This window comes from Kineococcus sp. GCM10028916 (genome assembly GCF_042674865.1).
Classification (GTDB): domain Bacteria; phylum Actinomycetota; class Actinomycetes; order Actinomycetales; family Kineococcaceae; genus Kineococcus.
This window is the reverse complement of the sequence record NZ_JBHTFM010000003.1, coordinates 564343-619807: the sequence shown is the minus strand read 5'-3', so window position 1 is coordinate 619807 and position 55465 is coordinate 564343. Positions and strand designations below refer to the sequence as shown.

Annotated in this window: 59 protein-coding genes and 1 tRNA gene (2 of these 60 running past the window's edge); 18 read left to right on the top strand and 42 right to left on the bottom strand. The window is 72.6% G+C overall.

The annotated features are described in order from the left end of the window. The 5 genes from ACFQ46_RS05500 to ACFQ46_RS05480 all read right to left on the bottom strand — a co-directional run. Nucleotides 1-1106, bottom strand: partial view of an ATP-binding protein gene (locus ACFQ46_RS05500; RefSeq protein ID WP_380257953.1) — the start only. Its footprint begins 1120 nt before the window's first position; the window shows 1106 of its 2226 coding nt (coding positions 1-1106); the start codon lies at nt 1104-1106; its stop codon lies off the left edge, out of view. A gap of 234 nt (nt 1107-1340) precedes the next feature. After that, nucleotides 1341-1496 (bottom strand): type II toxin-antitoxin system YoeB family toxin, encoded by a 156-nt coding sequence (locus ACFQ46_RS05495; RefSeq protein WP_380257951.1) that lies wholly within the window; start codon nt 1494-1496, stop codon nt 1341-1343. A gap of 181 nt (nt 1497-1677) precedes the next feature. Continuing rightward, a complete protein-coding gene (locus ACFQ46_RS05490; protein WP_380257949.1) occupies nt 1678-1848 on the bottom strand; it encodes a type II toxin-antitoxin system Phd/YefM family antitoxin in 171 nt (56 codons plus the stop codon). 165 nt (nt 1849-2013) lie between these two features. Continuing rightward, nucleotides 2014-2087, bottom strand: a tRNA-Pro gene (locus ACFQ46_RS05485). Nucleotides 2088-2163: 76 nt separating this feature from the next. After that, on the bottom strand, nt 2164-3090 hold the full coding sequence (locus ACFQ46_RS05480) for a metallophosphoesterase (protein ID WP_380158827.1): 927 nt from the start codon (nt 3088-3090) through the stop codon (nt 2164-2166). Nucleotides 3091-3147: 57 nt separating this feature from the next. Between ACFQ46_RS05480 and ACFQ46_RS05475 the strand changes: the two genes are divergently transcribed. Then, a complete protein-coding gene (locus ACFQ46_RS05475; protein ID WP_380257947.1) occupies nt 3148-3615 on the top strand; it encodes a GatB/YqeY domain-containing protein in 468 nt (155 codons plus the stop codon). Nucleotides 3616-3627: 12 nt separating this feature from the next. Here ACFQ46_RS05475 and ACFQ46_RS05470 read toward each other — a convergent pair whose 3' ends face one another. Together ACFQ46_RS05470 and ACFQ46_RS05465 are read right to left on the bottom strand one after the other, a co-directional pair. Next, the gene (locus tag ACFQ46_RS05470) at nt 3628-4299 is read right to left on the bottom strand and encodes a GPP34 family phosphoprotein (protein ID WP_380257945.1); all 672 of its coding nucleotides are present in this window, start codon (nt 4297-4299) and stop codon (nt 3628-3630) included. Between the two features lie 97 nt (nt 4300-4396). Then, a complete protein-coding gene (locus ACFQ46_RS05465; protein ID WP_380257943.1) occupies nt 4397-6889 on the bottom strand; it encodes a penicillin-binding protein in 2493 nt (830 codons plus the stop codon). Between the two features lie 301 nt (nt 6890-7190). On the opposite strand from ACFQ46_RS05465, the gene ACFQ46_RS05460 reads away from it, so the two are divergent. The 4 genes from ACFQ46_RS05460 to ACFQ46_RS05445 all read left to right on the top strand — a co-directional run bounded on the left by ACFQ46_RS05460 (nt 7191) and on the right by ACFQ46_RS05445 (nt 8984). Beyond that, nucleotides 7191-7544 carry a WhiB family transcriptional regulator gene (locus ACFQ46_RS05460; protein WP_328294384.1) on the top strand — a complete coding sequence of 118 codons (354 nt, stop codon included), beginning with the start codon at nt 7191-7193 and terminating at the stop codon, nt 7542-7544. Nucleotides 7545-7625: 81 nt separating this feature from the next. After that, entirely contained in the window at nt 7626-7790 is a 165-nt protein-coding gene (locus tag ACFQ46_RS05455; protein ID WP_328294383.1) for a hypothetical protein, read from the top strand. Further along, nucleotides 7787-8248: a RidA family protein gene (locus ACFQ46_RS05450; RefSeq protein ID WP_380257941.1), complete on the top strand. Its 462-nt coding sequence runs from the start codon at nt 7787-7789 to the stop codon at nt 8246-8248. Before ACFQ46_RS05455 ends, ACFQ46_RS05450 begins: the two co-directional genes overlap by 4 nt. 1 nt (nt 8249) lies before the next feature. Then, the gene (locus ACFQ46_RS05445; RefSeq protein ID WP_380257939.1) at nt 8250-8984 is read left to right on the top strand and encodes an MBL fold metallo-hydrolase; all 735 of its coding nucleotides are present in this window, start codon (nt 8250-8252) and stop codon (nt 8982-8984) included. 16 nt (nt 8985-9000) lie between these two features. On the opposite strand, the gene ACFQ46_RS05440 is transcribed toward ACFQ46_RS05445, so the two are convergent. Both ACFQ46_RS05440 and ACFQ46_RS05435 read right to left on the bottom strand, forming a co-directional pair. Further along, on the bottom strand, nt 9001-9726 hold the full coding sequence (locus tag ACFQ46_RS05440) for a Crp/Fnr family transcriptional regulator (protein ID WP_328296251.1): 726 nt from the start codon (nt 9724-9726) through the stop codon (nt 9001-9003). 138 nt (nt 9727-9864) lie between these two features. Continuing rightward, nucleotides 9865-10443 (bottom strand): hypothetical protein, encoded by a 579-nt coding sequence (locus tag ACFQ46_RS05435; RefSeq protein ID WP_380257937.1) that lies wholly within the window; start codon nt 10441-10443, stop codon nt 9865-9867. Between the two features lie 190 nt (nt 10444-10633). On the opposite strand from ACFQ46_RS05435, the gene nth reads away from it, so the two are divergent. Genes nth through ACFQ46_RS05415 form a run of 4 tightly spaced genes read left to right on the top strand, consistent with a single transcriptional unit; the run spans nt 10634 to nt 13615 of the window. Continuing rightward, entirely contained in the window at nt 10634-11350 is a 717-nt protein-coding gene (gene nth, locus ACFQ46_RS05430) for an endonuclease III (RefSeq protein WP_380257935.1), read from the top strand. Then, nucleotides 11347-12003, top strand: coding sequence for an NUDIX hydrolase (locus tag ACFQ46_RS05425; protein ID WP_380257933.1), 657 nt, complete (start codon nt 11347-11349; stop codon nt 12001-12003). Before nth ends, ACFQ46_RS05425 begins: the two co-directional genes overlap by 4 nt. Next, a complete protein-coding gene (locus ACFQ46_RS05420; protein ID WP_380257931.1) occupies nt 12000-13205 on the top strand; it encodes a MarP family serine protease in 1206 nt (401 codons plus the stop codon). The genes ACFQ46_RS05425 and ACFQ46_RS05420 overlap by 4 nt, the downstream gene beginning before the upstream one ends. A 5-nt stretch (nt 13206-13210) precedes the next feature. Next, nucleotides 13211-13615, top strand: a complete 405-nt coding sequence (locus ACFQ46_RS05415) for a hypothetical protein (protein ID WP_380257929.1) — start codon at nt 13211-13213, stop codon at nt 13613-13615. A gap of 12 nt (nt 13616-13627) precedes the next feature. Here ACFQ46_RS05415 and ACFQ46_RS05410 read toward each other — a convergent pair whose 3' ends face one another. The 12 genes from ACFQ46_RS05410 to ACFQ46_RS05355 all read right to left on the bottom strand — a co-directional run bounded on the left by ACFQ46_RS05410 (nt 13628) and on the right by ACFQ46_RS05355 (nt 24744). Further along, entirely contained in the window at nt 13628-13981 is a 354-nt protein-coding gene (locus tag ACFQ46_RS05410; RefSeq protein WP_380257927.1) for a signal peptidase I, read from the bottom strand. Between the two features lie 22 nt (nt 13982-14003). Further along, nucleotides 14004-14921 (bottom strand): alpha/beta fold hydrolase, encoded by a 918-nt coding sequence (locus tag ACFQ46_RS05405; protein ID WP_380257925.1) that lies wholly within the window; start codon nt 14919-14921, stop codon nt 14004-14006. 15 nt (nt 14922-14936) lie between these two features. Further along, nucleotides 14937-15407, bottom strand: a complete 471-nt coding sequence (locus ACFQ46_RS05400; RefSeq protein WP_380257922.1) for a phage holin family protein — start codon at nt 15405-15407, stop codon at nt 14937-14939. Nucleotides 15408-15679: 272 nt separating this feature from the next. Further along, the gene (locus ACFQ46_RS05395) at nt 15680-16690 is read right to left on the bottom strand and encodes an endonuclease/exonuclease/phosphatase family protein (protein ID WP_380257920.1); all 1011 of its coding nucleotides are present in this window, start codon (nt 16688-16690) and stop codon (nt 15680-15682) included. A gap of 69 nt (nt 16691-16759) precedes the next feature. Beyond that, nucleotides 16760-18703, bottom strand: coding sequence for an acetate--CoA ligase (gene acs / locus ACFQ46_RS05390; protein ID WP_380257918.1), 1944 nt, complete (start codon nt 18701-18703; stop codon nt 16760-16762). Nucleotides 18704-18800: 97 nt separating this feature from the next. Then, the gene (gene cynS / locus ACFQ46_RS05385) at nt 18801-19241 is read right to left on the bottom strand and encodes a cyanase (RefSeq protein ID WP_380258441.1); all 441 of its coding nucleotides are present in this window, start codon (nt 19239-19241) and stop codon (nt 18801-18803) included. 35 nt (nt 19242-19276) lie between these two features. Beyond that, complete coding sequence (locus tag ACFQ46_RS05380; protein ID WP_380257916.1) at nt 19277-19738, bottom strand: nuclear transport factor 2 family protein; 462 nt, start codon at nt 19736-19738, stop codon at nt 19277-19279. A gap of 117 nt (nt 19739-19855) precedes the next feature. Beyond that, nucleotides 19856-20551, bottom strand: a complete 696-nt coding sequence (locus ACFQ46_RS05375) for a tellurium resistance protein (protein ID WP_380257914.1) — start codon at nt 20549-20551, stop codon at nt 19856-19858. 67 nt (nt 20552-20618) lie between these two features. After that, on the bottom strand, nt 20619-21662 hold the full coding sequence (gene tsaD, locus ACFQ46_RS05370) for a tRNA (adenosine(37)-N6)-threonylcarbamoyltransferase complex transferase subunit TsaD (protein ID WP_380257912.1): 1044 nt from the start codon (nt 21660-21662) through the stop codon (nt 20619-20621). Further along, nucleotides 21659-22264: a peptide deformylase gene (gene def / locus ACFQ46_RS05365; protein ID WP_380257910.1), complete on the bottom strand. Its 606-nt coding sequence runs from the start codon at nt 22262-22264 to the stop codon at nt 21659-21661. Before def ends, tsaD begins: the two co-directional genes overlap by 4 nt. 15 nt (nt 22265-22279) lie before the next feature. Further along, complete coding sequence (locus ACFQ46_RS05360; protein WP_380257908.1) at nt 22280-23911, bottom strand: SpoIIE family protein phosphatase; 1632 nt, start codon at nt 23909-23911, stop codon at nt 22280-22282. A 92-nt stretch (nt 23912-24003) separates the two neighbouring features. Continuing rightward, the gene (locus tag ACFQ46_RS05355; protein WP_380257906.1) at nt 24004-24744 is read right to left on the bottom strand and encodes a YceI family protein; all 741 of its coding nucleotides are present in this window, start codon (nt 24742-24744) and stop codon (nt 24004-24006) included. 246 nt (nt 24745-24990) lie between these two features. Here ACFQ46_RS05355 and ACFQ46_RS05350 point away from each other — a divergent pair, with 246 nt between their 5' ends. Beyond that, nucleotides 24991-25302, top strand: coding sequence for a hypothetical protein (locus ACFQ46_RS05350; protein WP_328294363.1), 312 nt, complete (start codon nt 24991-24993; stop codon nt 25300-25302). 21 nt (nt 25303-25323) lie between these two features. On the opposite strand, the gene ACFQ46_RS05345 is transcribed toward ACFQ46_RS05350, so the two are convergent. Together ACFQ46_RS05345 and ACFQ46_RS05340 are read right to left on the bottom strand one after the other, a co-directional pair. Beyond that, a complete protein-coding gene (locus tag ACFQ46_RS05345) occupies nt 25324-26049 on the bottom strand; it encodes an SDR family NAD(P)-dependent oxidoreductase (protein ID WP_380257904.1) in 726 nt (241 codons plus the stop codon). A gap of 125 nt (nt 26050-26174) precedes the next feature. Next, nucleotides 26175-28031, bottom strand: coding sequence for a VanW family protein (locus ACFQ46_RS05340; protein WP_380257901.1), 1857 nt, complete (start codon nt 28029-28031; stop codon nt 26175-26177). A 145-nt stretch (nt 28032-28176) separates the two neighbouring features. Between ACFQ46_RS05340 and ACFQ46_RS05335 the strand changes: the two genes are divergently transcribed. The 3 genes from ACFQ46_RS05335 to ACFQ46_RS05325 are packed head-to-tail and all read left to right on the top strand — an operon-like array spanning nt 28177 to nt 31699. After that, nucleotides 28177-28797: a TetR/AcrR family transcriptional regulator gene (locus ACFQ46_RS05335; protein WP_380257899.1), complete on the top strand. Its 621-nt coding sequence runs from the start codon at nt 28177-28179 to the stop codon at nt 28795-28797. After that, nucleotides 28794-29516, top strand: a complete 723-nt coding sequence (locus tag ACFQ46_RS05330) for an ATP-binding cassette domain-containing protein (protein WP_380257897.1) — start codon at nt 28794-28796, stop codon at nt 29514-29516. The genes ACFQ46_RS05335 and ACFQ46_RS05330 overlap by 4 nt, the downstream gene beginning before the upstream one ends. After that, entirely contained in the window at nt 29513-31699 is a 2187-nt protein-coding gene (locus ACFQ46_RS05325; protein WP_380257894.1) for a YhgE/Pip family protein, read from the top strand. Before ACFQ46_RS05330 ends, ACFQ46_RS05325 begins: the two co-directional genes overlap by 4 nt. Before the next feature lie 52 nt (nt 31700-31751). Here ACFQ46_RS05325 and ACFQ46_RS05320 read toward each other — a convergent pair whose 3' ends face one another. The 11 genes from ACFQ46_RS05320 to ACFQ46_RS05270 all read right to left on the bottom strand — a co-directional run bounded on the left by ACFQ46_RS05320 (nt 31752) and on the right by ACFQ46_RS05270 (nt 44414). Continuing rightward, on the bottom strand, nt 31752-32474 hold the full coding sequence (locus ACFQ46_RS05320; RefSeq protein ID WP_380257892.1) for a hypothetical protein: 723 nt from the start codon (nt 32472-32474) through the stop codon (nt 31752-31754). 155 nt (nt 32475-32629) lie between these two features. Further along, a complete protein-coding gene (locus ACFQ46_RS05315; protein WP_380257890.1) occupies nt 32630-33127 on the bottom strand; it encodes a CAP domain-containing protein in 498 nt (165 codons plus the stop codon). Nucleotides 33128-33223: 96 nt separating this feature from the next. Continuing rightward, nucleotides 33224-35884 (bottom strand): diguanylate cyclase domain-containing protein, encoded by a 2661-nt coding sequence (locus ACFQ46_RS05310; RefSeq protein WP_380257888.1) that lies wholly within the window; start codon nt 35882-35884, stop codon nt 33224-33226. Between the two features lie 146 nt (nt 35885-36030). Beyond that, on the bottom strand, nt 36031-37044 hold the full coding sequence (locus ACFQ46_RS05305) for a sugar phosphate isomerase/epimerase family protein (protein ID WP_380257886.1): 1014 nt from the start codon (nt 37042-37044) through the stop codon (nt 36031-36033). Between the two features lie 10 nt (nt 37045-37054). After that, a complete protein-coding gene (locus tag ACFQ46_RS05300; protein WP_380257884.1) occupies nt 37055-38239 on the bottom strand; it encodes a Gfo/Idh/MocA family protein in 1185 nt (394 codons plus the stop codon). 137 nt (nt 38240-38376) lie between these two features. Beyond that, complete coding sequence (locus tag ACFQ46_RS05295) at nt 38377-39459, bottom strand: Gfo/Idh/MocA family protein (protein ID WP_380257882.1); 1083 nt, start codon at nt 39457-39459, stop codon at nt 38377-38379. Then, nucleotides 39456-40232: a ThuA domain-containing protein gene (locus tag ACFQ46_RS05290; protein WP_380257880.1), complete on the bottom strand. Its 777-nt coding sequence runs from the start codon at nt 40230-40232 to the stop codon at nt 39456-39458. Before ACFQ46_RS05290 ends, ACFQ46_RS05295 begins: the two co-directional genes overlap by 4 nt. 9 nt (nt 40233-40241) lie before the next feature. Then, nucleotides 40242-41108, bottom strand: coding sequence for a carbohydrate ABC transporter permease (locus tag ACFQ46_RS05285; RefSeq protein ID WP_380257878.1), 867 nt, complete (start codon nt 41106-41108; stop codon nt 40242-40244). After that, nucleotides 41105-42073 carry a sugar ABC transporter permease gene (locus tag ACFQ46_RS05280; protein ID WP_328294349.1) on the bottom strand — a complete coding sequence of 323 codons (969 nt, stop codon included), beginning with the start codon at nt 42071-42073 and terminating at the stop codon, nt 41105-41107. The genes ACFQ46_RS05285 and ACFQ46_RS05280 overlap by 4 nt, the downstream gene beginning before the upstream one ends. Continuing rightward, on the bottom strand, nt 42066-43277 hold the full coding sequence (locus tag ACFQ46_RS05275; protein WP_380257876.1) for an extracellular solute-binding protein: 1212 nt from the start codon (nt 43275-43277) through the stop codon (nt 42066-42068). The genes ACFQ46_RS05280 and ACFQ46_RS05275 overlap by 8 nt, the downstream gene beginning before the upstream one ends. Nucleotides 43278-43394: 117 nt before the next feature. Beyond that, nucleotides 43395-44414 carry a LacI family DNA-binding transcriptional regulator gene (locus ACFQ46_RS05270; protein ID WP_380257873.1) on the bottom strand — a complete coding sequence of 340 codons (1020 nt, stop codon included), beginning with the start codon at nt 44412-44414 and terminating at the stop codon, nt 43395-43397. A 259-nt stretch (nt 44415-44673) separates the two neighbouring features. Here ACFQ46_RS05270 and ACFQ46_RS05265 point away from each other — a divergent pair, with 259 nt between their 5' ends. Continuing rightward, complete coding sequence (locus tag ACFQ46_RS05265; RefSeq protein WP_380257871.1) at nt 44674-45885, top strand: S8 family serine peptidase; 1212 nt, start codon at nt 44674-44676, stop codon at nt 45883-45885. Between the two features lie 13 nt (nt 45886-45898). Here the strand turns inward: ACFQ46_RS05265 and ACFQ46_RS05260 are convergent, their stop codons facing one another. From ACFQ46_RS05260 to ACFQ46_RS05240, 5 genes are all read right to left on the bottom strand, one after another. Beyond that, on the bottom strand, nt 45899-46558 hold the full coding sequence (locus ACFQ46_RS05260) for an HAD family hydrolase (RefSeq protein WP_380257869.1): 660 nt from the start codon (nt 46556-46558) through the stop codon (nt 45899-45901). A gap of 9 nt (nt 46559-46567) precedes the next feature. Continuing rightward, a complete protein-coding gene (locus ACFQ46_RS05255) occupies nt 46568-47458 on the bottom strand; it encodes an MSMEG_6728 family protein (RefSeq protein ID WP_380257867.1) in 891 nt (296 codons plus the stop codon). Nucleotides 47459-47503: 45 nt separating this feature from the next. Continuing rightward, entirely contained in the window at nt 47504-48421 is a 918-nt protein-coding gene (locus ACFQ46_RS05250; protein WP_380257865.1) for a D-isomer specific 2-hydroxyacid dehydrogenase family protein, read from the bottom strand. A 5-nt stretch (nt 48422-48426) separates the two neighbouring features. Further along, nucleotides 48427-49512 (bottom strand): GGDEF domain-containing protein, encoded by a 1086-nt coding sequence (locus tag ACFQ46_RS05245; protein WP_380257863.1) that lies wholly within the window; start codon nt 49510-49512, stop codon nt 48427-48429. An 82-nt stretch (nt 49513-49594) separates the two neighbouring features. Then, nucleotides 49595-50647 carry a cation diffusion facilitator family transporter gene (locus tag ACFQ46_RS05240; protein WP_380257861.1) on the bottom strand — a complete coding sequence of 351 codons (1053 nt, stop codon included), beginning with the start codon at nt 50645-50647 and terminating at the stop codon, nt 49595-49597. Between the two features lie 126 nt (nt 50648-50773). On the opposite strand from ACFQ46_RS05240, the gene ACFQ46_RS05235 reads away from it, so the two are divergent. Beyond that, entirely contained in the window at nt 50774-51580 is an 807-nt protein-coding gene (locus tag ACFQ46_RS05235; RefSeq protein WP_380257859.1) for a phytanoyl-CoA dioxygenase family protein, read from the top strand. Here ACFQ46_RS05235 and ACFQ46_RS05230 read toward each other — a convergent pair. Then, nucleotides 51577-51951 (bottom strand): hypothetical protein, encoded by a 375-nt coding sequence (locus ACFQ46_RS05230; RefSeq protein ID WP_380257857.1) that lies wholly within the window; start codon nt 51949-51951, stop codon nt 51577-51579. The two genes, ACFQ46_RS05235 and ACFQ46_RS05230, sit on opposite strands and share 4 nt — an antisense overlap. A gap of 130 nt (nt 51952-52081) precedes the next feature. Between ACFQ46_RS05230 and ACFQ46_RS05225 the strand changes: the two genes are divergently transcribed. The 3 genes from ACFQ46_RS05225 (at nt 52082) to ACFQ46_RS05215 (ending at nt 54536) form a co-directional block, all read left to right on the top strand. After that, nucleotides 52082-52687, top strand: a complete 606-nt coding sequence (locus ACFQ46_RS05225; RefSeq protein ID WP_328294338.1) for a nucleoside deaminase — start codon at nt 52082-52084, stop codon at nt 52685-52687. A gap of 150 nt (nt 52688-52837) precedes the next feature. After that, nucleotides 52838-53662 (top strand): DUF559 domain-containing protein, encoded by an 825-nt coding sequence (locus ACFQ46_RS05220; protein ID WP_380257854.1) that lies wholly within the window; start codon nt 52838-52840, stop codon nt 53660-53662. Nucleotides 53663-53690: 28 nt separating this feature from the next. Further along, nucleotides 53691-54536, top strand: coding sequence for a hypothetical protein (locus ACFQ46_RS05215; protein WP_380257852.1), 846 nt, complete (start codon nt 53691-53693; stop codon nt 54534-54536). A gap of 144 nt (nt 54537-54680) precedes the next feature. Here the strand turns inward: ACFQ46_RS05215 and ACFQ46_RS05210 are convergent, their stop codons facing one another. Then, nucleotides 54681-54926 (bottom strand): hypothetical protein, encoded by a 246-nt coding sequence (locus ACFQ46_RS05210; protein ID WP_380257850.1) that lies wholly within the window; start codon nt 54924-54926, stop codon nt 54681-54683. Between the two features lie 358 nt (nt 54927-55284). After that, a protein-coding gene (locus tag ACFQ46_RS05205) for a phosphotransferase (protein ID WP_380257848.1) crosses the window boundary here: on the bottom strand, nt 55285-55465 show its 3' portion. Its footprint extends 860 nt past the window's final position; only the last 181 of its 1041 coding nucleotides appear in the window; its start codon lies off the right edge, out of view; its stop codon occupies nt 55285-55287.

Sequence of the window (55465 nt, the reverse complement as noted above, 5' to 3'; positions counted from 1 at the left end):
AAAATTTGGGACAAGGCCCAAATCTGTCTAATAGTTCCTTTACATTCTAAGAGCGCGGCAAGAAGCTGAATATCTTCTCGCGATAGACGCCGCAGAGCGCTAACCCACCGACGATCGTTTCCCTCTTCATGTGTTTCTAACTCTCGCCGCACATCATCAAGGACATCTACCGTGATGGCCATGCGATTGGCTTTTCCTTCTTCGACACGCTTGAACATGAAGTGGCAGAGTAGTTGCACCTCGTAAGGGCGACCATTGGCTAAGCGATGGATGTCAAAGTGAAGTTGACGCGCAGTTTCAGGGAATGCTTCGGTAGGATCAATGTCGAGCTGCCTAAGAGGCTTCGTAATACACTCGATAGTGTCTTCAACGCTAGCGAACTTCTCCACGGGGATTTTCTTGAACTGCCTGATGATGGGGGAGAAAACGTCCTCTAGTGCCGGAAATAAATTCGGCGTCCCCGCAAATGCCAGCATGTAACCTCGGGTGTTCATGAAAATATTCCGAAGCATTTCGAGCTCAATTCGACTTTTGGCCAGTACGTCACACTCGTCGAATAGAAGCACGCAGGGCTTACCTAGTTCTCTCGCAATGTTTTCCAAATCGGTTCTAAGCGTCACCTCGGAGAGCATCCTCCCTCCTTGGTTCGCCAAAGCAAAATGACGTGGAAAGAGAAGTTCCGTGAAACTTTCTGTTGACGTTCCCTGCCCGTCGATCAAGGTTCGGTAGCTCCTATAAAGGGGGCCGCCAATTCCAGCGTAAGCGCCTTCGGTGACTGCAGCCAGAAGCACTGCATCATAAATCTTGTAAAACAAACTCAGCGGGTTTGCGTCGCCCTCGTTTAGATCAATTCGAGCTACCGCAAATCCACGACCCTTAGCTTCGTATCCGATTTTGTTAAGAAGACTAGTTTTTCCAGCGGAACGAGGGCCAGTCAGAACAAGGTTGATGGGTCTAGGTGCTTTTGCGGCGAGCCTCAAGTAGTACCGAATTTCTTTTAGTTCGTCCTGGCGTCCCGCAAAGAGCGAATCGTCATTAACTGGGTTTGCGAAGTCGTAAGGGTTCCAAAGCAGGTCACTTTGAACTAATTCGGTAAAGGCGGCCATGGCTCCTTCAGTTTCTGAATGACGAGATCCGATCGACGCGAGTGCATCACAGTATCGCGGCGTTTTTGCTCATGGAAGTGTCCGAGGGTGGCGGGGTCAGGACCGGCGCTTGCGCCGCACGCCTGGCCCCGCCACCCTCGGCGGCGCAGCGGGCGCGCTTGACGGAGTAGAGAAAGTTCTTACAGCACCGCCAAGGTCCCGGCTTGGGCTACCCCAACGCCGTCAGTAGTGGTATCACGCCTGGTGAACGACCGCAGCGCCGTCGACGACCTCGTAGACGAGGCGGTGCTTATCAGTGATTCGCCTCGACAACAGCCCGGCCAGGTCACCCGACAGTTGCTCGAGTTTGCCGATGCCCTGGCCGGCATCGCGCCACGACTCCTCGATCATGCGTTGATCTTCTGCAGCGCCTTCCGATCGGCGCTCCAGCTGCAGTAGTCCTCCCAGCCGTGGGAGGTGGACGCGACCTTCACGCCTCAGCGGGTGGGGTGGACCCGGACTCGATGAGGCCGCTCGGCTACGCTCCCCCGCCGCGCGCCTCAGCGAGGCTCTCGCACAGCCGCTCGGCGTTTCACGGGTACCTCAGCAGGTAGACGGTCTCACGCAGGGAGAGGTACTCGTCCTCGGAGACGAGGTAGGCCGTGCCCTTCTTGGACGTGATCTCCACAGCGGCCTGGTCGTCGTTGACCTGCTCGATGAGGTGGGTCAGTCGCGCTTGAGCCTCCGCGGCGGTGATGGCCATGACCCCTCCAGTGACAGCTGATGTGCAAGCACCGTAGGGCTCAGGCCGGTCGCGGAACAGGCACGAATCAGGCGACTAGAGGACAGTCACGCAGTTGGTCACGCACACGACGAAGGCCCGGCCCCGCTTTCGCGGTTCCGGGCCTCTGACGTGCAACTACTCGGGTCGGGGTGACAGGATTTGAACCTGCGGCCTCTTCGTCCCGAACGAAGCGCGCTACCAAGCTGCGCCACACCCCGATGCTGCTGATGGCCGCCGAACTGCACGGCCTCGTAGAGGATAGCCCACCCAGCCGGGTCCCCGAGACCACGAGGCTCAGCGGCGGGGTACGAGCTCCAGCAGCGTCGCCTCAGGGCGGCAGGCGAAGCGCAGCGGCGCGTAGGGGGAGGTCCCGAGGCCGGCGGAGACGTGCAGCCAGGCGTCGTGGCGGGCGGCGGACCAGCGGGACAGGCCGGAGGCCTGCTTCCGCGGGAGGTCGCAGTTGGTCACGAGGGCTCCGAAGCCGGGCACGCAGAGCTGGCCGCCGTGGGTGTGGCCGGCGATGAGCAGGCCCGCTCCGTCGGCGGTCATCGCGTCGAGGGTGCGGCGGTAGGGGGCGTGGGTGACGCCGATGGTGAGATCGGCGTCGGTCGCGGCGGGGCCGGCGACGTCGTGGTAGCGGTCGTAGCGCAGGTGCGGATCGTCGACGCCGACGAACTCGAGGTCGAGGCCGTTGACGGTCAGCCGGGTGCGGACGTTGTCGAGGTCGACCCAGCCGGCGTCGGTGAAGCCACGGACGAGGTCGTCGGTCGGCAGTCGCACGGCCTCGTCGCCGGCACCACCGTCCGACGGACCCCTCAGGTACTTGGACCAGTTGCGCGGCTTCGGAGCCCAGTAGTCGTTGGAGCCGAGCACGAAGACGCCCGGACGCTCCAGCAGCCCCGCGTAGGTCTCCAGCACGGCCGGGACGGCGTCCTGGGCGGCGAGGTTGTCCCCGGTGGTGACGACGAGGTCGGGTTCGAGGTCGGCGAGCGCCGCGACCCAGGCGCGCTTGCGGTGCTGACGCGGGACGAGGTGCAGGTCGGAGAGGTGCAGGACCCGCAGCGGGGCGGCGCCGACGGGCAGGACCGGCACGACGGCGTGCCGGAGCACGAACGCGCGGACCTCGTAGCCCGCGGCGTAGCCGACGCCGGCGGCACCGGCCAGCGCGCCGACGCCGACGGTTCCGGCGGCCAGGTGGAGGACTCGGGCTGCAGTGGGCATCCGGTCATCCTCGCCGGAGGGCGGAAACGGGTCGCGGTGGGGTGGGAGGATCGCCCCATGAGCGACACCCTCAAGGACTCCCTGCAGGCCGACCTGACCACCGCGATGAAGGCCCGGGACGAGCTGCGGTCGGCGACGCTGCGGATGGTCCTCACGGCGGTCCGCTCCGAGGAGGTCGCCGGGAAGTCGGCGCGCACGCTCTCCGACGACGAGGTCATCGCGGTCCTGCAGCGCGAGGCGAAGAAGCGTCGCGAGGCCGCGCAGGCCTTCGGTGACGCCGGCCGCAGCGAGCAGTCCGAACGTGAGACCGCCGAGCTCTCCGTCATCAAGACCTACCTGCCGACTCCGCTCACCGACGAGGAGCTCGACGCCCTCGTGGACGAGGCCGTGCTCATCGCGACCGCGGAGGGGCTGACCGGCATGGGCGCGATGGGCGCCGTCATGTCGCAGCTCAAGCCGAAGGTCGGGGCCCGCGCCGACGGCAAGCGCGTCTCCACCGCCGTGCGGACCCGCCTGCAGGCCTGAGATCCGGAGCCGCTAGTTCGCGCCGCCGGTCGCGGCGACGGTGCTCGTGACGATCGCCGCCGTGACCGCGGTCTGAGCGGCGCGCACGGCCGCCCCGGCCCACTCCCCCTCAGCCATCCCGTCGCTGATCTGCTGCACCCGGTCGGTGAGCTGACGGCGGGACAGCCCCAGCTCGGGGACGACCTTCGGGATCGCGCCGACGGACTGCAGCAGCGACACCAGCGCGGCCGCGTGCGGGGTGACGTCGGCCCCCTTCCCAAGCGCTGACGCGACCTCGGCGACCAGGGCCTTGCGCGCGCCCGGCTCGGGGTGGTCGCGGGCGAAGCGGAGGAACCCGCCCGGCTCGTGGCGGACGAGACCGCGCGCGACCATCCGGTCCCGGACGGCACGGCCCAGCTTGAGGCCCCCGAGCCGTTGCACGGCGGTGCGGGCCGCCGTGGGCCGGTCGCCCAGTCGCCGCAGGGCCTCGTCGAGCACCTCGTCGCCGGTGGGCGAGGCGTCGCGCACGCGCACCTTCTCGCCGCCCCAGCGACTCGGTTCGGACTCGAGCCGCTCCCGCAGGGCCAGGTCGAGCAGCACGGCTCCGGGCAGGACCGCGCGCAGGCGGGTCGCGTCCGTCAGCGGACGCCCCGTCTCCGGGTTCAGCAGGAGCAACGTCACGTCGTCCACGAGGGGTGTGTCCACGGCCCCAGCCAACCAAGGACGCGACGGGTGGGACCACCCCCCGAAAGGAGGACGGGCCGGACGGGGAGAGTCCCCCGTCCGGCCCGTCTCCGCCCCCTCAGTTCGTCGGGAGGGCGGGGAGGTCGGGCAGCGGCGGCAGCTCCGTCGGGAGCTGGATCCCGGGGCTGTCGCTCGACGGCGGGGCCGACGGGGCCGGCGGGTCGGGCGTCTGGACCGGCGCCGGGCCGGAGCTGCGGGTGATGGTGATGACCGAACCGGCCGCGGCGGAGCGGGCGCTCTGCGAGGCCACGAGCCCTGCGTCGACGGTGTTGGAGGAGACCGAACCGCCCACCTTCACCTGGAACCCGGCCGCCTGCAGCGCGCTCTTGGCCGAGGACACGCTCCGGCCGACGACGCTCGGGACCTTGATCCTGCCGTCGGAGGTCGTCGTCTTGAGGCCCTGGTTGGTGCCCGGGGTGAACCCGACCTTGGGGAGGTTCAGCTGGTCGGAGGCGGTCCCGACGATGGCCTTCCAGGTCGGGGCGGAGATCGTCCCGCCGAAGATGGTGCGGCGACCGCGACCGTTGATGCGGTCCGAGTTCAGCGACTTGGTCCCGTCGGCGTGGCCCATCCACACCGCGGAGGACAGCTGCGGCGTGTAGCCCACGAACCAGGCGTCCGTGCTGTCGTTGGTGGTGCCCGTCTTGCCGGCGGCGGCGCGGTCGATGCGGGCCGACGACCCGGTGCCGCCGGAGATGACGCCCTGGAGGGCCTCGGTGACGTTGTTGGCGATGTTCGGGTCGAGGACGGACTTGCAGTCCGCGCTGGGGATGTTCATCGGCTGGCCGTTGGTGTCCAGCGACTCGAGGATCGCGATCGGCTTGCAGAAGGTGCCCTGGGCGGCGAACGTCGCGTAGGCCCCGGCCATGGCGAGCGGGGCGATCTCGTTGACCCCGAGGGTCAGCGACGGGCTGACGTAGAGGTCGGAGTTGACCCCGCTGTCGTTGTCGTTGGTGTTGCTCATGTCGCTGGCCTTCTGCGCCGGCACGCTGCCGTTCTTCGGATTGGCCAGGTGGACGCCCATGGACTGCGCCGTCGCGGCGATGTTGCAGAGGTCGAGGGACTTCTCCATCGTCACGTAGGCCGTGTTGACGGAGTCCGCGGTCGCCTTGCGGATGGACATGACGCCACCTTCGTGCGATTCCGAGTTCGAGTACTTGTAGACCTTCGAATCACGGGACTTGGCGCCGCAGGCGGTGAACTGGCTGAAGGAGTCCGACCCGTTGAACGGCGCGTTGATCGTGCTGTCGATGGACTTCCCGGCCTTCAACCACTCCGCCAGCGTGAACGCCTTGAACGACGAACCGGTCTGGAAACCGTTGCCGCCGTTGTACATCTTGTCGACGTTGTAGTTGATCGTGGTGACGCCGGCCTGGTCGGTGTCGAGCGAGAAGGTGGTGTCCTGGGCCATCGCGAGGATCTGCCCGGTCCCGGGCTGGACGACCGAGGAGGCCATCCGGGGCTTCTGCCCCGGGTTGACGCCACCGTTCACCGCGTTCTGGGTCGTGACCTGGACCTGCGGGTTCAGCGTCGTCTTGATGGTCAGACCACCGGTGCGCAGGAGCTTCTTGCGGTCGTCCGCCGTCGCCCCGAACGCAGGATCGGTCTCGACGATGCGGGTCACGTAGTCGCAGAAGTAGGCGGCGGACCCGGCGTTGATGCAGCCCTGCTGGCTGCGCTGCGGGTTGATGCCGAGGGGCGCGGCGACCGCCGCGTCGTGGTCGGCCTGGGAGATCTTGCCCAGTTCGAGCATCCGGTTCAGCACGACGTTGCGGCGCGCGATCGAGGCGTCGGGGTACTTCAGCGGGTTGAAGGCCACGGGGTTCTGCACGAGACCGGCCAGCATCGCCGACTCCGGCAGCGTCAGCTCGGCCGCGGTCTTGTTGAAGTAGAAGCGGGCCGCGGCTTCGACGCCGTAGACGCCGTTGTAGAAGTACGCGACGTTCAGGTACCCGGCGAGGATGTCGTTCTTCGACATCTCCTTCTCGACGCCGATGGCGAGCTTCATCTCGCGCAGCTTGCGGGCGTAGCCCTCGGTCCCGTCGGCGGTCGTCGCGGCCGCGGCGGCCTCGGTGTCGCCCTGCTCGACGGCCTGCTCGACGAGGATGTTCTTCACGTACTGCTGGGTGATCGTCGACGCGCCCTGGGTGCCCCCGCCGCCGGCGTTGGAGGCGAGCGCGCGGGCGATGCCCTTCATGTCGATGGCGCCGTGCTCGTAGAAGCGGTAGTCCTCGATCGCGACGATGGAGTCGCGCATGATCGGGGCGATCTGGTCGAAGCCCACGACGACGCGGTTCTGGTCGTAGACCCGCGCCATCACGGTGTTGTCGGCGTAGAGGATCGTCGTCGCCTCGGACAGCGTCTGGTCGCCCAGGTCCGCCGGCAGCTCGTCGAAGATGTTGACCCCCGCGCTCGTCAGGCTGCCGCTGAACGCGACGGCCGGGACGACGAGCCCCGCCGTGAGCACACCGGCCACGGCGCTGACGGCCGCGAAGGCGGCGAGCAGCCGCAGGACGGGACGCCGCCGGTGAGCGGTGGGGGGAGGAGCCATGCCGACAGGGTAAGCGCCGGGCCGTCGCGGGTCGGGGCATCCACGGGTCCTCCGCGATCGCTCCGCAGGATCGTGACCGCAACGCAACTCTGCGTTGATCTGTGTGGGTGACGAGTCGGTAGCTCGAAGTGACTACCCATGTTCATCACAAGATGCTCTGGGGAAGAGTCCCTCGCCGAGCCTACGCTGCAGACGTGCCCGACGTGGGGCACTCAGGGGGATTCACAGGTATCGCTGAACCGGGGGGAAGCCGGTGCTCGCAGAGCACCGGACCGGGGGGGCGTCGACGGGAGGGGCCGTCATGGCGTGGACGTTGGAATGGGCTAGTCGCGGGGCCTGCAAGGCCACCGAAGCGGACGAGCTGTTCGTGCAGGGCTCGGCGCAGAACCGCGCCAAGCAGATCTGCGGGGGATGCCCCGTGCGCACCGAGTGCCTGGCCGATGCGCTGGACAGCCGCATCGAGTTCGGGGTCTGGGGCGGCATGACCGAACGTGAACGGCGCGCGCTGCTCAAGCGCCGTCCGAACGTGCAGTCGTGGCGCCGTCTGCTCGAGACCGCGCGGGACGCGGCCCTGGGCATCGACGGGGCCGAGGTCACCGGGTCGGGCACCGCGGTGCCCGAGATCTCGCTGGTCGGGGTACCCGCCGCCGTCTGAGCACGCGGCGTTCGAGTGCGTCGCCGCCACCCGTGAGCGCCCCCGGTCCCTCGGGACCGGGGGCCCACTAGGTTGGCGCCCATGAAGACATGGGAGTACGCCACCATCCCGCTGATCGTCCACGCGACGAAGCAGATCCTCGACCAGTGGGGCGCCGACGGCTGGGAGCTCGTGACGGTCCTCACCGGACCCGGTGGCAACGGCCTGGTCGCCTACCTCAAGCGCCCGATGGGCGCCGACGCGTGAGCACGACGGAGCGGCTGGCCGAACTCGGCCTGACGTTGCCGGCCGTCGCCGCACCCGTCGCCTCCTACGTGCCCGCCGTCCGTGACGGCGACCTCGTCTTCACCTCCGGGCAGCTGCCGTTCGTCGACGGCCAGCTCGCCGTCACCGGCAAGGTCGGCGGGAGCGTCGACGCGGACACCGCCCAGCAGCTCGCCGCGACGTGCGCGCTGAACGCCATCGCGGCTGCCGCGAGCGTGGTCGGGTCGGTCGACGACATCGTGCAGGTCGTCAAGGTCGTGGGCTTCGTCGCCAGCGACCCGTCCTTCACCGGTCAGCCCGGCGTGATCAACGGCGCGTCCGACCTGCTCCGCGAGGTCTTCGGCGACGCCGGCCAGCACGCCCGCAGCGCCGTCGGGGTGGCCGTGCTGCCGCTCGACTCCCCCGTCGAGGTCGAGATCGTCGTGCGGGTCCGTTCCTGACGTGACCCCTCCCGGCCCCTGGACAGGTGGTCCGGTCACCGACCGGGCCACCTGCGTCCTGGAGCCCAACCCCGGGCCGATGACGCTGGACGGGACGAACACCTGGCTGCTGGCCGCCCCCGGTTCCGGCGACGTCGTCGTCGTGGACCCGGGTGAGGACGACCCCGGCCACCGGGCCGCGATCACGCGGGCCCTGGCGGGACGGACCGTGGCGTTCGTCGTCGCCACCCACCACCACCTCGACCACGTCGGCGGGCTCGACGCGTTCCTGCGTGAGCACCCCGCCCCGGTCGTGCGGACGGCGGGTGAGCACGCGGTCGCGGGGCTGTCGCTGACGGTCGTCGCGACCCCCGGCCACACCGCCGACTCGGTCTCGGTGTTCCTGGAGAGCGGCGAGCTGCTGACCGGCGACACCCTGCTCGGCCGCGGCAGCACGGTCATCGCCGACGACGGCGACCTCGGTGCCTACCTGACGTCACTGCGGACGCTGATCGACCTGGACGCGTCCGTCGTCCTCCCCGGCCACGGCCCCGCCCGTCCGGACGCCCGCGCCGCCCTGGAGACGCAGCTGGCGCACCGGCTCGAGCGGCTGGAGCAGGTCCGCGCCGCCGTCGCGGCGGGAGCCTCGACGCCGGAGGAGGTCGCCCTCGCGGTGCACGGTCGGCTGGCCGGCCCCCTCGCCCGCGCCGCCGTGCTCTCGATCCGCGCCCAGCTCACCCACTTGGGACTGCCTTAGACCGGAAGGCGAGAGTTCAGCGGGCGCGACGGGCCAGTCGCTCGATGTCGTGCAGCACGACGGCTCGCGCTTCCAGCCGCAGCCACCCGCGGGAGGCGAAGTCGGCGAGCGCCTTGTTCACCGTCTCCCGCGAGGCGCCGACGAGCTGCGCGAGTTCCTCCTGGGTCAGGTCGTGGGCGACGAGCTGACCGTCGGCGATGGGCCGGCCGAAGCGGCGGGAGAGGTCGAGCAGGGCCTTCGCGACGCGGCCGGGGACGTCGGTGAAGACGAGGTCGGCCAGGGTCACGTTGGTGCGGCGCAACCGCTGGGCCAGCGCCTGCAGCAGGTGCTTGGCGACCTCGGGACGCCGGGCGAGCCAGCGCATCATGTCGTCGTGGCCGAGGGCGATGAGCTCGGACTCGGAGACGGCGCGCGCTGAGGAGGTGCGGGGTCCGGGGTCGAAGAGGGAGAGCTCGCCGAACATCTCGCCGGGGCCCAGGACGGCGAGGAGGTTCTCCCGGCCGTCGGGCCAGCTGCGGACGAGCTTGATCTTGCCGGTGCGCACGACGTAGACGCGCTCCCCCGGCTCGCCCTCGCCGAAGAGCTGCTCACCCCGGTCGAGGTGGACGGCCTCCATCGTCTCCAGCAGTTCGCCCGCGGCCTCGTCGTCGAGGGCGGCGAACAGCGGGGCGCGACGGACGACGTCGCCGGGGCGGTCGCCGAGGCGTTCGTCGAGACGGTCGGCACCGGGGGCGCCGTCGATCTGCCCGTAGTCCACCGACCGACCTCCTCTGCTGTCGTGACGCGCGTCACCTCGACACGGCCTCCCGACAGTCTGCCGCACGATCCCGCCGAGGGAGCGGTGGGGAGCGACCGCAGGTACCGGAACTAGGCGCCGGAACTAGGAGCCGGAACGGTGGAACAGCGTGCGGGCACGTTCCGCGAGGACGTCGGTCGCCACGGCCAGTTCGGCCAGGAGGGCGGTGTCGTAGTCGGCGAGGCGCTGCTGGGCGAAGGACAGTTCCTGCAGCTGCTCGTTCAGCCCGGGCGCTCCGAGCGGGCGTTCGAGGACGAGGAGTCCGCGCAGGCCGTGGGCCGGGTCGAGGGCGTGGACGCCGGTGACGTCGGGCAGCAGGGTGTCCCCCGCGGTGGTGCCGGAGAGCAGCTGGTCGAGCGGGCCGCCGTGCGCGGCGGCCTCGAGCGGCACGTGCAGCTCCTCCGGGCCGCAGGCCGAGGCGACGAGCAGGTCGAGGCGGGCCCGCACGAGCCGGCTCCAGTGCTGGACGCGGCGCAGCTCCTCCTGCAGCAGCCCGCGTCGGCGGCGCAGCGCGGGCAGCGGCAGCTCCGCGAGCTCGACGCGGACCGCGTTGCGGCAGCGCAGCGCGTCGGCGTCCTCCAGGACACCCGTCAGGACAGGTCGGAGGTAGGCCTCCAGCAGGTCGATCTCGGAGGTGCGGTCGGGTTCGCCGTCGTGCTGCATGCCAGGGATGTCGTCTCCCTCCCGGGAGCGCTTGACGGGGTGTCACCCTCCCGGTCGTCTCCCGTCACCCGACCGCACCTGTGGCACGGGGCAACGGTTTCCGGAGGTCGGCCGTGGAGGGTGTGCAGAACTCGTGCCCCGGCCGGGACGGACGGGTGATCACCCGGCCCCTCCGACGTAGGGTCCAAGGGTGGAGACCGAGCTGGCCCGGACCCGACGAGCCCGCCGGGTCCACCGGGCGCTGGCGCTGCGCTACCCCGACGCGCACTGCGAGCTCGACTTCACCAGCCCGTTCGAACTGCTGGTCGCGACGATCCTCTCGGCGCAGTGCACCGACGCCCGGGTCAACCAGGTCACGCCGGCGCTGTTCGCCCGCTACCCGAGCGCCATCGACCTGGCCGCGGCCGAGCGCTCCGAGCTCGAGGGCCTGATCCAGCCGACGGGGTTCTTCCGGGCCAAGTCCGACGCGCTGCTGAAGATGTCGGCCCAGCTCGTCGCCGAGCACGGCGGGGAGGTCCCCCCGCGCCAGGCCGACCTGGTGAAGCTCGCGGGGGTCGGGCGCAAGACGGCCAACGTCGTCCTGGGCGACGCGTTCGGCGTCCCCGGCCTGACCGTCGACACCCACGTCGGACGGTTGTCGCGCCGGCTCGGGTTCACCACCCACGAGGACCCGGTGAAGGTCGAGACCGACCTGGCCGGGCTCATCCCGCGCCAGGACTGGACGATGTTCAACCACCGGATGATCTTCCACGGCCGCCGGACCTGCCACAGCCGCCGACCCGCGTGCGGCGCGTGCCCGGTCGCCCGGCTCTGCCCGTCCGCGGGGATCGGCGAGAACGACCCGGTGCGGGCGGCGAAGCTCGTGAAGCAGGGCCCCCCGGGTGTCGCCGTGGCGGCGACGGCGTGATCCCGGACTGGCTGGAACCGCTCGCCACCCGGCTCCCGACCCTCACCGTGGCCGACCTGGACTGGCGCGTGGACAGCTCCGGCTCAGGGCGTCCGGCCGCCGTCCTCGTCCTGCTCGCCGACGGCCCGGCCGGCCCGGAGGTCCTGCTCACCGAACGCGCCGGGACGTTGCGCCAGCACTCCGGTCAGGTCGCCTTCCCCGGTGGCCGCAGCGACCCGGGCGACGCCGACGCCGCGGCCACCGCGCTGCGCGAGGCCGAGGAGGAGACGGGACTGGACCCCGCGGGGGTCGAGGTCCTGGGCGCGCTGCCGCCGTTGCTGCTGGCCCACTCCGGTCACGAGGTGACCCCGGTGATCGCGCACTGGCGCGAGCCCGCGCCGGTCGGCCCGGTCGACCCCGAGGAGGTGGCCCGGGTGGAACGCGTCCCGCTGTCGGAGCTGCTCGCCGACGACGCCCGGCTCACCCTGCGCGGCCCGGGCGGCTACGTCGGGCCCGCGTTCGCGGTCCGCGGGCTGCTGGTCTGGGGTTTCACGGCCGAGGTCCTCGTCCGGGTCCTGGCCTTCGGCGGCCTCGACCGTCCCGCCGGTGAGGCGCGCGGGGGTGCCGCGCTGACGCTGCAGCAGGCCCTGGACCGCGCCGGAGCCCGCGCGTGACGTCGTCGGACGTCCTCGACGTCGCCCTGCTGGTGCTGGTGCTGGTCCAGGTCGTCGCCGGGTACCGGGAGGGGTTGCTCGTCGGGCTGGCGGGTCTCGTCGGGCTGGTCGGCGGCGCGGCCGTCGGGGTCGCGTGGCTGCCGCACCTCGTCGCCGGCTGGACGCCGGGGGTGCGCCGCACGCTCGTCGTGGTGCTCGGGACGCTGGTGCTGGCCGTGCTGGGCCGTCTGGTCCTGAGCTTCGTCGGGGCCCGGTTGCGCTCCCACGTCCGGTGGCGACCGGCGCGCTTCGCCGACGCCGTGCTCGGCGCGGTCGCGGGCCTGGTCGCGACGCTGCTGGTGGTCTGGGTCGTGGCGGGGGCGGCGCGGACGGCTCCGCTGCCCCGGGTGGTGCAGGCCGTGACCGGGTCGCGGGTCGTCGGGGCCCTGGACGCCGTCGTGCCCGTGAGCACCGGCAGCCTGCTCTCGACGTTCTGGGCCGCGGCCCAGGCCAACGGGTTCCCACGGGTCTTCACCGGTCTCGACGCCGAGCCGATCACCGCCATCGCCGCGCCCGACCCCCTCCCCGGCACCGAGGGGCTGGAGGCGGCCGCGGGCAGCGTCGTGAAGGTCACCGGGGTGGCGACGACGTGCCGGCGCGGGCTGGAGGGCAGCGGTTTCGTGGTCGACCGGGTCGGGGACTCGGCGCGGGTCGTCACCAACGCCCACGTCGTCGCGGGGGTCAGCGACCCCCTCGTCCAGCCCGGTGGGGTCGGCCGGCAGTACCCGGCGAGCGTCGTCGCCTACGACCCGGGGCTCGACCTCGCCGTCCTCGACGTCCCCGGCCTCGACGCCGCGGCCCTGCCCCGTGCGGACGAGCTCACCCGGGGTGACACGGCGCTGGTCGCGGGCTTCCCCCTCGACGGCGGCTACGACGTGCAACCCGGCCGGGTCCGCGAGGTGCTGCAGGCCCAGGGCCGCGACATCTACGACACCACCGACGTCGTCCGCGAGGTCTACTCGGTGTACTCCACGGTCCGGCCCGGGAACTCCGGCGGGCCGCTGCTGAGCGCGGACGGGCGGGTCGTGGGCGTGGTCTTCGCCAAGTCCCTCGACGACGAGCAGACCGGGTACGCGCTGACCCCCACGGAGCTCGACCGGGTCCTCGCCGAGGCCGGCTCCCGGACCGCGGAGGTCTCCACCGGCTCCTGCACGGCCGAGTGATCGCCGTGGACGCCCCCGGGGCCCTGCTCGCCGCCGCGACCCTGCACCTCGGGTTCCAGCTGGTGGTCACGGCCGTCGTCTACCCGGCCCTCGTCGCGACCCCGCCGCGGGACTTCCCCGCCGCGCACACCGCCCACTCCCGCCGGATCACCCCCGTGGTGGCCGTGGTCTACGGCTCCGTGCTGGCCGCGTGGGTCTGGGTCGCCGTCTCGGTGCCGTCCTCCCCGCACCTGTGGGTCGCCCTCGCGGGGACCGTCCTGAGCGGGGTGAGCACCGCGGTCGCGGCCGCCCCCACGCACTCCCGGCTCGGCCGGGAGGGACCCCGACCGGCCCTGCTCACCCGGCTGCGGCGGGCCGACGCGGTGCGCCTGGCCGGGGCGGTGCTGACGGTCGCGGGCGCCCTGGGGTGAGCGGTCACGCGGTCACCTGGCCCGCGAGGGCCACCGGATCGTGAGGGTCGTGGTCTCCTCCACCGGGGAGGTCTCCCAGGTGTGCTCCTCGCCGGGGAACCAGATCACGTAGTCGCCCGGCGTGGCCAGGACGGCCTCGCCCTCCCGGAACCGCAGCCGCTGCCACCCGGCGACGAGCACGCACAGCGACGTCTCCGCCTCCGGCGCCGTCCACTCCTCGTCCCGCGACCCGGCCGCCATCCGGGCCCACTTCACCTCGACGTGCTCGCTGGCCAGCGCGGGGACCCGCCCGGCCATGAAGCTCCCGAAGAACCAGCCGCCGTCGTCGGCGCCGTCGAGGTCGGCGTTGCCCGTGTGGAAGGTCACGACGGCGATGCTGCCGGGCCGCTCACCAGCGCGCGAGCCAGCCGGTGAGCAGCGTCGTCGTCCGCTCGGGGGACTCCTCGGGGAGGTAGTGCCCGACGTCGGGCACCTCGACCACCCGGTGCGGACCGTGGGCGAAGCGGGCGGCCGCGTCCAGGGCCCCCGCGGACACCGTGGGGTCGAGCGCGCCGCGCACCTGCAGGACGGGGACCTCGACGCCGTCGCGCAGGGCGGCCGCGAACCGGCGGCCGTCGGCGCGGACGGCGGAACGGGCGATCCAGCGGTGGTACTCCAGCGCGGAGTGGGCGACGAACGGCACGCGGATCGCGTCGCGGTAGCGCTCGACGTCGGCGGCGGACGGCCAGCCGGGACCGGAACGTTCGCGCAGCACCCGCTCGACCCCGTCCCCGCTCAGGAGACGACGTTCGGGCAGGGCGGGCAGCTGACGGGCGAACGCGGTCCGGGTGGTGGCGAGCCCGGCGCCCTCGCCGAGCCGTTCGAGCAGGACGTGGCGGGACAGCAGCGGGTGCGCGGCCCCCACGACGACGACCCCGCGGACCTGCTCGGGGTGCAGCGACGGCAGGGCCCACGCCGTGCGGCCCGAGACGCCGTGGCCCACGACGACGGCGTCGCGCTCCCCCAGGGCCCGCACCACGGCCGCGACGTCGGCGGCCGAGGTGGGGGTGTCGTAGCCGCGGGGAGGTTTGTCGGAGGCGCCGTAGCCGCGCAGGTCCATCGCCACCGCGCGGTACCCCGCCGCCGCGAGGGCCGTGAGCTGGGCGCGCCACGCCCACCAGAACTGCGGGAAGTCGTGGAGCAGCAGGACGAGCGGTCCCTCACCGAGCTCGGCGACGTGGAACCGCGCACCGTGGGCGGCCACCAGCCGGTGCCGCCACGGTCCTTCGACCAGGACGGCCGAGACGTCGGTCGAGCGGACGCCCACGCCTCGGCCCGGGGGTCAGTGCCCGAGGCTGCGCGAGCCCGGGCCCCCGGTGATGGTCTTGGCGACGGGCTTGCCGGTGGCGGCGGCCTTGATCGCGGCGATGCTGTCCTTCGTCGTGCGGATCGTGCGCTCCGGCGGCTTGACCTGCTTGATGCGGCCGAACCCGATGGCCGCGGCGAGGCCGGCGACGACGAGCATGGCCGCGGCGACGACCAGGAAGCTCAGCCAGATCGACCAGCCGGCCCCCTCGTGCAGCGCGAACGCGACGGTGATGCCGAGGAACACGAAGGCGACGAAGCCGAAGAGCGCGGCGACCCCGAAGAGCCCACCGCCGATGGCGCCGTTCTTCACGTCGGTGGTGATCTCGGACTTGGCCAGCGCGATCTCGTAGCGGACGAGCTCGCTCATGTCCTTGGTCGCGTCGGCCACGAGCTGACCGATCGTGCGTTCGGGCGCACCGACGGGACGGTCGTTCAGGGTGGTCATCGAGTCCTCCTAGGCCCAGGCTGCGCGCACCGCGCGAATGACGGTGCGCCGGGGTGAACCCTAGGAGTTCGTCGCGGCGCGTGCACGGGAGGGGGAGCGCGTCGCCGTCGGCGGGGGGACCGACGGCGACGCCAAGGTCGCTCTCGTACAGGGGGGACGAGCGACGACCTGACCGACACTACGGCTCCCGACCTCCGCGCGTGGGAGTTCCGCGCAACCCAAACCTGTGAGTTCGAAGGTTCGCCCGGACGGCCCAGCGCGCCCGCGTCCGGTCACGACGACCGGACGGGTCGCCACCGCGACAGCAGGGCGCGGTGGTCGCTGCCGGGGATGTCCCGGACGCTGGAACCCACGGCGCGCCAGGCGTTCCCGTCGGCGAGGGCGTGGTCGATCGTGGCACCGAACGCCGCCGGGTACTTCGCGGGCCACGTCCCGCGCGCGCCCGTGCCGGTCTGCTCGCCGGCGTCGACGCAGGACCCCCGCAGGTGCAGTCCGGGGTGGTCGAGGGTGGCGTTCAGGTCCCCGGCCAGGATCGAACCCGGGGTGTTCGCGCACCAGTCGGCGACCGCCCGCACCTCCACCGCCCAGGCCCCGAGGAGGTCCGGGACGGGCGCGGCGGTGTGGGCCGCGGCCAGCACCGGACCGTCCCCCGAGACGGGTGCGGCGGTGACGACGGCCTTGACCCCGCCGGCCAGCTGCCCCGTCGTGCGGTACGGCCCGAGGGACTGCGAGACGAGCAGCGCCGTCCCGTACCCGCCCCCGCCGAGGTCGCGGGCCCAGAAGACCTGCATCGGGGTGCCGGTGGCGGATCCGATGCGCGCGGCGACGTCGTCGGCCAGGGCCTGGTCCGACTCGGGCATCGAGACGACGTCCGCGCCGCCGTCGACGGCGAGGCGGGCCAGCCCGGCGGGGTCGGCCTGGGCCTTGAGGACGTTCGCGGCGAGCACGGTGACGTCCCCGGAGCGGGCCGCGGGCAGCTCCCCCGCCGCGGTCCCCCGGGCGAGGGTCGTCCCCACCGATCCCGCGGCGACCAGCGCGAGCGCCGCGGCCGAGGGCAGCACCCGTCGCCAGCGCATCCCCACCGCACCCGCCACGACCGCCGCCCCGGCCAGCCCGGCCCCGACCGGCACCCGGAACGGCACGGTCCAGACGAAGGGGCGGTGCCCGGCGAGGCCGAAGAGGTCGGGGGCGCCGACGAGCGCCGCCCCGGCGGCGACCACCCCGGTCGCGACGACGGTTCCGGTGAGGGCGGCCGTGCTGCGGCGGGGGTGGTGTGAGCTCACCCTCCGAGGGTGCCGCACCCCCGCGCTGCGGGGGCGTACCGGGCGCGGGGGTGCAGTGAGGATCGGGTGTCAGTCCGTGGCGGGCGCGGACATCCCCTGCGAGATCGCGTCCATCACCGAGGAATCGGTGAGCGTCGTGACGTCGCCGGGCGCGCGGTGCTCGGCCACGTCGCGCAGCAGCCGGCGCATGATCTTGCCCGACCGGGTCTTGGGCAGTTCCGCGACGACCATGATCGACCTCGGCTTCGCGATGGGGCCGATCTCCTTCGCGACGTGGTCGCGCAGGTCCGCGACGGTGTCGGGACCCTGCTCGTGCCCGCCGCGCAGGATGACGAAGGCGACGACGGACTGCCCGGTCGTCTCGTCGGTGGCGCCGACGACGGCGGCCTCGGCGACGTCGGGGTGGCTGACCAGGGCCGACTCGATCTCGGCCGTGGAGAGCCGGTGCCCCGAGACGTTCATGACGTCGTCGACGCGGCCCAGCAGCCAGATGTCGCCGTCCTCGTCGCGCTTGGCGCCGTCGCCGGCGAAGTACTTCCCGGGGAAGCGGGCCCAGTAGGTGTCCTTGAAGCGCTGCGGGTCGCCCCAGATCCCGCGCAGCATCGCCGGCCACGGCTCGGTGACGACCAGGTAGCCGGCCTGACCGTGCCCGACGGGTTCGCCCGCGTCGTCGACGACCTCCGCGACGATCCCGGGGATGGGGATCTGCGCCGAACCCGGTTTGAGCGCGGTGACCCCGGGCAGCGGGGCGATCATGTGCGCGCCCGTCTCGGTCTGCCACCAGGTGTCGGCGATGGGCGTCCGGCCGGAACCGATGACCCGGCGGTACCAGTTCCAGGCCTCCGGGTTGATGTTCTCCCCGACGCTGCCCAGCACCCGCAGCGAACTCAGGTCGTGCTTCTGCGGGTACTCCTCCCCCCACTTCATGCAGGTGCGGATCGCCGTCGGCGCGGTGTAGAGGACGGTGACGCCGTACTTCTCGACGATGGACCACCACCGGTCCTTGTCGGGGGTGTCGGGGGTGCCCTCGTAGACGACCTGGGTCAGGCCGTTGGCCAGCGGGCCGTAGACGATGTAGCTGTGCCCGGTGACCCAGCCGATGTCGGCGGTGCACCAGTAGACGTCGCGTTCGGGCTGCACGTCGAAGACGTTCTTCGTCGAGTACGCGGTCTGGACGAGGTACCCGCCGGAGGTGTGCAGGATGCCCTTGGGTTTCCCGGTGGTGCCGGAGGTGTAGAGGACGAACAGCGGGTTCTCCGCGTCGAAGCTCTCCGCTTCGTGGTGCGGCGCAGCGGCTTCCAGCGCCTCGTGCCACCAGACGTCGCGACCCTCGGTCCAGTCGACGGCCTCGCCGTTGCGCCGCACGACGAGGACGTGGGTGACCGACGGGGCACCCTTGGCCAGGGCGGCGTCGACGGCGGGTTTGAGCGTGGTCGGCTTGCCGCGGCGGTAGGAACCGTCGCAGGTGATGACGACCTTCGCCTCGGCGTCGGTGATGCGGGAGTTCAGCGCGTCGGCGGAGAAACCCCCGAACACCACCGAGTGCGCCGCCCCGAGGCGGGCGCAGGCGAGCATGGCGACGATCGACTCGACGAGCATCGGCAGGTAGATCGCGACCCGGTCACCGCGTTCGACGCCCATCCCGGCGAGGACGTTCGCCGCGCGCTGGACCTGCTCGTGCAGCTGGGCGTAGGTGACGGTCGCGGTGTCGCCGGGTTCGCCCTCGAAGTGGATGGCGACGCGGTCACCGTGGCCGGCCGTGACGTGGCGGTCGACGCAGTTCACGGCGACGTTCAGCGTCCCCCCGACGAACCACTTCGCGAAGGGCGCCTCGGACCAGTCGAGGACCTGCTCGAAGTCGCGGTCCCAGGTGACGTGCTCCCGGGCCAGCTCGCCCCAGAAGCCGAGGCGGTCGGCGGCCGCCCGGTCGTACAGGTCGGCCTGAGCCACGGCGTTCGCGGCGAACTCCGGGTCCGGCGCGACAGTGGGCACGGTTTCCTGCGGGGTGGTCACGGGGTCGTCCTCCTCGACGGGCTGCTCTCCACGGCGTACCCGGGTGAGGTTAGTCACCCCCCGCCGGCGTCGCGTCGCGGCCCGTCCCCCGGCGGGGTCACCACTGGTAGTCGAGGAACTTGCCGTCGAGGGTGATGACGACGCGGTCGCCCCCGGGGTCGGCGCGCCGGGAGACGTCGACCTTGAAGTTGATGGCGCTCATGATGCCGTCGCCGAACTCCTCGTGGATCAGCTCCTTGAGCGCCGGTCCGTAGACCCCGAGGGCTTCGTGGAGGCGGTAGAGCGTCGGATCGGTGGGGATCTCCTGGTGCCCGGAGCCGCGGTAGGGCTGCATCCGCAGCGCCTCGACGACCTCCGGCGCCAGGTCGAGCAGCGCCCCGACCGTCTCGGCGGAGGTCGCGTCGACGGGGTGCTGGCCCAGCAGCGCGGCCACCGTCCAGACCGGGTCCCTGCCGATCGCCTGCGCGATGGCGGCCCAGGTGAGGTCCTTGCGGAACTTCTGGAGCCGGACGACCTGCCCGGCCTCGTCCTTGCTGATCACGACAGCACCTCTTCCGTTCGACGTCGCGACGATCACTGCAGGGGAATCTCCACCCCCCGCTCGGACTCCGCACGCGGGCCGTGGATGCGCCGCTCCTCCGCGGTGATCCGCACGTCGTCGATGCTGGCCTCGCGCCGGGTCATGAGGCCCTCTGCGTCGAAGTGCCACAGCTCGTTGCCGTAGCTGCGCCACCACTGCCCCGTGAGGTCGCGGCACTCGTACTGGAACCGGACGGCGATCCGGTCCTCGGTGAACGCCCACAGCGACTTGCGCAGGGCGTAGTCGAGCTCCCGGGCCCACTTGGCCGTCAGCAGCTCGACGATCGCCGCGCGTCCGGTGACGAAGGTGTCCCGGTTCCGCCAGACGGAGTCCTCGCTGTAGGCGAGGGACACCTTCAGCGGGTCCCGGGTGTTCCAGGCGTCCTCGGCGGCCTGGACCTTCTGCAGGGCGGTCTCGTGGGTGAAGGGCGGCAGGGGTGGGCGCACGCTGCGCATCCTGCTCCTCGGCCGCGCGACCCTCGACGCCGGGCGGGGAGCCGGGCGGGGTGGGATCGTTGCCTCCCCGGTGTCGCGGAGTGAGACCGGGGAGGCAACGATCCCCCTCGCGAGCGGCTACTTGCGCCCGGTCCGCCACTTCATGCCCCAGCCGAACGCCTCGTCGAGGGCCTGCTGGCCGCCCTGCACGTAGCGGACCTCGCGCTGCACGGTGATCTCGCGGCCGTCGGAGACGATCTGGGCGATGGCGCACATGGGCGACTTGTCGTCGTGCTCGTCGAGGCCGACCTCGACCTCGGGACCGCTGACGGGGTGCAGCGTCACGACGGCGTCCGCGGCGGCCCAGTTCGGGACGCCCTCGTAGATGAACGCGAACACGAGGATCCGCTTGATCTTCGCGGCGGCGCGCAGGTCGACGAAGAGGTTCTCGCCGCCGCCACCGGTGCGGTCGTCACCGTCGAGCCAGACGATGGGGTCGCCGTCGCCGCGGTCGCGGAACGCGTTGCCGAGGGCCTGGACGACGCCCTTGGACCCGTCGGTGAACTCGTAGAGCGCGCCGATGTCGAGGTCGATCCCGCCCTGCGGCGCAGCAGCGGCCTTGAGCTTGGAGAAGAAGCCGCCGCTCGCGGCCGGAGCGGTGCCCGCGGGGCGCGCGTTCCAGGCCAGGTGCACGCGCAGCGTCCCGCCGGCCCCGCCGGACTTCGACAGCGACACCTTGGGCGTGGACTTGGTCAGCGTGACCTTGGAGAGCGAGATCCCGCCACCCGCGGGCTTCTCGGGTTCGGGAGCCTTCTTCGAGTAGTCGATCGCCACGGGTCCTACGCCTTTCGTTCGAGGAGCTTCCTCACCCCGGAACGAACGGGCTCACAGGGAAGTGCCGTCAGCGCCACGGACCGGCGAGCAGGGCCCCCGTCAGCGGCGCCGACGGGTCCGCCCCGAGGTCCAGCCCGGACGCCGGGGCGCCCGCGCGCACCAGCAGGTCCCCGACCGCGGCGATCATCGCGCCGTTGTCCGTGCACAGCCGGATCGGCGGCACCCGCAGCTCGATGCCGGCTGCGGCGCACCGCTCCTCGGCCAGCGCGCGGACGCGGGTGTTGGCCGCCACCCCACCCACCACGAGCAGCGTGTCGACCCCGTGCTCGCGGCAGGCGGCGACGGCCTTGCGGGTCAGGACGTCCGCGACGGCCTCCTGGAAGCTGGCCGCGACGTCGGCGACGGGGACCTCGCCGCCGGCGTCGACGCGGGCCTCGACCCAGCGCGCGACGGCCGTCTTCACCCCGGAGAAGGAGAACCCGTAGGCGGGGTCGGAGGGCCGGGACAGCGCCCGCGGGAACTGGATCGCCCGCGGGTCCCCGTCCCGGGCGGCCTTGTCGATCGAGGGGCCGCCGGGGTAGCCGAGCGAGAGGACGCGGGCGACCTTGTCGAACGCCTCCCCCGCCGCGTCGTCGATGGTGTCGCCGAGGTGCACGATCGGGTCGCGGCCGAGGTCGCCGAGCAGCAGCAGCGACGTGTGCCCGCCGGACACCACGAGCGCCACGCACCTCGAGGGCAGCGGCCCGTGCTCCAGGACGTCGACGGCGGCGTGACCGGCGAGGTGGTGCACCCCGTAGAGCGGCTTCCCGAGCGCGAACGCGAGCGCCTTCGCGGAGGCCAGCCCGACCTGCACGGCCGTCGACAGCCCCGGACCGGCGGTCACGGCGACGGCGTCGACGTCGGAGAGCTGCAGCTTCGCGTTGTCGAGGGCCTGGTGCAGCACCGGGACGATCGCCTCGAGGTGCGCACGGGCCGCGACCTCGGGGACGACCCCCCCGAACCGGGCGTGCGCATCCATGCTCGAGGACAGCGCGTCGCCCAGGAGGACCCCCTCGGAGACGAGTCCGACCCCGGTCTCGTCGCAGCTGGACTCGATGCCGAGGACGATCACCGCGGCGCGTCCAGCCCGGCCGCGAGCAGGATCTCGGCGCGTTCCTCAGCCGGCAGCCGGTCGACGTAGACGACGCCGTCGAGGTGGTCGGACTCGTGCTGCAGGCAGCGGGCCAGCAGCCCGGTCCCCACGATCGTCACGGGCTCGCCGTGGACGTCGAACCCCGTGACCTTCGCGGTGTCGGGGCGGGCGAGGTCGGCGTACTCGCCGGGCACCGACAGGCAGCCCTCGCTGTCGAGGTCGAGCCTGCGCTTGCGGCCGGTGGGCAGCACGAGGACGGGGTTCACGACGTGGGCGACGACGTTCTCGCCGGTCTCCTCGGTGTCGTCGTCCGGGCAGTCGACGACGAAGACCCGCGCGTCCACGCCGATCTGGTTCGCGGCGAGCCCGACACCGTCGGCGGCGTCCATCGAGGCGAACATGTCGGCGACGAGCTGCACGAGGTCGTCGTCGAAGGACGTCACCGGGGCGCAGGGGCGGTGCAGGACGGGCGTGTGGTAGCGGGTGATCGGGTGCACGACCCCGACGCGTCCCTCGAACTCGACGGGCACCTGCTCGACCGGCTCGACCTGTTCGTCCTGCTCGACCTGCTCCTCGCTCACGGGGAAGATCGTAGGTCAGTCCTGGGCGTGGAACCGGACGGCCAGCAGGGCGACGTCGTCGCTCCCCGCCCCACCGGCGTCGGCGATCAGCGACTCCAGACCCGCCCCGAGGTCCGGCCCCGCCAGCACCGACGCGCGGGCCCGCAACCGCTCGATCCCCGAGTCCAGGTCGTCGTCGCGACGCTCGACGAGGCCGTCGGTGTAGAGCAGCAGGGTCGACCCGGCCGGGACCTCGACGACGTGGTCGCTGCGTCGTGCGGACCTGACCCCGAGGAGCAGGTCCGGTTCGGCGTCCAGCACGCGGGCCGCGCCGTCGGCCGCGACGAGGATCGGCGGGGGGTGCCCGGCGTTGGCCCAGCGCAGGGTCCGCACGCCCGCGGCCCGGTCCGGCGGGGTCTGCTCGACGCGGGCGACGAGGCAGCTGGCGAGGATGGCCTCGCCGCGCAGGTTGTCCACGACGGACTCGAGCCGGTCGAGCAGCTGGGCGGGCGGGTCGTCGCGGTCGACGGCGAGCGCCCGCAGCGCGATGCGCAGCTGGCCCATCTCGGCGGCCGCGGTGACGTCGTGCCCGCTGACGTCGCCGATGACCAGCAGCGTCGTCCCGTCGGGCAGCAGGATCCCGTCGTACCAGTCGCCGCCGACCTGGTCGCCGGCGTGCGCGGCGACGTAGCGGGCGACGAGTTCCAGCCCACCGCGCTGGGGCAGGTCGGTGGTGAGCATCGACTGCTGCAGGGTCCGGGCGGCGGTGGTGCGCTCGGCCAGCAGCAGCGCCCGTTGCAGGGCCTGGGTGGAGTAGGAGGCGAGCGAGACGAGCATCGCGCGCTGGTTCTCGGACAGTTCGAGGTCCTCGTGCCAGACCATCGTGAGCAGCCCGACGGTGACGCCGGCCGCGACGAGCGGGACGGTGGCGAGGTAGCGGACGTTCGCGACCTCCCAGCGGTGCATCAGCTCGGGGAAGTTCGTCCGCAGGCTGGTGGCGTCGTCGAAGCGCGGACTGCCCTGGCGCATCGCGAGGGTTCCGGGCCCGGGTCCGTCCAGAGGCAGGTCCTGCCACTCCTGCTCGGCGCCGACGGCGAGCTCGCCCGTGAACGGGGTGCGCAGCAGCCGGCGCTCGTGGTCGACGACGGAGAGCGCGGCGTAGGCCGCGCCGAAGCCCTGGGCGGCGGCCGCGACGACGACCTCGGCGACGTCGGCGACGGTCCGCGTCGCGGTGAGGGCCTCGGAGAGGCGCAGCAGGTCGCTCGTGCGTTCCAGGGACCCGCGCAGCGAGTCGGTCAGCCGGTCGCGTTCCTCCTGCAGCCGGAGTTCGTGGGTGACGTCGCGGAAGGAGCAGAGGACGTGCTCGCCCATCCGCCGGGCCCGGACGGCCACGGAGCGGTCGGTCCCGGGTAGCGGCCCCGTCCCGGCGACGAAGTCGGGGGCCTCGGGGTGGGCCAGCTGGTCGTGGAAGGCGGCACGGACCTCCTCGGGGAAGGCGACGGGCAGCGGAGCGCCGACCAGGTCCTCGGGGGTGCGGCCGAAGAACGCGGCGCCGGCCCGGTTGACGTGCTCGACGTGCCACGTGGCCGCGTCGAGCACCATGATTCCCTCGGCGACCTCCTGCCACGCGCGAAGGAGCAGCGGGTCCACCGCTCCCGCGGACGACATGGCCTCACCCTAGGGACGAGCGTGGTTGCCTCGCAGGCGATCTCACGCATTGCCCCCGGAGGGTGGGGACTCCACGCACCGGGCACCCCCGCTCAGGAGGGGTTGGCGCTGAAGGAGAACTCGATCGTGCCCTGGTCCTCGACGGAGACGAAGCCGAGGTTGGGGGCGCTCACGCCGTAGTCGGACCAGGTCAGCGGCAGCGAGCCGGTGATCGTGACGGCGTCGGCGGCGGTCCGCTCGACGGTGGCGGGAATCGTCGCGTCCCGGGTCGTGCCCTTGAGGGTCATGGTGCCGACGAGGCTGACCGAGATCGTGGAGCCGACCTCGAGGCCACCGAGCGGCACGGGCTGGGTGAGGGCGAAGTCCGCGGTCGGGAACTGGTCGGTGTCCATGACCATCCCGCGGAACTGGTTGTCGCGCTGACCGGAGTCGGTGGCGACGCTGGCCAGGTCGACGGAGACGGTGCCGGTGGTGAGCCGGCCGTCGGCGACGGTGAGGTCACCGGTGACCTTGTCGGTGCGGCCCGTGACGGTGACGTTCTGGCCGTTGAGGACCTCGTCGACGCGGTAGCCCGCGGTCCCGCCGGCGGCGATGGCCCAGGGTCCGTTGAGGGAGGCGTCGGTGGAGGCCCCGGTCGCGGTGGCCGACGGTGTGGAGGCGGAGGTCACCAGCGGTGCCGCGGCCTTGCCGGACTCCATGCTCGCGTAGATGCGGGGTCCGACGATCGCCGCGACGACGAGCAGGACGACGACCACCGCCAGCGCGATCCACAGCCTGCGGCGGCGGGGGCGTCCCGGCGCGGGCGGTCGTTCGGTGGTGCGTGTGCTGCTCATGGCGGGTCACCTTCGGGGTCGGGAGCATCGTGGCCTGCTACCCGGTTCACGACCCCGACGGCCCGTGGGTTCACCCCGGGACCTGGCAACTCGCTGGCAGCTCCCTGGCCGCTTCCGGTCACTCCTTCGACGTTCACCTACGACGCCGTGTCGTTGCGACCCGTTGCGCCGCAGGGTGTGGACTGGTCCGGAGCACCACCCCGGAGGGCCTACCCTCGACGCGTGCCTTTTGAGCGACTCCGCTTGATGAGCGACTACCTCGCGCCGACCCCGGTGTGGGCTCCGGCGGACCTCGGTGGGTTCGTCCTCAGCATCACCCACCTGGACGACCTGGGCCTGGACGAGACCCTGCGGACCGGCCTCCTGCGGTGGCAGGCCTACTTCGACGAGCACCACCCCGTCGACCTCTGCGGCTGGGACTCGCCGATGTCCTGCACCCGCTACGCGGGCGAGGGCTTCCGGTTGCAGCAGGAACTGACCGACGCCCTGCCCGGGGTCCGCTTCGACCTCGACCTGTGGCCCGTGCGGGCCGTCGACCAGGACGTCCTGAGCCTCTGACGCGGGCCTCTGACGGTGCCGCTACCGCGGGTTGATCAGGAAGCCGCCGTCGACGGGCAGCGTGTGCCCGGTGATCCACGCCGCGTCGGGCGAGGCGAGGAACGCGACGGCGGCCGCGACGTCCTCCGGCTCCCCGACCCGCCCCAGCGGGTACCAGTCGCTGCGGGCGTCGGCGTCGCCCTTCCAGACCCGGGTGCGGACCGTCCCCGGGGCGACGGCGTTGACCCGCACCCCCTCGCCCGCCCCCTGCGCCGCGAGGTTCAGCACGAGCCCGCCCAGCCCGGCCTTCGCCGCCGAGTAGGCGTCCGCCCCCAGCCCCGCGAGGGCGTTGATCGAACTCACCAGCACGATCGCCGACGCCGGTGCGGCCCGCAGGTGCGGCATCGCCGCCCGGCAGCAGCGCACCGCTCCCATCAGGTTGAGGTCGAGGTTGGCGAACCACTCCTCGTCGGTGGAGTCCTCGAAGGAGGACTCCGGCACGCCCCCGCCCGCCGTGTGCGCCAGGACGTCGAGACCGCCAAACTCCGCGACCACCGCGGCGAAGGCCGCGTCGACGGAGGCCCGTGAGGTGAGGTCGAGGGGGAACGCGCGGCCGTCGACCTCCACCGCCGTGGCCCGGGCGGCGTCGAGGTCGAGGTCGAGCGCGGCGATCCGGGCGCCCTCCCCCGCCATGCGCAGTGCGCAGGCCCGGCCGATGCCGTGACCCGCGCCGGTCACGACGACGCGGGAGCCGGCGAAGCGGTTCACCCCTCCGCCGTCCTGGCGGCGCGTCCGATCTCCGGCTTCGCGGTGCGGACCCGGGTGAGCGACCCGGCGTCGACGACATCGGCGGCGGCGTCCTGGGTCAGGTGAACCGTGGGCACGTTCGCACCCTACCCAGCGGGGGGCACAGCGGGAACGGACACAGCGGGAGTGGGCGCCGAGGGAGTGGGCGCCGAGGGCCTGACGGTGGCCGGGTCGGGGCCGCAGACGATGCGGTTCTCGGCGTTGTAGACGGTCGTCCACGTCTCGCGCCGGGGCGCACCGCCGCCGACGGGGGTCATGACCCGGGTGACGTCGACGGTGAACCCGGTGTTCGTGGCCGAGTTCGGCGAGCACCCCTTCGAGGTGTCGTAGATCGTGCGGGCGGGTTTCACGTTGCGGCGCGCGGACTTCTCGGCCGTGACGGCCATGAACTTCGTGCCGTACATCGACACCACGACCTGGTTCCCGACGATCCCGGCCTGGATGTAGACCCCGTGGCCGGAGTCGTTGCGGAACCGGTTGTCGATGCTGCGCCAGTCGATCGTCGCCTCGCGCCCCTCGGGGTAGCGCGAGATGTAGAACGAGTGCGGTTTGTGCTCGATCTCGTCGAGGCCGGCGAAGAACACGGCGTTGAACAACGTCGTCGACAACTGCGAGACCCCGCCGCCGTAGTCGTCGACGAGGCGCCCGCCGGAGATCACGGGCGCGCGGTGGAAACCCCGTTCGGGGGTGCGCTCGCCGACGGTGTCGTTGAGCGAGAACTCCTGCCCCGGCTGCAGGATCGTGCCGTCGACGTGGCGGGCGGCGATCCGGATGTTGTCGGTGCGGTCGGCGTTAGCGGTGAGGTTCGTGGCGAAGGTCGAGATCTGCTCGGTGACGCCGAGCGCCTGCAGCGCCTCGGTCGTGACGGCGGGGGGGCTCTCGGCGAGTTCCACCTCGGCGCGACGGGTGGGGGTGGCACCGGTGAGGGCCCCGGTGACCGCCGCCGCGAGGTCCGCCTCGGTGGCGGCCCGGCCGGCGACGGCGGGGACGACCCGCGGTGCCGACCCGACGATCTCGATGCGGGCGTCCTGAGGCGCGGTCTCGAACCCGGGGTCGGCGGCGAGCAGCGCGGCCTGCAACCCGGCGCCGTCGGCGACGAGCGTCGCCTTCCCGTCGACGGGACGCACCGCGAGCGCGGGGGCGAACCCCGCGGGCGCGACGGTCGCCTCCCGGCCACCCCCGGCGACGACGAGGTCCCCGGCGACCGCGGGGCGGGCGACGTCGTCGACGGCGGCGTCCAGCGCGTCGGCGTCGAGGGCCGGACGGGCCGCGGTCGCCTCGAGCTCCACGGGGCCACCGGACAGCCACCCTCCGGCGACGCGGCCGGCGGCCGCGGTGACGTCGAGCGCGCGTCCTTCCTGCGGAGCGACGACGGCGGGTTCGACGGTGCCGTCGGGACGGACGTCGAAGGTGATCGCGCCTTCGACGGGGGCGACGGCGACGGAGTCGGCGAGGGGTTGCAGCGCGGCCTTCAGCGCGTCGGTGTCGACGTCGACGTCGGGGTCGACCTCCGCGTCGGCGCCGCTGACGCCGACGACGTGCTTCCACAGGGTGCCCGGGTTCCAGCCCGCGGCCGTGACCGACGTCGCGGTCCCGGCGGCGTCGATCGAGAGCCCCGACCGCGCCGGGTCGATCTCGCCGGTGGTGGACGCGCCGGCGCCGCTGACCTGCAGCGGCACGGACCGGACCTGCTGCGCCTTCGCGCCCACGGCCCGCTCGACCTCGCCGCGGTCCATCCCCCCGACGTCGACGCCGAGGACGGTCGTGCCGCGGGGCGCCTGGCCGCCGACGGCGAGCGCCGTGGCGCCGTAGCCGCCCGCGAGGACGACGACCCCGGCGATCACCCAGGTCCGCGGTCGTCGCGCCCAGTGCCGGTGGGCGCTGGTGGTCCCCCCGCGCCCTGTCTCCTGCTGCGCCGGCTGGTCGGTGTTCGGCAACCTCATCCCCCGCTCGAGTCCCCCGTGCACGGATCACGCTGCGCGTCCGCGCGCCCACCCTAAGAGTTCCCACAGACTGCGCCCGCCGCTCCCTGTGTGATGCGAAACGCATCGGATGCAAAATGCATCGAAAGAGGCGTACGCTCGGGACGTGACCGCCACCACCGAACCGACGCGCACCACCAAGCGCCGCGCCGAGACCCGCTCACGGCTCCTGGCCGCGGCCCTCGAGGTGCTCGGCGAGCAGGGCCTCGCCCGCTCCAGCGTCGAGAGCGTCTGCGAACGCGCCGGGTTCACCCGTGGCGCCTTCTACTCCAACTTCGCGACGATGGACGACGTCGTCGCCGCCCTCTACGAGGCGCAGGCCGAGCAGGTCATCGACCACGTCGAGGCCCGCCTCGTCGACGCCCCCCTCGCCGGGACCTTCGAGGAGATCGTCGCCCACGTCCTGCACGTCCTGCCCGTCGACCGGCAGTGGCACGCGGTCCGCACCGAGTTCACCGCCCAGGCGTTGCGCAACCCCGAGGCCGCGCGCGTCGTCACCGCCCACCGGAGCGCACTGCGCCAGCGCCTGGCCCCCCTCCTCGAGGCCGCGCTCACCCGCGCCGGGCGACGCCTGACCGTCCCGGCCGAGGAACTCGTGCGCGCCGTCGTCACCACCCAGGAGGGGCTGGTCACGCCCGCCCTGCTCGGGGATGTCCCCCGCCAACCGGGTCTCGAGACCCGCGTCATCGCCGGCGTCCTCACCGCCCTCACGGAGGTGACCCGGTGAACGCGGTCGAGGCGAGCGGTCTGGAACTGCGGGCCGGCGGGCGGAGCGTGTTCTCCGGGATCGACCTCGAGGCCCCCGTCGGGTCGATGGTCGTCGTGCGCGGCCGCGCCGGCGCCGGCAAGACGTCGTTGCTGCTCACCCTCGCGGGTCGCATGCGCGCCACCTCCGGCGGCCTGCGGGTGCTGGGCGAGGAACTCCCCGGCCGGGCCGGCGCCGTCCGCCGCCGGGTCGCCCTGGCCGAGGTGCGCGGGGTCAACGACCTCGACGACGCCCTCACCGTGGAACAGCACGTCGCCGAACGCCTCGTGCTGCACCAACCCTGGTACCGGCCGTGGGTCTCCAAGGAGCAGGTCGCCGAGCAGATCGCCCGGGTCGAGCGGGCGGTCGCGGTGACCGCCGAGACCGGGGCCGACGTCCCCGCGTTGCGCCCACGGGAGTTCGTCAGCGACATCGACCCGCTGGAACGGATGGCCCTCGGCGTCGTGCTGGCCCTCATCGGCCGCCCCGACGTCATCGTCGTCGACGACGTGGACTCTTTGCGGCGCAGCGAGGACCGACGTCGGGCCTGGGAGTCGCTGTCCGCCCTGCGGCACACCTCCGCGATCCCCCTGACCGTGCTCGCCAGTTGTTCCGACACCTCCGACATCCGCTGGCACGCCGGCGACGACCGCATCCTGATCGACCTGCAGGACTCCCCCGCCACCGAAGGTGCCTCGTGAATCTCCCCCGGTTCTCCCTCCCCGGCCTGGAACTCGCGAGGTTCCGACGTGCCACCATCACCCGCCTCGCCCTGCTGGCCGTGGTCCTCGTCCCGCTCGTCTACGGCGGTCTCTACCTCGCGTCGAACTCCGACCCGTTGTCGCGGCTGACGAACCTGCACGCGGCCGTCGTGAACTCCGACTCCCCCACGACGATCACCGGCCTGGACGGGAAGGAACAGACGATCCAGGCGGGTTCCGACCTCGTCGACGAACTCACCGGCCCGGACGCGGCCGCGGGCTTCAGCTGGCAGAAGACGTCCGAGGCGGACGCCGCGAAGGGTCTCGCCGACGGTGACTACGCCGCCGTCCTGCGCATCCCCTCGGGGTTCTCGAAGGCGCTGGCCTCGACCGGGGGCGACTCCCCCGAACGCGCCCGGCTGAGCGTCACGACCGACGACGCCGAGAACTACATCCTCGGTCAGGTCACGAACACCATCGCCACGACGATCCGCACGAACGTCGCCGCCGGGACGACGACGAACTACCTCGAGAACGTCTACGTCGCCTTCGCCGACATCCACGACTCCCTCGGCCGGGCCGCCGACGGCGCCGGCCGCCTCGCCGACGGCGCGCAGCAGGCCGACGACGGCGCGAACACCCTCGTCGTGGGCCTCGGCGACCTCGGCACCGGCGCGACCCGGCTCGTCGACGGGACGGGGAAGCTGCGGGGCGGGGCCACCGCCCTCGCCGGCGGCACCGCCCAGGTCGCCACGGGGGCGACCTCCGCCGCCGACGGGGCCGCCTCCCTGGCCACCGGACTCGACCGGCTGCGCACCGCCACCACGGGCCTGCCGGCCCAGACGGCGCAGCTCGCGAGCGGGGCGGGCGCCGTCGCCGACGGCGCGGGCCGGATCTCGCAGGGCGCCGACGCGCTGGCCACCGCCGCGGACCAGCTCACCCCCGCCCTCGCCGGCACCACCCAGCTCGTCCCGCTCGTCGACCAGCTCCTGACCCAGGCCCGCACCCTCGCCGCCGCGAGCCCCGACGACCCGACGCTCGCCGCCGCGGTCACCTCGCTCGAGCGGACCCGCCAGGCCCTCACCGACGGCTCGCTCGACCAGGTCGCGCAGACCCTCCAGACCCGCGTCGACGGTCTCGCCACCGGCGCGAAGGACCTGTCCACCGGCGCGACCGCCGTCGCCGGCGGCGCGCAGCGGCTCGCCGCCGCGGCACCCGCCCTGCAGCAGGGCATCGCGCAGGCCGCCGACGGGGCCGACGCCCTCGCCACCGGCACGAAGACCCTCGCGACGGGCTCGCGGTCGGCCGCCGCCGGGGCCGCCGCCCTCGCCACCGGCGCCGGTCAGGTCGACGACGGCGCGAGCGCGCTCGTCAACGGCACCTCGCAGGCCCGGACCGGCGCGCAGCAGCTCGCCGACGGGACGCAGCAGCTCGCCGACGGCGCGGGCACCCTGCGCACGCAACTGCAGGACGGCCAGGCCCAGGTGCCCGTCTACTCCGGTGACGCGGCGAACGCGCGCGCCGACGTCGTCGCCTCCCCCGTCACCGCCGAGCGCGTGAAGGAGCACGCCGTCGACCGCTACAGCGACGGCCTCGCCCCGCTGTTCGTGCCCGTCGCGCTGTGGGTCGGCGGGATGGTGACGTACATGGTGCTGCGGGCGGTGTCCCAGCGGGCGCTCGCCTCCACGGCCTCCTCCTACCGCGCGGCCGTCGCGGGCTGGGTGCCAGGCGCCCTGCTCGGTGTCGTCCAGGCCGTCGTGCTGACGCTCGTGCTGCTGCTCGTCGTGGGGATCGAGTCGCCGAACCCGGTCGCGACGACGGCGTTCGCGGCGTTGATCGCGGTGGTGTTCACGGCGGTCCACCAGTGCCTGAACGCCCTGCTCGGCGGCGTGGGGCGCCTCGTCGCGCTGGTGCTGCTGGTCCTGCAGCTCACCTCGGCCGGCGGGACCTACCCGGTCGGGACGTCACCGTCGTTCTTCGGGGCGATCCACCCGTTCCTGCCGATGAGCTACGCCGCCGACGGTCTGCGCCACCTCATCACCGGTGCCGCGGGCGGTCCCGTCTGGCTGGACGCCGGTGTGCTCGCCGCGTTCGGTGTCCTGGCCCTGGCCGTCACCGTCCTCGCCTGCCACCGTCGCCGGACCTGGTCGCTCGCCAAGCTCCACCCCTCCCTCTCCCTCTGACCCCGGGTCGGAGGGCGGAGAGTGTTGTTTCCGCGGGACCTGCGGCGGGGGGTCAGGAGGGCGGGGTGAGGTGCTTGGGCAGGCAGACGTTGCCCCGCACGTCGGCGGGGGTGGTGGAGAACATGCTGTCGCACCAGGTCCGGACGTCCCCGGCGTCGGCGAAGGGGCCGGCGGCGAGCGTCACCCAGTAGGGGTTGCCGCGGGCGTCGAGCAGCCCGTCGCCGAAGTCGGCGGTCTTGAGCACGAAGACGTCCCCGCCGGCCGGGCCGGAGGCGATCTCGCGGGACTGGGCGAGGATGTCGGCGGCGTAGAAGGTGCTGCTGCCGTTGGAGGCGGTCTGGACGGGGTCGGTGGTCCCGACGCTCTTGGCCGAGAGCTGCGCGACCCACTGCCCGGTCGGCGGGTGGGCGCGCAAGCCGTTCTCGCGCAGCGCCTCGAGCTCAGCCGTCGCGGCCGCGTCGACCGCCGCGGTCCCGCGGGACGGGGACGGCGAGGGGGTCGGGACGGGGGTGGTCGCCGGCGCGCCGGGGGTCCCCTGCGCCGAGACCCCGTCGTCGGCGGGGCGGGCGGAGGTCCGGACCGCGAGCAGGGCCACCAGCACCAGGAGCACCACGCCCAGGACCCCCGCGACGACCTGCAGGGCGCGGGGCGGTCGCGGAGGTGTCGGGGTGTGCACGACCTGCGGCGGGGCGGAGGCGCGCGTGGTGGTCCCGGCCTGGGGAGCGTCGTCCGGCTGGGCCGCGTGGAAGTCCTCCCACCACGGTGCTCCGGACACCCCGACCTCCCGACGCTGCGGGTGCGACCTCCGCACCCTCCTGGCGCCCGGAACCTCCGACGGCGCTCGCGCCGCCCCGGTTCCGCGTGCGGTCCCAGCATGCCCCGTCGAAGCCCGGAACAACGCGTCGGAGGGAAATCACGTGCGGTGACCGGTCAGAGGCTGGAGAAGACCTGGGTCCAGTACTGGCCGCCGACGCCCTGACGCTCGGAGATGCCGACGTAGACGAGGCTGCAGTCGAGGATGTTGGCGCGGTGACCCGGGCTCGCCATCCAGGCGTCGACCACCGAGGCCGCGTCGTAGCCGAGGGCGATGTTCTCGGCCGTGCGCTGGGGTCGCACCCCGACGGCTGCGAGCCGGCTCCGCGGGGAGCTGCCGTCGGGACCGGTGTGGCTGAAGGCGCCGGTCGCGGCCATCTGGTCAGCGTGCCCGTCGGCGACCCCGGTCTCCAGCGGCATGAGCAGCAGCGGCGCGCAGCCCGCGGTGGCGCGGGCGGCGTTGGTCTCGTCGAGGACCTGGAGGGCCTGGGGGTCGATCGGGGTGGGCGTGATCTCGTCCGCGGAGGCGGGTGCGGCCAGGGCCAGCGAGGCCGCGGCCAGGGCGAGGGCGGTGGTGGTGAGCGTGCGGAGGGGGCGCCGGGGGAGCGTCGTCATGCGTCGCACTCAACCAGCCTGTGACCGCCGCGGGGGGATCCTGTGAGATGTGCCACACTCGCCGTGCCTGACTGGACACGTTGCGTCACAGGCCTCTCAAGGGTGAGACGCAGCAGCCACGACCGCGGTTCCCCGCCCGCCGTGCACCACCACCCGTCCCTTCCCGGAACGCTTGGCCGCGTACATCGCCTCGTCGGCGTCCCGGAGCAGCTGCTCGGCCGTGACACCCCCCGCGCACCAGCGCACCCCGATGCTCGCCCCGACGACCGCGTCGAAGCCCCGGACCCGGATCGGATCGTGCAGCGACGCGAGGATCCGGGCCCCGATCGCGACCAGGTCGGACTCCCCCGACGTCCCCGGGCAGACGACGGCGAACTCGTCCCCGCCGAGGCGTGCGACGGTGTCGCCGGGACGGACGCAGGAGGACAGGAGCCGGGACACCTCGACCAGCAGGTCGTCCCCGGCCTGGTGACCGGCGGTGTCGTTCACGGCCTTGAACCCGTCGAGGTCGACGTAGAGCAGACCCACCGGACCGGTCCCACGCACGGGCGGGGTCACCGCGTGCTCGAGCCGGTCGAGGAACAAAGCGCGGTTGGGCAGCCCGGTCAGCGGATCGTGCAGGGCCCGGTGGCGCAGCTCGCGCTGGGCCGCCCGACGCTCGGTGACGTCCTCCACGAGGCCGAGCAGCATGACGTCACGGCCGCGCGGCCGGACGAGGGTCACCGACACCTGGGCCTCGAGCCGGCGCCCGTCGGGGGCGTCGAACACGACGTCGACGCGCTGCTCCAGCCGGGCCCCGCTGAGGACGGCGGCGAACAGGTCGTCGAAGACCGGCCAGTCCGCCCCCAGGGTGTCGAACGCCGTCCCGAGCAGTTCCTCCTCGGTCCTCCCGGTGAACCGGCACAGCGCCCGGTTGACCCGCAGCATCCGGCCGGCCTCCCGGCCCGTCGCGGCGATCATCACGATGCCGACGGGGGCCGTCTCGAGCGCGACGCGGAGCAGCTCCTCGGAGTTCTCCAGGTCGGAGACGTCGGTGGCCATCCCGATCCAGCCGATGAGCCGCCCCTCGCCGTCCCGCATGACCGAGGTCGTCAGGCTGACCGGGAAGGTGGTGCCGTCCTTGCGGACGTAGGTGAACCGGCGCGTCACGGTCTCCTGGGGGACCCCTCGGGTGAAGAGGTCGTTCGGGTGCTCCAGGCCCTGCGCCTCGCACATGGCCTCGATCTCGGCCGGGTCGTGGACGACCAGCGCCGGGCCGCCGACCACCTCCTCGGCGCTCCAGCCGAGCATGCGCTCGGCCCCCTCGTTGAACAGCGTGATGACGCCCGCGGGGTCGACGGCGATGATCGAGTGGTCGGTCGCCGCCGCGAGCACGTTGGTCATGAGGTCGTGCGCCTGCGCGACCTGCGCGCTGGCGGTCCGGACCTCGGTGACGTCGTGGAAGGCGGCGACGACGCCCCCGTTCCAGACCGCACCGCCGGAACCGGGCAGGGGGTGGGCGGACACGTTCAGCAGGACGCCGTCCGGGACCTGCGGGGAGGACAGCCGCAGGTCGAGACCGTCGACGGCCTCCCCCCGCAGGGCGCGCACGACGGGCAGGTCGCCGTCGACGAACCGCTCCCCGTCGAGGTGGAAGTAGCCGTAGCCGGCGTCCCAGCGGCTGCGCTCGGTCCGCAGCACGCCACCCAACAACGCCTCGGCCGCCGGGTTGCGCAGCAGCGAGTTCCCCGCGCTGTCGAAGACGCAGACGGCGTCCGAGATCGACCCGAAGACGGCGGCCAGCAGATCGGCCTGCTCGGCGGCGTCCCGCAGCGCCCGCTCGGCCCGCTCGGCGTTGTCCACGCTCTCGTCGCGGTAGAGCGCGAGCACCAGGGTGAGGAAGCCCAGGGTTCCGATGAACGCCTCGGCGCCCATCGCCTGCAGGTCCGGGGAGAGTTCCTGCCACGGTCCCCAGCCGGACCAGGTGGACCCGACGACGGCCGCGGCCGCGAGGACGAGGTGCACCATGGCGGCGGTGGTCGTGCGCCGCAGCGCCGCCCAGACGGCGACGGGCAGGACGAGGAACGTCACGGCGAAGCCGTTGAAGACCCAGAACGCGATGGCGTACGACGCCAGGAAGACGAGGAGGAGGGCGTAGCGCTCCCCCCGCGAGGCGCTGCTGCCCGGCGCGTCCGGACGACGTTCGGCGGTGCGCAGGAGGACGGCGAGGACGACGAACGTCGAGACGGTGGTGCGCAGCGCCCACTGCGCGCTCGAGAGCGCCGTCGGCACCTCGGGCGCCAGGGCGAAGCCGAGCGCGGCGACGGGCGTGGAGGCGAGAGCCCCGGCGAGCGAGGACAACGCCAGCGAGCGGACCTGGCCGGGGGTCACGAGGCGGAAGCCCTCGGGCTGCAACCGGCGGTAGACGTGCGCCCCGACGAGCGCCTGGGTCAGCGCGGCCGCGGCGAGGAGGACCGACTCGGGTACGGGCATGTGCGTCACGACCCGCAGGACGACGGTGATCGTCAGCAGCAGGACGGCGTCGAGGATCCGCTGCCGGCGCCCGGGCGAGCCGGCGACCCAGAGCAGCCCGACCGCCGAGGCGGGCCAGAAGATGGCGAGGTGCGCGCCGTCGGCCTGGGCGCTGCGGCCGACGAGGGTCGCGGCGACGAAGAGCAGGCCGAAGACCAGCCGGCGTCGGAGGGTCCCCCGCAGCAGGACGGGCTCCCCGGGTGCCTCCACGAGGCGATCGCCGGACGCGACGGGACGCGACGACACGCGGTGACACCCCCGGCGATCGGACCTGGACGGCACCCGGACCCGGATGCGCCACCCAGGGCATCGACCACGCCCCCGACCCCCTTGAGCCCCCTACCCGATCCGTGATCTTGCTGGGTCTCCCCGCAAGATCACGGATCGTGGGCTCAGCCCTTGGAGGAGAAGGCCGCGTCGAACGCCGCGGCCGGGGGTACGAAGAACGCACCGAGCTTGCGGACGAAGGCGAGCGCGTCGGGGGCGCCGTTGAGGCGGTCGACCCCCGCGTCCTCCCACTCCACGCTGGTGGGACCGGTGTAGCCGATGTTGTTCAGCTCGCGGAAGATCAGCTCCCAGGGCACGTCACCGTGACCGACGGAGGTGAAGTCCCAGCCGCGACGGGAGTCCGCCCACGGCAGGTGCGAGCCGAGGCGACCGGAGCGGCCGTCGAGCTGCTTGCGGGAGTCCTTGCAGTGCACGTGGTAGATCCGGTCGGAGAAGTCCCGGATGAAGCCGATCGGGTCGAGGTCCTGCCACACGAAGTGCGACGGGTCGAAGTTCAGCCCGAACGCCTCGCGGTGGCCGATCGCCTCCATCGCGCGCTTGGTCGTCCAGTAGTCGTAGGCGATCTCGGAGGGGTGCACCTCGTGGGCGAACTTCACCCCGAGCTCGTCGAAGACGTCCAGGATCGGGTTCCAGCGGTCGGCGAAGTCCTGGTAGCCGGCCTCGACCATGGAGTCGGGGGTGGGGGGGAACATCGCGACGGTGTGCCAGATGGAGGACCCGGTGAACCCGGTGACGGTCTTCACGCCCAGCTTGGCGGCGGTGCGCGCCGCGTCCTTGACGTACTCCGCGGCGCGTTGACGCACGCCCTCGGGGTCGCCGTCGCCCCAGACCTCGACGGAGACGATGTCCTGGTGCCGCTGGTCGATCAGGTCGCAGACGGCCTGGCCGGTCAGGTGCGCGGAGATCGTCCACACCTTGAGGTTGTACTTCTCCAGCACCGCCTTCTTCTCGGCGATGTAGTCGTCGTCCTTCGCCCCGCGGGTGGCGTCGAGGTGGTCGCCCCAGGTCGCGATCTCGAGGCCGTCGTAGCCCCACTCCGAGGCGAGGCGGCAGACCTCCTCGAAGGGGAGGTCGGCCCACTGGCCGGTGAACAACGTCACCGGACGCGTCTCTGCCATGTTCTTCTCCTCAGATGCTCGTGTAGGTGGAGTCGTTCTCGGCGCTGCGCTGCACCGCGTCCAGCACCTGCTGGACCTGCAGCCCGTCGGCGAAGCTGGGGCTGGGGTCGCGCCCGTCGACGATCGCGCCGAGGAACTCCTGCAGCTCGTGCACGAACGGGTGGTCGTAGCCCAGACCGTGCCCGGCCGGCCACCAGTTGGAGACGCCGGGGTGGGCGGGGTCGGTCGCCAGGATGCGGCGGAACCCGTTCTCCGCGTCGGGCAGGGTGCCGTCGAAGAAGTGCAGCTCGTTCATGGACTCGAAGTCGAACGCGATCGACCCCTTCGAGCCGTTCACCTCGATCCGCATGCCGTTCTTGCGGCCCAGCGCCATCCGGGTCGCCTCGAAGGTCATGAGCGCGCCGCCGTCACCCCGCCCGAAGAACACGGCCGCGTCGTCGACGGTGACCTCGCCGAACTCGGTGGAGGCCTCGGCGCCCAGGCCGGTGTTCGACCCGGTGCGGGCGGCCTCCAGCGGACGCTGCTTGACGAAGGTCTCGACGGTGCCGGAGACGCCGGTGAGGCGCTGGCCGGTGATGAACTGCGCCGCGTCGATGATGTGCGAGCCGATGTCGCCCAGCGCCCCGGCACCCGAACGGTCCTTCTGCAGGCGCCAGGTGAGCGGGAAGCTCGGGTCGACGATCCAGTCCTGCAGGTACACCGCGCGGACCTGACGGACCTCGCCGAGGCGACCGGAGTCGACGAGCTGCTTGGCGAGCCCGATCGCGGGCACCTGGCGGTAGTTGAACGCCACCATGCTGCGGACGCCCTGCGCGGCGGCGGCCTGCGCGGCTTCCGTCATGGCCTGCGCCTCGGCGACCGTCTTGGCCAGCGGCTTCTCGCAGATGACGTGCTTGCCGGCCTGCAGCGCGGCGATGGCGATCTCGGCGTGGGAGTCGCCGGGGGTCAGGATGTCGACGACCTGGACGTCGTCGCGCGCGATGACCTCGCGCCAGTCGGCGACGCCCTCGTCCCAGCCGAACTGCTCGGCGGCGGCCTGGGCGCGGCCGAGGTCACGCCCGGCCAGCGCGAGGCGCTTGGTGCGCCAGCGCGGGGTGCCGACGTGGTCGACGCTGCGCCAGGCGTGGGAGTGGACGGCCCCCATGAAGGAGTGGCCGATGACGGCGACCCCGAACTCCGGTCGATCGGTGGACATGCGAGGACTTCCTCCAGGACATCGTCGTCGAACGTTCTGGGCTGGATCGTACTGACCGGTCCACACCCGCGGCACACCCCTCCGACGCGCGATCCCGCGGGGAATCCCCGCGGGATCACGCGTCGGAGGGGGTGGGGTCAGCGGGTCAGGGCCTCGCGGACGGAGGTCCAGCCCTTCAGGGCCGCCGCGACGTCGGCGCGCTGCTCGTCGGCGAGGGCCTGCTCGTAGGCGCGCTGCAGCACGTCGTCCACCAGCACCCGGGTGCCCGAGGCGGCGGACTCGACCGCCGCCTCGACCATGGCCAGGCTCAGGACGTTGTCGTGCACCTCACCGGAGAACGGCGTCCCGTCCTGCAGGAAGGCGGTGAACGCCGCGAGGGACCCGGCGATCTCCTTCCCGGGGTCGGTGAACGCCGCGGGCGAGCCGGGCGCGTCGAGGACGGGCACGTCGTCGCCGTTCCACGACGCCGTGCCGTTCGCGCCGGAGAGCCGCCAGGCCCCGTTCCACGAGGTCTCCTGGCCGGGCGCGCACCACGAGCCGGTGAAGGTGTAGCGGGAGCCGTTCGACATCTCGAAGACGGCCGCGGCCGAGGCGTCCCCGGAGTACCAGGACCACGACGGGTTCCAGGACTCGCAGTAGACGGAGACGGGTTCGGCCCGCAACAGGTAGCGCGCGAGGTCGAACTGGTGGATCGCCATGTCGACGAGCAGCGGCTGGGCCATCTCCTCGCGGAAGCCGCCGAAGTGCGGCGCCTTGAAGAACTCCGTCGACAGCGACCCCAGGTCGCCGAGCACGGCGGCCTGCGCGCGGAACTCCTCGACGTGGACGTTGTAGCGCCGCGACTGCGACACCAGGAACGGCACCCCGGAGACCTCCGAGGCCGCCGCGAGCGACAACCCCTGGGCGACGGTCGAGGCGACGGGCTTCTCCCCCAGCACCGGGAACCCCGCGAACAGCGCGGCCGTCGTGACGGGGTGGTGCGCCTGCGGCACCGTCACGTTGACGATCGCCTGCGCGCCGGTCCGCTGCGCCACTTCGACGGCGTCGCGGCCCGTCGCGACGTCCGGGACCCCGGCCGCGACCAGGGCGGCGGACGCGGCGTCGAGGTCGAGGTCGACGACCCCGGCCAGTTCGACGGCCGGGTCGGCGAGGATCGTCGCCAGCCACGCCTTGCCCATGCCGCCGGCCCCGACGAGGACGACGCGGAGCGGGGCGGTCACTGCTGCTTCTCCGGGTCGAGGGCGCCCTGGTAGCCCTGGCCGTTGTAGAAGTCCTCGATGTCGTAGCGCAGCAGCACCGGATCCGTCCGCTCGGGGCGGACCGTGACGGCCCACTCGACCGCGTTGGAGATCACCTTGCGGACCCCCTCGTGGAAGTACGTGGGGAAGTCCTGGTCACCGGGACGGAAGTAGAAGATCTTCCCGAACCCGCGCTTGAACGTGATGCCCGACCGGAAGACCTCACCGCCGGTGAAGGAGGAGATGAAGACGATCTCGTCGGGGGCGGGGATGTCGAAGAACTCCCCGTACATCTCGTCCTCCTCGATGATCAGCGGATGCGGGACGCCCTGCGCGATCGGGTGCGTGGGGTCGATCGTCCACAGCAGCTCCCGGTCGTGCTCGGAGCGCCAGCGCAGGGTGCACGAGGTCCCCATGAGCTTCTGGAAGATCTTCGACCAGTGCCCGGAGTGCAGGACGATGAGCCCCATCCCGGCCAGCACGTGACGGTGGACCCGCTCCACGACCTCGTCGGAGACGTCGCCGTGCGCGGCGTGCCCCCACCAGGTGAGGACGTCGGTGTCCTGCAGGACCTCCTCGGTCAACCCGTGCTCGGGCTGGTCCAGGGTCGCCGTCCGGACGGTCACGCCGGAGCCGAGGTTGGCCTCGATGCCCTCGGCGACGGCACCGTGCATCCCGGTGGGGTAGCGCTGCGCCACCGCGGGTTCCAGCTGTTCGTGGCGGTTCTCGCCCCACACGGTCACTCTGATGGTCATTCGGAACTCCTAGGACTTGACGGCCCCACCCGTGACCCCGGCGGCGACGTAGCGCTGGGCCAGGACGAGCAGGGCGATGGCGGGCAGGGAGGACAGGACCGCGGTCGCCATGATCGGCGACCAGTCGGACACGAAGCTCCCGACGTAGGTGTACAGGCCGAGGGTGATCGGGCGCACGTCGGCGGTCGTGGTGAGGGTCAGGGCGAAGAGGAAGTCGCCCCAGGCGAAGAGGAACGTGAACAGGCCGGCGGTGATGAGCGCGTTGCGGCTCATCGGCAGCACGATGGAGAAGAACGCCCGGACCGGCCCGGCGCCGTCCACGTAGGCGGCCTCGATGACCGAGGCCGGGATGGACCCCATGAACGCCCGCATGAGGATGATCGAGAACGGGATCCCGGCGGCGGAGTCGGCGAGGATCAGCCCACCCGTCGTGTTGAGCAGGCCGAGGTCGGTGTAGGCGCTGTAGAGCGCGTTGGCGACGACGATGCCGGGCACCATCTGGGTGACGAGGATCCCGAAGAGGATGACCGTCGCCCAGCGGCCGAACTTGAAGTGGGCCATGGCGTAGGCCGCGGGGGTCGCGATGAGGAGGCTGAACACGACCGAGCCGAGGCTGATGACCAGGGAGGTGACGAGGTTGTGGCCCTGTTCGGAGATCGCCGTGGTGTAGCCGCGCAGCGAGAAGTCGAACGGCAGCCACGGGGTCGCGACGGCGTTCCCGGCCGGCTGCAGCGACACGTTGACCATCCAGTACAGCGGGAACAGCATGAACGCCAGGATGAGGATGCCGACGACCGTGTACACCGGGCGACGGGGGGCCTTGCCCTCCGCCCGGACCTCCGTCGCGCTGACCTGGGTGGAGATGACCGCGCTCACTCGTCCACCGCCTTCCGGTTGAGCCGCAGGTAGACCACGGCGAAGATCAGGGAGATGACGATGAGGATGTTGCCCAGCGCCGCGCCCGCCCCGAAGTCGAACTGACGGAACGACATGTCGTAGGAGAGCGTGGAGATCGTCTGGGTGGAGTTCGCCGGGCCGCCGTTGGTGAGCCCGAGGATGACGTCGAGGACCTTCAGCGTGTAGACGACCCCCAGCACGAGGACGACGGTGACGACCGGGCGCAGCAACGGCCACGTGATGTGGCGGAACGCCCGCCACCCGGTGGCGCCGTCGAGGGCACCGGCCTCGTAGAGCTCCTCGGGGATCTCCTGCAGGCCGCCGTAGAGGATGGTCATGTTGAAGGGGATGCCGAGCCAGATGTTCACCCCGATCACGGCGATCAGGGCGAGGGAGGTGGAGGTCAGCCAGTTCGGTGAGGCGTCCACGCCGGGCAGGGCGGAGAGGATCCGGTTGAGGGCGCCGTTGTCGGCGTCGAGGATCCAGCGCCACACCGCGGTGCCGGCGATCATCGGGATGAGCCACGGCAGCAGGATCAGCGAGCGCAGGATCCCCGACAGCGCGAACCGCTTGTGGAAGAACAACGCGATCGCCAGTCCGAGGACGAACTGCCCGGCGATGGACCCGGCGGTGAAGAGCAGGGTGTTCACGACGGAGCGGGAGAAGATCGCGTCGCCGATGACGTTGCGGTAGTTCTCCAGCCCGACCCAGGGGGCCTCACCGGTGAAGAACGTCTTGGTCGTGTAGGCCTGGAAACCCATGACGACGTTCTTGACGACGGGGAAGCCGAAGAACAGGACGAGGTAGACGACCGCGGGGACGATGAACGCGATCTGCACGAGACGCGTCGTCAGCTTCTGCGACGGGCCCTTCCTCGGGGCCGCACCCGCCGACGGGGCCGTGGCCCCGCCGGCGGAACGACCTGGGGCCGAGACCTCAGCCATTCTGGGCCTGCGCCAGCGCGGCCTCGGGGGTCATGCCCCCGACGAGCGCGTTCTGCACCGCGGTGTAGATCTTCGTGGCGGCCTTGGGCCAGCCCTCACCGAGCTCACCGGTGCGGGCGCGCAGGTCCGGGACCTGCGTGGCGAACGCCTCGAGGTTCGGGTTCTTCGCGACGACCTGGCTGGAGAGTTCCGGCTTGGTGGGGACGGTCCCGGTGCCGGCCGAGATCGTGACCTCGTTCTCGTCGCTGTTCAGGCACTGGATGAGTTCCGCGGCCTTCTTCTGCTTGTCCTTGTCACCGGTCTCCGGTGCGGCCCAGGCCTCGCCACCGAACGGCGAGACGACGGTGCCGCCGGCGGTGGGAGCGGGGATCGGGACGATGCCGTACTCGAGGCCCTCGACCTTGTCCAGGGTCCCGAAGTTCCACGGGCCGTTGATCATCATGGCGGCGTTGCCGGCGGAGAACTGGTCGGCGACGTCGGCCTGGGTCCAGGTGACGGTGGACTGCGAGAGCGACCCCTGGTCGAGGAGGTCCTTGACCAGCTGCAGGGCGGCGGCGGTCTGCGGGGTGTTGATGTCCTTCTCGTCCCCGCCGTTGGACCACATGAAGGGCAGGAACTGCCAGGTGCCCTCGTAGGTGTTGACGTTGGACATCGCGAACCCGTACTGGCTGCCGGCGGTCAGCGCCTTCGCGTCGGTCTTGAGCTCGTCCCAGGTGGTGGGGGGCGTGATGCCCGCGGCCTCGAGGATCTTCTTGTTGTAGAAGAGCGCGATGGTGTTGGTGACGGGCTGCAGGGCGTAGAGCTTGCCCTGGTAGGTCGAGGCCTTGATGACGCCGTCGGCGACCCCGGAGGGGTCGACGCCCAGGTCGTCCAGCGGGGCCAGCGCACCCGAGGCGGCGATCTGCTGCACGTCGGGGTTGTCGAGCATGAGGACGTCGGGCAGCGTCTTGGACGAACTCTGCTGCAGCACCTTCTGGATGAGGGTCTCGCCGGGGACGGATTCCCGCTCGATCTTCATGCCGACCTTGGTGCCGCAGTCGGTGAGCGCCGTGCCCCACAACGTCTTGTTGGGGTCGGAGTTGTAGTAGTCCAGGACGCGCAGCGTGCCGGAGTCCGACTTCGTCGCACTCCCACCGCCGCCGCCGCAGGCCGCGAGCAGCAGCGGGAGGGCCGCCAGCGCAGCGATCGCGCGGGTGCGTCCCATGGATCCTCGTCGAGCCATGTCGTTCCTCTCCTCGTGCCCACGACGTCGTGGGCGGTACTCGTCGATGCGTATCGACGATGGGTGTGGATCGGCCGGGTGGCCGAACCGTGGGGGATGTCAGTGCTGGGGACGCACGGACTGTCGTCGGGTCAGGTGGGCCGGGACCAGGCGGACCTCGCCGGGTGCCGAAGGATCGTCGAGCAGCTGGAACAACCACTCGACGGCACGCCGGGAGACGTCCCGGGGTTGTTGGGAGACGGCGGTCAGGGGCACGGCCTGCGCCTCCGCCTCCGCGTCGGTGCACAACGCCACGACGTCGACGTCCCGACCCGGCCGCAGACCGCGGTCGAGCAGGGCACCGAGGGTTTCGGGGACGCCGTCCGCGAGCAGCAACCCGGGGACGGACCCCGAACCCAGCAGGTCGTCGAGCGCCGCGCTGATGGCGACCGAGTCGCGCGGGACCTCGACCCAGCGCAACGGAACTCCGGCCGCGGCCGCGGTGGCCTCGGCCCGGCGGCGGAACCGCGGGACGTAGTTCACCCCGCGGGCCACGACCTCCGGGCCCCAGCCGAGCACGACGATCTCACGCACTCCGGTGCCGATGAGTTCACCGACCAGGAGTTCCGCACCGCCGGCGAAGTCGAAGTCGATGCAGTGCAACGTGCTGTGCTCGTCCAGGGCCTCGTCCGGGTAGCCGATGAACAGGCTCGGCTGGGCGATCCCGCGCGAGACCTCGGCCCGTTCGTCCTCGGCCTTGACCTCCATCACGACCATGGCGTCGGCCAGGGCGCGCCCGGCGACCCGGCGCAGGCTCTCCTTGCCCTCGGCGGCGGTCACGAGCAGCACGTCGTAGTCCCGGCGACGGGCCTGCGTCGCGATCTCGTCGATGAACGCCATGATCCCGCCGACCCCGAGGTTGGAGAGGACCGGGTGGACGATCGCGATGATGTTCGTGCGCTGGCTCGCCAGGGCACGGGCACCGGCGTGCGGTTGGTACAGCAACTGCTCCATGGCGTCCTCGACCAGACGCCGGGTCTTCTCGGAGATCGGACGCTTTCCGCTCATCACGTAGGAGACGGTGCTCTGGGAGACGCCGGCGACCTTCGCCACGTCCTTGCTCGTCGGAACTCGGGCCACGCCACCCTCCCACCCCGTGAGACGAACTCCGACGTCCTCGTCGATGCGCTTCGTCGATGCGTATCGGAAGTTAGTCGACGCACCGCCGTTCCGGCAAGCACTTCACTCCGGTGCAACCGAACGGTGACCAGGAAGCGGTGGCCGGAACACGCCCGGCCGAGCCGTACGGCCATCCGGGTCGAGGCGGACCCACCCGTCTCAAGCGACCGTGTGAGACCGTCGATGCACGGGGAGTCTCGCCCCGACCCAGGGAGTCCCGTTGCCCCAGTTCCTCCGCACCGCCACCGTCGCCTCCGCGCTGCTCGCGCTGACCCTGGTGCCGGGCTCCGCCGCGCACGCCGTGGAGATCACGCCGGCCGACGGTCCCGGGGTCCAGGTCGACGCGCTGCGCTGGGTGGACGGACGACCCCAGCTGGAGACCCGGACCGCCACCGACCCCGCCGCCGCCCAGCGGCTGGCGGCGACGATGGAGGCCGACCCCGCGGTGTCCGCCGCCCAGGTGCGCACCAGCTACGCGCTGGCGCCCACGGGCGCCACACCCCTGACGGGCCGCACCCTGAAGGCGACCGACCCGTACCTGTCCTACGCCTACCACCTGGGCTCGATCCACGCCTACGACGCGTGGCCCACCACCCGGGGCACCGGGCTCACCGTCGCCGTGCTCGACTCCGGTGTCGACGCGAACCAGCCCGACATCGCCGGCCGGGTGATCGACGGCGGGAACTTCGCGGGCGGCACCGACATCGGCGAACACGGCACCGAGGTCTCGACCGTCATCGCCGGCGCCTACCAGAACGCCTACGGCGCAGCGGGGGTCGCGCCCGACGTGAAGATCCTCGCGATCCGGGTCTGCGAACCCCAGGGCTGCGCGAGCGACGCCGTCGTCGAGGGCATCACCGCGGCCGTCGACCAGGGCGCCGACGTCGTCAACCTGTCGCTGGGTGGGGAGGACTACAACAGCACCACCGCCGCCGCCGTGGCCTACGCGATCGGCAAGGGTGTCGTCGTGGTCGCCTCCGCCGGGAACTCCGGCGACACCGGGAACCCGCTGGAGTACCCCGCCTCCTACCCCGGCGTCATCTCCGTCTCGGCGTCCACCAGCAGCGGGACCCCCGCCCCCTGGGCCCAGCACAACACCCTCGTCGACCTCAGCGCCCCCGGCGACAAGATCCCCGTCGGGAAACCCCTGAGTTCCGGCCGGTACGTGTACGCCTCCGCCTCCGGGACGTCCTTCTCGGCCCCCCAGGTCTCCGCCGCCGCGGCCCTGGTCCGCTCCGTCGCGCCCCGGGCCAGCGTCGCGCAGGTCGAGGACGTCCTGCGGACCACCGCCACCCCCGAGTCCTGGGACGGCGGCTACGGCACCGGGATGCTGGACGTCGGCGCGGCCGTCGCCGCGGCGAAGGCGAGCGTGACGGCCTCGGCGCCGACCGCGACGGTCACGATCCCCCGCCGGACCCGCACCCTGCACTGACCACCAGAGCTGATCAGGAGGGGCGGGACAACGGCGTCCCGTCCAGGCCCTCCAGCAGGTCCGGCAGCGAGTCGAACACCGCGACCGCACCGGCCGTCGTCAGTTCCTCGGTGGAGAAACCCCCCGTCCGGACGGCGACCGCGGTCATCCCCGCGTTCCCCGCCGCCTCGAAGTCCCACGTCGAGTCCCCGAGGACGACCCCCGAGGAACCCCCGACCCGCTGCAGCGCAGCGTGGAAGAGGTCGGGGGCGGGTTTGGTGCTCTCGGCGTCCTGCGAGGTGGTCCAGCCGTCGACGAGGTCCCGGGCCCCCATCAGGTCGAGGTAGCCCTCCACCTGGTCCTGTTGCCCGGAGGAGGCGAGGACGACCTTCCAGCCCCGCCGCCGCAGCTCCACCAGGAGGTCACGAGCGCCGTCGAAGGGTTGGACCTCGCCGAACATCGGCTCGAACTCCTCGGTCCAGGCGTCCCGTGCGGCGTCCCCGTGGGCGTCCTCGAACTCCGCCCCGGCCACGGCGGGGACGAGCTGGTCGCCGCCCATCCCGACGGCGCGGTGGATCCGCCAGACCGGCAACGTGAGGTCGAAGCGCCGGAAGGCGCGGAACCACGCGAGGGCGTGCTGGTAGTTGGTGTCGACGAGCGTGCCGTCGACGTCGAGCAGGGCGGTGTCGGACAAGGGGTCTCCTCAGGCGGCGAGCGGAACACTGAACAAGGGGCGGGGATCCTGCAGCAGGGCAGGGGGTTCGACGTCGCGGCGGGCGGCCCGGCCACCCCAGCGGACCTTCCGGCGGTGGCGTGCGAGAACCCCCTTGCGGGCGTCGAACTCGTACTCGCCGACGACCTCGCCGAGCAGCAGCGCCTGGTCGCCCTCGATGGGCAGGGCCACCTCGGTCCCGGGGTCGAGTTCGTGGACGAAGGTGTCGAGGACCCGCAGCGCCTTGCCCGGTCGTCTCCCGGGGGCGACCTCCCGGAGCAGGTCGCGCAGGGACGCGCCCGCCGCGGCACCGCGCACGTCGACGTCGATGCCGGAGTCCACGCCGAGGCCCACGACGCCGTCGGTGAGGAACTCCCCCACGACCGCGGGCGCTCCGCGCACGATCCACACCAGCCGCCCGGCGGGGCGGACCGGCGGGGCCGACGAGGGCGGGTCCGGCCACACGTAGGGCATCTCGGGTTCGTCGCCGAAGAGGGGCCGGTAGAACCCGGGGTCCTTGCGCAGCAACGCGGAACGGTGGCTGCGGTGCAGGTCCTCGTCGCCCAGCCAGGGCGGCATCAGGTCGGCGAGCGCGGACTGCGGGCGACCCACGACCTCGGGGGCGAACTCCGCGATCTGCGCTGCGGTGGTGTCGGCGCGGCCGGTGGCGGTCCACGCGTCGACGACCGCGAGGCCGTAGGCGACCAGGGCCGGGGTGCACCCCCGCCACATCCGCACCGCCGGGTGGTTCACCCAGCCGTAGTCGGGCAGTTCGAGGGCGCGCAGGACCTGCAGCGTCTCCACGCGCTGCTTGCCCAGCCGCGGACCGTCGAGGACGGCCGCGGACCGGGCGAAGTCGGCGTAGGGGAGGAACGTCTGCACGGGACCACCGTGACGTGCGGGGTGGCACCCCGCACGTCGGAGGGGTCAGTAACCGCGCTCGGGGTCGACCAGACCCAGCAGTTCCTCACCGGCGGCGAAACGACGGACGTTCTCGGTGACCCGCTCGGCCAGCGCGCCGACCCGCAGCACGCTCGGGTTGGTCGAGTGCGGGGTGATGATGCAGCGGGGTTCGGTCCACAGCGGGTGGCCGTCAGGCAGCGGTTCCGGGTCGGTCACGTCGAGGGCGGCCCCGGCGATGGTGCCGGCGGCGAGCGCCGCGACGAGGGCGTCGGTGTCGACGAGCGAACCGCGGGCGATGTTCACCAGCCACCCCTGCGGGCCGAGCGCGGCGAGCTGCTCGGCCCCGACGAGGGCCTTCGTCTCGGAGGTCGCCGGAGCGGCGAGCACGACGTGGTCGGCGGCGGCGAAGACCTCGCCGACGCGGTCGGCGGGCAGGGTCTGCGCTGCGCCGTCCACGGGGAGACCGCGGCGGGTCACGGCGATGACCTCCGCACCGAGCCCGACGAAGGCCGGGATCATCGCGGTGCCGATGCCGCCGGCGCCGATGATCGCGATGGTCGAGCCGCGCAGGCTGGACTGGACGCCGTCCAGGGTCTCCGGGTCCCACGTCGAGAGCCGGGCCGCGCGCCCGATCCCGCGGACCCCGGCGAGCAGCAGCGCGACGGCCCCCTCGGCGACGGAGTGGGAGTACGCCCCGGCGGCGGAGGTCCAGGTGCGCGAGGCGTCGATGACGCCCGCGGCGACCCAGCTCTCGATCCCGGCGGAGGGCAGCTGCACCCACGTCACGGAGTCGGGCAGTTCGGGCAGGTCCCCGTGCCCGCCGCTGACGACGACGGCCTCGGCGTCCGCCAGCGCGACGACCGTGCCCCCGCCACGCTCCACGGCCTCGACCAGCAGCGGGTTCTCCTGCGGTCCGACGAAGACGGCGGGGGTGGTGGGCATGGGGGCTACTCCTCGAACAGGGCCTCGGCGGTGGTCGCGTCAACCCTAGGCCCCCAGCCCTGCGCCGCCTCGGCGCTCCGGGTGCAGTCGCGTCCGGCGGCCTTCGCCGCGTACACGGCGGCGTCGGCCGCGACGAGGGCCTGCTGGGCGCCGGTGTCCGCGTCCAGCGTCGCGCAGCCCGCCGAGAACGTCGCGGCCCCGCCGAGTTCGCGCCAGGAGCCGCGCAGTCGTTCGACGACGTCGATCGCGACGTCGGTCCCGCTGCCGTGCAGCAGGAGGACGAACTCCTCGCCACCGAAGCGGGCGGCGTAGTCACCGCGCCGGAGCCCCGTGGTCAGCATCGCGCCGAACTCCCGCAGCACCTGGTCGCCGAACGTGTGACCCCGGGTGTCGTTGAGCTGCTTGAAGTGGTCGAGGTCGCAGACGACGACGCTGTCCCCGGGGACGAGCAGGGCCATCCGGTCCTCGAGGTCGCGCCGGTTGCCGATGGTGGTGAGGGGATCGGTCCGCGCGTCGCGTTCCAGCCGGTCGGAGGCCGCCCGCTGGCGGCGGCTCATCGAGGCGAGCAGTTCGGCCACGAGGACCCACACGCAGGCCATGACCACCGTCCGCACGGCGACCTGGGCGCTGAGCTGCTCCGAGGTGAGCAGGTAGAGCGGGAGCGCGGCGGGCAGCAGCCAGTAGGCGCTCCGCGGCGGCAGGAAGAGGCCGGCGAAGACGAAGTCGAGGACGAAGAGCGGGACGTAGGCGCCGTCGACGCGTTCGGTGCTCACGCCGACGACGGCCAGACCCAGCATCTGCACCAGGGGGAAGAGGACGGGACCGTAACGGCCGAGCCGCCCCCACGGCACCGCGAGGCTGGCCACCAGCAGGGCCGCGTCGGCGGCCGCGACGGCCAGCACGACCGTCCAGTCCGCGGCCGTCGGCACGAGCAGCGGGACGGTCAGGAGCACGAGCAGACCGGTGACGGCCAGCACCGCGCGACCGGCGACGACGGCCGGGGCGCCGACCAGCCAGCGTCCGGGCAGGCGATCGACGAGGCGACGCCACCACGGACGCGTGATCACCGTCCCGGACGGATCCCGCGCCACGACCCCACCTCCTGGAACGCTCGACGCCCCACCCTCCCACCACCTGCGGCCCCGGTGTCCGGGGGTGCCGGTGAGCGGGAACTCACTTCCGCAGGGTGCGACCCGTCCGGGTGCGGGCCTGCGGCAGGGGCTGGACGGCGGCGTCGGGGTCGAGGAGGTCCGCCGCCTCGCGTTCGGTGACGGCGAGACGTTCCCGGGCCGCGGCGTCCGCGGACGCCGTCACCCGGCTGGGGTCGAGGAACACCTGGGTGATCGTGGGAACCCGCCGGCGCATCTCCTCCTCGGCGCGGGTGCAGAGCTCCTCGATGGCGCGCGAGGTGAGTTCCTCACCGAACTGGACGCGGGCGGCGACCAGGACACCGCTCGGCCCGAGCTGCATCGTGAGGACCTCCTGGATCCGCACGATCCCCGCTTCGGCGCCGAGGACCCGGACCACCGCGACGCGCACCGCCGGGTCGGCGGCCTCACCGATGAGGAGTTCCTTGGTGTCGCGTCCCAGCAGGAACGCCACGACCCCGAGCAGCGCACCGATGACGATCGAACTGATCGCGTCGTAGACGTTCGAGCCGGTGACCTGGTGCAGGATCGTCCCCGCGAGCGCCACCAGGACGCCGAGGACGGCGATGCTGTCCTCGCTGGCGACGGTCTTCACCGTCGGGTCCGGTGAGCGGACGACGTAGGTCAGGACCCGCCGCTGCGCGGTCGAGGCCTCGCGCGAGACCTGCCGCAGCGCCTTCAGCAGCGAACCCCCCTCGAGCACGATCGAGATGCCGAGGATCACGTAGATCACGATGAAGTGCTGCGTCGACATCGGTTCGGCTTCGCCGGTGAGCGAGGAGATCCCCTCGTAGACCGAGAACACCGCTCCGGACAGGAAGATCCCGACGGCGGCGATGAGGGACCAGAAGAACCGTTCCTTGCCGTAGCCGAAGGGGTGGGTCCGGTCGGCGGGTCGGTCGGCCCGGCTGAGCGAGAGCAGCAGGAACGCCTCGTTCATCGTGTCCGCGATCGAGTGGGCGGCCTCGGCGAGCAGCGCGCTGGAGCCGGTGACCGCCCCACCGATGCCCTTCGCGATGCCGACGCCGACGTTTGCGAGCAGGGCGACCAGCACGGTCCCCTTGGTTTCTTCCGCCACGGCCGAAGCTTCCCCCGGGCAACGGTCGTCCGCGCGGTGGCGGGACGGCATCCCTCACGGAGTGTCACTAGCGTCCCACGGTGAGACAGCACTACGGTGCCGCAGGAGCAGCGACGAGGGAGGCACGTGCGCAGGCGAGGAGAACCGCGGACCCTGTCCCCGGAGGCGCGGCGGGTCGTGGCCGACCTGGAGCGCGACGGCGTCGCCAGCACCAGCGTCGAGGCCCTCCTCGGCAGCGCCGCCCTGCTCGAGGACGTCCTCTCGCGCACCGACGACCTCATCGCCGACCAGTCCGCCGACATCGTGCGCCGCCGTCGCCTCGTCGCCGGTGGCGAACCCACCGGCTGGGCCGGACCGCTGCACGACCCGCACGCCGTCGAACTCCTCGGCGCCCACCCGCCCGTGGACCCCGAGGACCCCTACACGCGCTTCCTGCGCCACTCCCAGGTCGCCGGGGTCGCCGGCGCCTACTGCCGTCGCGACGTGCGCGTCCTGGACATGAACGGCCTGCTCACCCTGGCCGCGGCACCGGTCCGGCCCACCGACTGGGCGCGGACCGCCGCCGGCCCCTCGCTCGAGGTCGCCCTGCACCTGACGGGCGTGGACGAGGGCACCGGCCCGCTGCACTACGTGCGGGCCTCCCACCGCCGGCGCGGCGCCCGGCGGGTCCGTCACCTCGAACGCAGCGGGCACCGCCTCGAGGACCCCGACCTGCTGCGGGAGTTCGGCGACGCCGCCCACGTCGTGCTGCACGGGGGCGCGGGCACGGTGGTCTTCTTCGACCCCCGCGGCCTGCACCGCACCGGGCGCCCCACCACCCGCGACCGCCTCGTCCTGCACGGACGCTTCGCCACCCGCAGCGCCGACCGCACCGTGCTGCTCCCCGCGGACGGAGTGCCGCGCAGCGCGCTCGCCGACTCCGCGCTGGCCTAGCGTCCGAGCAGCTTGTCGATCAGGCGGGCGAAGAAGCCCTTCCTGACCGGCTCGACGACGGGCGCGGCGACCGGTGCCGCGGGGGCCTCGACGCGCACCGGCGGGACGACGCCCGCGCTGCGGGGGGCCTCCACGACCGGGGCGGGCTCCGCGACGACGGGCTCGGGGGCCGCGGCCGGGACGGGGGCCTCGACGACCTCCTCCTCGTGCACGCGGGCGGGGCTGCTCAGCGTGCCCTTGAGCTCCTGGTCGGGGGTGTAGCTCGCCTCACCGAGGATCGACGCGGCGAAGAGCAGCGCGGAGGCCTGGACGGGCGCGACGGTCTGCGCGCCGCGGACGGCGGTGTCCGGGGTTTCGTCGATCGTGGACATGCAGGCGTCTCCCCTGGTGCGGCCGGTCACCCCGACGGTGACCGCTGATCCCCTCATCGACCCTCGCGCCGCGGCGCTGGAGCAGCGGGACCGGCTACCACCCGGATAGCCGCACTGGGATCCTCCCCCCATGGACACCTCGGCCCTCAGCCACTCCTTCACCATCGCCCTCCCCGCCTGGGTCGACGACGAACTCGCCGACGTCCCCGACGCCCTGGCGACCCGCGAGGACCGGATGGCCCTCGTGCACCGCCTCGCCGCCCGCAACTTCCGCGAGGGCAACGGCGGCCCCTTCGCCGCCGTGGTGGCCGACTCCACCACCGGGGAGATCGTCTCCGTGGGCGTCAACGTCGTCCTCTCCACCGGGATCTCCTCCGGGCACGCCGAGGTCACCGCCCTCGGCCTGGCCCAGGCCCGCACCGGGTCGTGGGACCTCGGCGCCGACGGTGCCCGTCGCGAGCTCGTCGTGAACTGGCGTCCCTGCGCCCAGTGCTACGGAGCGACCCTCTGGTCCGGGGTCCGCACCCTCGTCGTCGCCGGTTCCGGCCCGGAGCTGGAGGAGATCAGCGGTTTCGACGAGGGCCCCGTCCGCGACGACTGGGCCGAGCAGTTCGAGGCCCGCGGCATCGCCGTCGTCTCCGACGTGCTCCGCGAGGAGGCGCTGGCCGTCTACCGCGACTACGCCGCCCACGTCAGCGCCACCGGCGCGACCGTCTACAACGCCCGTAACGACTGACCCCACGGTGGTTCTGCAGTCATCGGCCGACACGCCGCGCGGGACCCCCGCTCCGACGGCGTGTCGGCCGATGGCTGCAGAACCGCTGCGGGCCAACGACTTGTCCACAGGGCCCCCGCCGTCGAGCCCCGGATCGTCCACCCTTGAGCGGTGGATGCGGACGCGGCGGTGGGCCGCTGCGGGGGTGCTGCGCGCTGGGACCGGCTGCGCCACCTGACCACCGCGGATCGACTCCGCACCGCGGTCCGCCGAGGGGTGCTGCGCCGTCCGCTGCCCGGGCTCTACGCCCTCCCGGGGTGCCCGGCCGACGTGCTCGCTGCCGCTGCCGTCCGGGGCGTCCGCTCCTGCCACACCGCCGCGACGGCACTCGGCCTCGCCGTGGTCGATGCGCCGCCGGTTCCGCACGTGACCGCCGGCCGCGGCTCGACGACGGTCTGGCGCGCAGCCCTGGTGCACCGCCGCGACGTCACCGACCTCGACGGCTGCACCGATGTCCTCACCACCGTCCTCGACTGCCTGCGCTGCCTGCCGCGTCGCACCGCCCTGGTCCCCCTCGACGCCGCCCTCGCCGCGGGCCGCGTCTCCTGGGAGGACCTGAACCTCGCCGCGAAGGGGATGAACCGCAACGACGACCGCCGGAAGCTGCTGGCCATGGCGGACGAGAAGTCCGGCTCCCCGCTGGAGTCGATCGGGCGCTACGACCTGCTGGAGGCCGGGTACTCCCTGCAGACCCAGGTGGTGCTCGACCCCGCAGGACGGGTCGACTTCCTCGTCGACGGCTGGCTGGTGGTCGAACTCGACGGCCGCCGCACCCACGACGACCCCGTGCAGTTCGCCGAGGACCGCCGCCGTGACGCCGAACTCACCCGCCAGGGCTTCGTCGTCCTGCGCTTCACCTGGACGGCCGTCGTCCGGCGGCGGGAGTGGTGGCTGCAGGTGGTCGCGGACGTCCACGCCCGGGGCCCGCGCTCATGAGGGCCACCCCGCGGCCGATGGAGGGGACGTGCGTGCACCCGAGTCCGAGGAGCTGCGCCCCGGGGACTTCGTGAAGGTGCGGGGCACGACGAACCCCGCCCACCACGGCGGTCGGGCCGTCGTCGTCGCGGTGCACCGCGCGCCCGGCCCGCCCTGGCACGTCGTCTCGCTCGACGTCCGCTACTCCGCCCGGGGCAGCGCGCTGCGCGTCGACCTCGGGGAGCGTGGCGAGCTCGCGCGCTGGGACACCCCGTGGCAGCCGGAGCACACGGTCGAGGACGAACCGCACGACTTCCTCTCCCCCGGGGCGGCCGACGCCTCCGCCCCCGTCTCCCGGCGCAAGCTCGTCGTCGGCGCGCTCGCCGTCCTGCTGCCCCTGACCGCGCTGGGCGTCTGGGAGCACGAACGTCCCGACACCGACCCCAACCCCGTCGTCGTCCAGCGGGCCTTCCAGGAGGGGGTCCGCGGAACGGGTACCGCGACCGCTTCGACGTCGCTCCCCACCCCGACGCCGACCGCGACGACCCGCACCGCGGCGGCCGAGGTCGTCGTCGCCTGGGCGGCCGGCCCGGTGCCCGTGGTGGCCGGCGCCGACGGCTCGCACCCGACCCCGCTGGCGGGGGTCCTGCCCGCCGAGGGGTGCCGCGACGCCTACGTGCGCGACCTGATGTCGTACCTGCCGATGGGCCAGCGCGTCGACGTCGCGGGCGCGGGCTGGTACCGCACCGACGACGGGATCGACGTCAACGCGGAACTCGTCCGCACCGGGATCGCCGTCCCGGACGCCACGACGGCCGGTTCCAGCGCGACCGACGCCGCGAACCTGGCGACCCTGCAGGACCTGGCGGCCGACGCCCCGCACGACTGCAGCTGACCGGACCTCCCCGACCCCGTTGCGCCGGACGGTCGCGCCGCCAGAGCGGTCGGGAAGACGTCGTGATCTGCACCCGCCACCGACGAGAGCACGACGTGCGAAGGGTTCGCCTCCCACGCGAGGCGGACCCTTCGCACGACGACGTCAGAAGCGGTCGAGCCCCCCGGCCCGGAACTTCGGCTTGAGCACCCGGCTCTGCTCGCGTTGGTGCTTCGCGTGGAGGGCCCTGACCTGCTGGGCGGAGACCCGGAGCCGGCCGGCGAGCTCGGGGTCGAGGGACTCGACCTGGACGGCCAGGCTCGAGAGCTTCTCCGGGTCAGCGTGCGTCGAGCTGTTCTTCGCCTTCTTGAGTTCGGTTTCGGCGTCCTTGAGCAGTCCTGCGTCGGTCATGACGGCAACCTTGCCTCACCCACCGGACGATCGAGTACCGGAAGAGCGACGTGGCGCCGCCCACCAGGGTCCGATGCGTACAGATCCCGGCCGCTCAGCACTGTGCGGCCCTGCGCGCTGGTGGCCGGCGACCTCGGACGTCGAAGTGCAGAGGATCACCGAGCCTCACCGCGTACGGGCGGCTCGCAGACGCCAGCCACTCACCCCGGCCAGCAGGCCACCGCACACCAGCTCGACGACCTCGAGGACCTGGGTGCGGGTTGTCAGGTCAGACCGCAGGAAGGTCAGACCGGCGATCGACGAGAGCACCATCAGGGACCCGGAGACGACGACGACTCGAAGCCCGGACGGCGCACGGTCATCCCGCTGTCGTCGAGAGCACCCGACCGAGGTTGTGCTCGGCGATCCCGGCCATGAACTCCACGTCGGGGAACCCGGTGTCGATGAGTCGCAGCGGACCCTCGACCAGCGACAGGTGCAGCGCCAACCGGTACAGCTGCAGCCGTTCCCCGTCCAGGTCCGGGATGCGCAACGCCTCG

What these genes read in the sequence shown, in the direction of transcription:
- ACFQ46_RS05495 (WP_380257951.1), bottom strand. Translation starts at nt 1,496, where the DNA reads ATGATCGAGGAGTCGTGGCGCGATGCCGGCCAGGGCATCGGCAAACTC.
- ACFQ46_RS05490 (WP_380257949.1), bottom strand. Translation starts at nt 1,848, where the DNA reads ATGGCCATCACCGCCGCGGAGGCTCAAGCGCGACTGACCCACCTCATC.
- ACFQ46_RS05480 (WP_380158827.1), bottom strand. Translation starts at nt 3,090, where the DNA reads ATGCCCACTGCAGCCCGAGTCCTCCACCTGGCCGCCGGAACCGTCGGC.
- ACFQ46_RS05475 (WP_380257947.1), top strand. Translation starts at nt 3,148, where the DNA reads ATGAGCGACACCCTCAAGGACTCCCTGCAGGCCGACCTGACCACCGCG.
- ACFQ46_RS05465 (WP_380257943.1), bottom strand. Translation starts at nt 6,889, where the DNA reads ATGGCTCCTCCCCCCACCGCTCACCGGCGGCGTCCCGTCCTGCGGCTG.
- ACFQ46_RS05460 (WP_328294384.1), top strand. Translation starts at nt 7,191, where the DNA reads ATGGCGTGGACGTTGGAATGGGCTAGTCGCGGGGCCTGCAAGGCCACC.
- ACFQ46_RS05455 (WP_328294383.1), top strand. Translation starts at nt 7,626, where the DNA reads ATGAAGACATGGGAGTACGCCACCATCCCGCTGATCGTCCACGCGACG.
- ACFQ46_RS05435 (WP_380257937.1), bottom strand. Translation starts at nt 10,443, where the DNA reads ATGCAGCACGACGGCGAACCCGACCGCACCTCCGAGATCGACCTGCTG.
- ACFQ46_RS05400 (WP_380257922.1), bottom strand. Translation starts at nt 15,407, where the DNA reads ATGACCACCCTGAACGACCGTCCCGTCGGTGCGCCCGAACGCACGATC.
- ACFQ46_RS05380 (WP_380257916.1), bottom strand. Translation starts at nt 19,738, where the DNA reads ATGCGCAGCGTGCGCCCACCCCTGCCGCCCTTCACCCACGAGACCGCC.
- ACFQ46_RS05360 (WP_380257908.1), bottom strand. Translation starts at nt 23,911, where the DNA reads ATGTCGTCCGCGGGAGCGGTGGACCCGCTGCTCCTTCGCGCGTGGCAG.
- ACFQ46_RS05355 (WP_380257906.1), bottom strand. Translation starts at nt 24,744, where the DNA reads ATGAGCAGCACACGCACCACCGAACGACCGCCCGCGCCGGGACGCCCC.
- ACFQ46_RS05350 (WP_328294363.1), top strand. Translation starts at nt 24,991, where the DNA reads ATGAGCGACTACCTCGCGCCGACCCCGGTGTGGGCTCCGGCGGACCTC.
- ACFQ46_RS05340 (WP_380257901.1), bottom strand. Translation starts at nt 28,031, where the DNA reads ATGAGGTTGCCGAACACCGACCAGCCGGCGCAGCAGGAGACAGGGCGC.
- ACFQ46_RS05315 (WP_380257890.1), bottom strand. Translation starts at nt 33,127, where the DNA reads ATGACGACGCTCCCCCGGCGCCCCCTCCGCACGCTCACCACCACCGCC.
- ACFQ46_RS05305 (WP_380257886.1), bottom strand. Translation starts at nt 37,044, where the DNA reads ATGGCAGAGACGCGTCCGGTGACGTTGTTCACCGGCCAGTGGGCCGAC.
- ACFQ46_RS05300 (WP_380257884.1), bottom strand. Translation starts at nt 38,239, where the DNA reads ATGTCCACCGATCGACCGGAGTTCGGGGTCGCCGTCATCGGCCACTCC.
- ACFQ46_RS05290 (WP_380257880.1), bottom strand. Translation starts at nt 40,232, where the DNA reads ATGACCATCAGAGTGACCGTGTGGGGCGAGAACCGCCACGAACAGCTG.
- ACFQ46_RS05280 (WP_328294349.1), bottom strand. Translation starts at nt 42,073, where the DNA reads ATGGCTGAGGTCTCGGCCCCAGGTCGTTCCGCCGGCGGGGCCACGGCC.
- ACFQ46_RS05275 (WP_380257876.1), bottom strand. Translation starts at nt 43,277, where the DNA reads ATGGGACGCACCCGCGCGATCGCTGCGCTGGCGGCCCTCCCGCTGCTG.
- ACFQ46_RS05250 (WP_380257865.1), bottom strand. Translation starts at nt 48,421, where the DNA reads ATGCCCACCACCCCCGCCGTCTTCGTCGGACCGCAGGAGAACCCGCTG.
- ACFQ46_RS05230 (WP_380257857.1), bottom strand. Translation starts at nt 51,951, where the DNA reads ATGTCCACGATCGACGAAACCCCGGACACCGCCGTCCGCGGCGCGCAG.
- ACFQ46_RS05225 (WP_328294338.1), top strand. Translation starts at nt 52,082, where the DNA reads ATGGACACCTCGGCCCTCAGCCACTCCTTCACCATCGCCCTCCCCGCC.
- ACFQ46_RS05210 (WP_380257850.1), bottom strand. Translation starts at nt 54,926, where the DNA reads ATGACCGACGCAGGACTGCTCAAGGACGCCGAAACCGAACTCAAGAAG.